A 54,986-nucleotide genomic window follows, 5' to 3' on the forward strand; every position below is an offset into this window, starting at 1 on the left:
TCCAGGCGCTGGTCACCATGGCGGGCCTGTGGCTGTCCGCCCAGGTCGTGCCGGGCGTGGACTTCACCAGCACGGGGTCGCTGATCGCGGCGGCCATCATCCTGGGTCTGGTCAACGCCTTCGTGCGGCCGATCCTGGTGGTGCTGACCTTCCCGATCACCGTCGTGACCCTGGGCCTGTTTCTGCTGGTGGTGAACGCCGCCATGATCGGGCTGACGTCCGTCTTCTTGGACGGCTTCCGGGTCGACGGCCTGTGGGCCGGCATCGGCGCGGCCATCGTCACCGGCGTCGTCAGCTGGATCGCCGGGGCCTTCATCGGCGGTGGCGAAGAGGCGCGGCGCTGAGGGTTACCCTACCTTCACCCGCGTCGCCGCCTCGGGCAGGTCCTCGCCGAAGGCGCGCTGGTAGAACTCGGCGATGCTGGGGCGTTCCAGTTCGTCGCACTTGTTCAGGAAGGTCAGACGGAAGCTGAGCGCCAGGTCGCCGCCGAAGATGATGGCGTTCTGGGCCCAGGTGATGACCGTCCGGGGCGACATGACGGTGGAGATGTCGCCGTTCATGAAGGCGTTGCGGGTCATGTCGGCGACGCGGACCATGGCGGCGATGCGGCGGCGACCCTCGGCGTCCTTCCACTCGGGAACCTTGGCGGCGACGATCTCGGCCTCGACGTCGTGGTCGAGGTAGTTCAGCGTCGTGACGATGTTCCAGCGGTCCAGCTGGGCCTGATTGATCTGTTGCGCGCCGTGATACAGGCCCGTGGTGTCGCCCAGGCCGATGGTGTTGGTCGTGGCGAACAGGCGGAAATGCTTGTTTGGGCGGATGACGCGGTTCTGGTCCAGCAGGGTCAGGCGGCCCTGGGCCTCCAGCACGCGCTGGATGACGAACATGACGTCGGGACGGCCGGCGTCGTATTCGTCGAACACCAGGGCGATGGGGCGTTGCAGCGACCAGGGCAGGATGCCCTCGCGGAACTCGGTGATCTGCTTGCCGTCCTTCAGGACGATGGCGTCCTTGCCGATCAGGTCGATGCGGCTGACGTGGCTGTCCAGGTTCACGCGCACCAGGGGCCAGTTCAGGCGGGCGGCGACCTGTTCGATATGGGTCGACTTGCCGGTGCCGTGATAGCCCTGGACCATGACGCGACGGTCGAAGGCGAAGCCGGCGGCGATGGCGATCGTCGTCTGCGGATCGAAGCGATAGGCCTCGTCGATCTCGGGGACATGGCTGTCGCGCTCGGCGAAGCACGGCACGGTCATGTCGCTGTCCACGCCGAACGCCTCGCGCAGGGTCACGCGGCGGTGCGGTTCGAGCGTCAGCAGGGGATCGGGGGAGGCGTCGAGCGGGGAGGTCATGGACTTCATCTAGAGGCGCCGCGCGCGCGGCTCAACACGCGCGCGGCCCTTCGTGTCGGTTATTTCGCGCTGAGGCGCACATCCACGTTGCCGCGCGTGGCGTTGGAGTAAGGACAGACCTGGTGCGCCTTCTCGATCAGGTCGTCGATGACGGCCTGGTCCAGGCCGTGGCCGGTGACGGTCAGGTCCACGTCGAGGTTGAAGCCCTCGCCCTTGGTGTTCTTGCCGAAGCCGACGCCGGCCGTGACCTTGGTGTCGGGACCGACGGGCGTGCCGGCCTTGCCGCTGACCAAACGCAGCGCGCCGAGGTAGCAGGCGGCGTATCCGGTGGCGAAGAGCTGCTCGGGATTGGTGCCGTCGCCGCCCTTGCCGCCCATTTCCTTGGGCGTTGACAGCTTGACGTCGATCTTGCCGTCGTCGGTGGCCGAGCGGCCGTCTTCGCGGCCTCCGCCGGAGGCAGTGGACTGGGCGCGATACAGAACTTCCATGATGGCTCCTTGGTTGGGAAGGCTTGAGATGGGGACTTAACGAAGGACGGGAAGGGGACGTTGCACACCTGCTCTAGCAATCGACGGGCGACGCGGGCTAAAGCACCTTTTGGGGCGCGTCGTCGGAGTACGCAGTGAAGATTGCCGAACGCTGGTTCGTGTGGGCGGGCATGGTTCTGCTGGGCGGCATCGCCCTGGCGGGGCTTGTGGTCGCCGTCTATGCGGCGTGGCTGTTCCACGACCTGCCCGATGCGTCGGAGCTGGCGGATTATCGCCCGCCGACCGCCACGCGCGTCTATGCCGGTGACGGCACACTGATCGGCGAGTTCTCGGACGAACGCCGAATCTATGTCTCCTATGACCAGATCCCTACGACGGTCGTGCAGGCCTTCCTGGCCGCCGAGGATCGCAACTTCTTCCAGCACGGCGGCATCGACGTGGGCGGCATCGGCCGGGCCTCGATCAAGAACGTCTTCAACCTGGCGCAGGGTCGCCGGCTGGAAGGCGGTTCGACCATCACCCAGCAGGTGGCCAAGAACGTCCTGCTGACCAACGAATCCAGCCTGAACCGCAAGCTGAAGGAAGCCATCCTGGCCAATCGCCTGGAGGCGACCCTGTCCAAGGAGCAGATCCTCGAACTGTATCTGAACGAGATCTTCCTGGGCTATCGGTCGTTCGGCATCGCCTCGGCGGCCTACAACTATTTCGGCAAGTCGCTGGGTCAGCTGACGCCGGACGAGGCGGCCTTCCTGGCGTCCCTGCCCAAGGGGCCGAACAACTATCACCCCAAACGCCACCCCGGCGCGGCCAAGGGCCGGCGCGACTGGGTGCTGGGCGAGATGGAACAGAGCGGCTGGCTGACGCCGGAACAGCTGGTCGAGGCGCGCGCCAAGCCCCTGGTCACGCGCGATGCGCCCCAGCGTTCGGACTACAAGGACGCGGACTTCTTCGTGGAGGAGGCGCGTCGTCAGGCGGCCGCCAATCCCCAGTTCGGCGAGCAGCTTCGCGCCGGCGGCTTCTATATGCGAACGACGCTGGAACCGACGTTGCAGACGGCGGCCCGTCAGGCGCTGATGCAGGGGCTGGAGAACTATGACCGGCGTCACGGCTGGCGCGGCGGCTGGGGCACGACCGACTTCGCCGATGGCTGGCAGGCGGTCGCCCTGAAGGGACAGGTGCCGCCCGAACGGCGCAGCTGGCAATCGGCCGCCATCGAAAGCGTTAGCGGCAACAACGTCCGTATCCGCACGGCCCGCGACGACAAGACCGGTACGCTGCTGGCTGCCGATGCGGCCTGGGCCAACGCCAACCGTCAACTGAAGCGCGGCGAACTGATCTTCGTGGAGCCCAAGGGCGGCCAGTACGCCCTGAAACAGGTGCCGCGCGTCAACGGCGCCCTGGTGGCCATCGAGCCGCAGTCAGGACGCGTGCTGGCCATGGTCGGCGGCTATTCCTATGCGCTGTCCAGTTTCAACCGCGCCACCCAGGCGCGGCGTCAGCCGGGTTCCGCGTTCAAGCCCTTCGTCTATGCGACGGCGCTGGAGGGGGACTTCACCCCGGCCTCCATCGTGCTGGATGCGCCGATCAGCTTCGCCGGCGGGGCCAACGGCCAGCGCTGGACGCCCGAGAACTACAGCCGCCAATACTACGGCCCGCAGACGCTGCGGCGCGGGCTGGAACTGTCGCGGAACGTCATGACGGTGCGGCTGGCCCAGTCGGTCGGCATGAAGAAGATCGTGGATCAGTCGGCCAAGATGGGCATTCCCGGCCTGACGCCCAACCTGTCGGTGTCGCTGGGCGCGGGCGAGGTGACGCCGCTGGAGATCACGGCCGCCTATTCCGCCTTCGCCAACGGCGGGCGGCGGGTCACGCCCTATCTGATCGACTATGTCCAGGACCGCGACGGCGAGACCATCTTCCGGGCCGACAGCCGCAGCTGCCGCGAATGCGGACGCGGCTTCTCGGGCCAGGAATCGCCTCGACTGCAACAGCGCGGAACCCAGGTCATCGACCCGATCACCGCCTATCAGATGAGCTCGATGCTGGAAGGCGTCGTTCAGCGCGGCACCGCCGCCAGCGCACGCGGGCTGGGCCCATGGGTCGCCGGCAAGACGGGCACGACCAACGAGTATCGCTCGGCCTGGTTCGTGGGCTTCACCACCGACATCGTGGTCGGCGTCTTCATCGGCTTCGACGACAACCGTTCGCTGGGTTCCGGCGAAGCGGGGGCCTCGGCCGCCGTGCCGGTCTTTACGGAGTTCATGCAGACGGCGCTGAAGCAACGGCCCGCTCGCCCGTTCGTGCGGCCCAAGAACGCCATCTTCCGCACCGTGAACGGCATCGAGGAAGCCTTCCGTCCCGGCACCGAGCGTCAGGCCCCGCCGCCTGCGCCGACCGGGCCGGTTCAGCCCACTGGACCGCAGAACTACTACGAGGTCATCCGCCGCGAGCAGGAGGCCGCGACCGGCGCTCCGGCTACTGCACCGGCGCCCACCGCACCGCCGCCGCCCAAGAAGGCGCCGGCCGAGGACTTGAGCGGATTGTACTGAGGCTCTAGGTAGACCTTTCGAACGGCGCGTCCTCGTGGCGCGCCGTTTTCCATTAATCCTGCCCTATCGCGCGGCCTGCGGGCCTCGCGACTTGAGGGCGTTGTGTCGCTGGAGAATGCGATGAGACCGGATGTCGAGGCCATGAAGGCCGACATCGAGCAGAGCGTCGCTCTGCTCAGGAGGCGTCTTTGACTGGGATGTCGCTCTAAGAAAGCTCGATGAGCTGAATGCGCGGGTCGAGGACCCGACGCTGTGGGACAAGCCCGAACAGGCCCAGGCCGTCAGCCGCGAACGCTCGCAGCTGGAAGCCAAGATCAACACCGTCAAGGCGATGGAGCAGGACCTCGAAGACGGGGTGATGCTGGCCGAGATGGCGGACGAGGAAGGCGACGAGGGCGCGCTGGAAGACGCACGCGCGTCTCTGCGGGGCATCAAGGACCGGGCCGCGCGCGCCGAGCTGGAAGCCCTGCTGTCCGGCGAGGCCGACGGCAACGACGCCTATCTGGAAGTGAACTCCGGCGCCGGCGGCACCGAGTCGAACGACTGGGCCGGCATGCTGCTGCGGATGTATTCCCGCTGGGCCAAGGCGCACGGCTACGAAGTCACGATCGAGGCGCACGAAGAGGGCGAGCAGGCGGGGGTGAAGTCGGCCACCATCCTGATCTCCGGCCCCAACGCCTATGGCTGGTTGAAGTCGGAATCGGGCGTGCACCGGCTGGTGAGGATCAGCCCCTATGACGCGGCGGCCAAGCGCCACACCAGCTTCGCCTCCATCGGGGTGTCGCCGGTCGTCGACGACGCCATCGAGATCGACATCAATCCGTCGGACGTGCGCACCGACACCTACCGGGCCTCGGGCGCGGGCGGTCAGCACATCAACAAAACCGACTCGGCCGTGCGCCTGACCCACGTCCCGACCAACACCGTCGTCGCCTGCCAGGCCGGCCGGTCGCAGCACCAGAACCGCGAACAGGCGTGGAAGATGCTGCGGGCGCGCCTGTACGAGCTGGAACTGCAGAAGCGCGAGGCCGTGGCCCAGGCCCTGGCCGACGCCAAGACCGACATCGGCTGGGGTCACCAGATCCGGTCCTATGTCCTGCAACCATATCAGATGGTGAAGGACCTGCGGACCGAGGTCGAGACGTCGGACACCCAGAGGGTTCTGGACGGCGATCTGGACGCCTTCATGGGCGCGGCGCTGGCCCAGCGTGTCGGCGAAACGCGCGGGTCGAACGTCGAATAAGCGAAAGGGGCGGCCTGAAGGCCGCCCCCTTTTTTTGTTGGCTATCGGCCCTTGGCCTACTTGAGCCGCTTTGCCCAGACTACCGGCCTTCGGCCTGCTTGAGCCCGTTGTGTGTCTTGGTCAGGCCGGTGTCTTGGCTTCCGGCTTGTCTGTCTTGGCGGGCTTCTCGGGGGCTTCCAGCATGGCGGCGCCGGGGGTGTCGCGCTTGGCCTGGTTGCAGCGGCCCTGGAACCAGGCGCCCTGGTCGATGGACAGCTGCTCCTGGGTGATGTCGCCCTCGACGCGGGCGGTGGCGTACAGCTTGACCTGTTTGGCGACGATGGCGCCCGTGATGCGACCGCGCACGTCCAGCACGTCGGCGTGAACGGTGCCTTCGACCGCGCCGCCTTCCCCGATGACGACGCGGGCCACGCGGACGTCACCCTTCAGATTGCCTTCGACCTGAAGCTCGCCGGCGCCGGAGATATTGCCTTCGTATTTCACCCCGGCCGCCAGGGTGGACAGGTTGCTGGACCGGGTCGCCGGGCGGGCCGGTTCAGGCGCGCGGGCGGCGGGCGTCGCCGCCGGCAGGTTGGGGGTCGGCGACGGCGTCGGTTCAGGCGCAGGCGGGATGCCCAGCCCCTGTGATCCGGTGTCGTAGGATTTGCTCTTGGTGAACATGGTGCGCTCCGCATCTGCCAGCCAAGGCCGGCCAAGCCCCTAGTAGCCCTGAAGGTCACTAGGCCGTGGGCGAGGCCTCAAGGTCAAGCACGGCTTCCGAACCGTGGTCGTCGATCACAAAACCTTCACCGCCTCCAAGACGGCGGCGGCGTGGTCCGCGACCTTCACATTGCGCCAGGCGCGGGCGATGCGGCCCTCGGCGTCGATCAGGAAGGTGGCGCGTTCGATGCCCATATATTCGCGGCCGTACAGCTTTTTCTGAACCCAGACGCCCCAGGCCTCGCAGGCGGCGCCGCCCTCGTCCGAGGCCAGGACGACGGCGAGGTCGTATTTGGCCTTGAACTTGTCGTGCTTCTTCACCGTATCCTTGGATACGCCAATGACTGGCACGCTCAGGGCGGCGAAGTCGGGCGCCAGGGCGGTGAAGTCCTGGGCCTCGCGCGTGCAGCCGGTCGTGTCGTCCTTGGGATAGAAATAGACGACGGCGGGCTTGCTCTTGAGGGCGGCGAGGGTGATGCGGCCGCCGCCGTCCGTGGGCAGGTCGAGGGCGGGGGCGGGCTGGCCTTCGGTCGCGGACATCAGATGGGCCTCACCAGAACGATCTTCTTCTTGCCGGCCGCCAGCTTGATCACGCCGTCCTTGAGGTCGGCCTCGGTCAGCAGTTGGGCGCCATCGGAAACCGAGGCGTCGTTCAGGCGCAGGCCGCCGCCCTGAGCCAGGCGACGGGCCTCACCGTTGGAGGCTGTCAGGCCGGCCTTGGTCACGACGGCGGCGATCATGGCGCCGTAAACCTCGGCCGAGGGCAGTTCGATGGTCGGCAGGTCGGCGGAGATCTGACCCTTTTCGAAGGCGGTCTCGGCGGCGGCGCGGGCCGTGGCGGCGGCCTCGGCGCCGTGCAGCATGGTGGTGGCGGCGTCGGCCAGGGCCTTCTTGGCGTCGTTGATGGCCGCGCCTTCCAGCGCCTCGAAACCGGCGATCTCGGCGTCGGACAGGTCGGTGAACAGGCGCATGAAGCGGCCCACGTCGCCGTCTTCGGTGTTGCGCCAGTACTGCCAGTAGTCATAGGGCGACAGGGCGTCGGCGTTCAGCCAGACGGCGCCGCCCACGGTCTTGCCCATCTTCTGGCCGGAGGCGGTGGACAGCAGCGGCGTGGTCAGTCCGAAGGCGGCCTTCTGGTCCACCTTGCGGGTCAGTTCGACGCCGTTGATGATGTTGCCCCACTGGTCCGATCCGCCCATCTGAAGCGTGCAGCCGTAGCGGCGGTTCAGCTCCAGGAAGTCGGTGGCCTGCATCAGCATGTAGTTGAATTCGAGGAAGGTCAGCGGCTGCTCGCGTTCCAGACGCAGCTTGACGGAATCGAAGCTGAGCATCCGGTTGACGGTGAAGTGGGTGCCGTAATCGCGCAGGAACTCCAGATAGCCCAGCTTGGACAGCCATTCGTCGTTGTCGACCATGATGGCGTCGGACGGGCCGTCGCCGAAGGTCAGGAACTTTTCGAACACGCCCTTGATGCCGGCGATGTTCTCGGCGATCCGCTCTTCGGTCAGCAGGGGGCGCTGGGTATCCTTGAAGGAGGGGTCGCCCACCTTGGTCGTGCCGCCGCCCATCAGGACGATGGGCTTGTGCCCCGCCTGCTGAAGGCGGCGCAGCAGCATGATCTGGATCAGGTGGCCGACATGCAGCGACGGCGCCGTGGCGTCGAAGCCGATATAGCCCGTCACCACGCCGGCGGTCGCCGCCGCATCCAGCTCAGCCGGATGGGTGATCTGATGGATATAGCCGCGCGCCTGCATGGTGCGGAGGAAGTCGGATTTGTAAGCGTGTTCGGTCATGGCGAAGCTCCGTTAGCAAAGATGCCGACGGGCGTCTTCCCTTTGGTGGCGCGACGAGGGGGCAGGGAGGTTCAGACGGTACGAGCGAAAAACACCGTCTAAAGTGTCTAATTCGTCTGAAGTCGGGCGGGGGTGAAATTGCACTGCACCCGGAAAACGCGTGCAAAGTGCAAAGAAGTGCAATTTAGAGAAGGCGCGTTCGGGCATGGCGACGGCCATTATACAGTGGTTTCGAGGGGCGGCAGGTTAGGCGTCGCTGCTTCGCCTCAGGGTGTTGTTCCGTCAGGATATGTCGCACGGAAATGCGACGGTTGGGGCGGTCAGGACCAGCCGGCTTCTTTCAAAATCGCGGCGTAGGTCCGGCTAACGGGCGCCTTCAGGTCGCCGAGCAGGTGCAATTCACCCATGCCGCGCCGCCAGCGAATGCTCTGGACCGCATCGGCCGCCACCCACCATGACCGATGGACGCGCCAGCCGTGGGCCAGCGCCAGTTCCGACAGGGCGTCGCCAAACCGCAGGGTGATCAGTTCGGCGCCCGCATCGGTGTGGACCTTCAGATAATGGTCGTGCGCCTCGACCGCGATGAGACGTGCGCCACGCCGTTTCGCGGACAGCCGACGCCGGAACGCGGCCTCGGCCTCGGGTAGGGGCGGGGCGATGACGGTCCGGGTCTCGATCCGCGCGGGAGGTCGCCGCCAGACCAGAGCCCTAACCGCCATGACGGCCAGCAGTATGGGAAAGACCTGCAAGAACAGCCTTTGAAATTCATACCAGCCCCCGTCGCCGTCGAACATGAGCCGCTCGGTCCATAAGACGTGAAAGGTCACGAACGGGGTCATCAGCACCGAGACGAGCACGGTCCGTATCCACAGGTTCGGAACACCACGGCCGAGGGCTTCATCCGCTGCGATGCCGATCAGCCCGCCGCCGATCATGCAGATCAGCCAGTAGATGTAACGCCCGACGATGGGCACATGTTCGGAGGTGAAGGGGCCAATGAACCCCATCAGCAAACCGATCACGGCCAGGATCACGAGGTCGATCGCCCAGCGTCGCAACATCGTCGATTTCAGCAACGCTGAGGCCCTGCCATCCATGCCGTCCCGTTCACGCAGTCCTGACGCCGTTCGCGAAGCACCGCCTAGCGATCCATCAGCGGCGCGGCAATGACGTTCGGCGAAACAGCCGATGGGGAGTCTGCTCATGTCCGTATCCAACGCAACGCCGCCGGGACGACCGGGAGCATGGCCGGTCCGTGTCGGCTGGCTGGTGCTGACCCTGCTTTGCCTGGGCGTCGCCGCCTATTCAGCGAGATATCTGCTGGACCCGCCCAGAACACCGGCCGAGGCGCTGGGCAATCCGATGGGGATTCCGTGGCTGGTGATCCATGTCGCCGGAGCCATGACGGCGCTGGCGGTGGGGTCGGTGCAGTTCCTGCCCCGCTTTCGTCGCGGCGCTCGCCCGCCGCATCGCTGGACCGGACGGGTGTATGTCGTCGGATGTCTGGTCGGAGGCGCTGCTGCCCTGGTTCTGGCGTCCGGGTCGTTCGCCGGGCCGATCGCCACGGTCGGTTTCAGCAGTCTAGGGCTGCTGTGGATCGGCGTGACTGTTCTAGGGTGGCGCGCGGCGGTGCAGGGGCGTCTGGTCGACCATCGGCGATGGATGATCCGGTCCTGGGCTTTGACCTTGGCCGCCGTGACCTTACGGCTCTACCTGCCGTTGGTCATGATTATGGATCTGCCGTTTGTGCCCTGGTATCGCGCCATTTCTTTCTTGTGCTGGGTTCCCAATCTGATCGCGGCGGAGTTCTGGCTGCGACGCCACAGGACATAGCAATCCCCGGCGACCTCGTTATCGACTGCAGGCTTTGACGCGTCCTTGGCGTGCGATACGAAGATCGGATGCGTCTGCCCCTGATCCCGCACCCGACTTCGCCGCATGGCGGGCTGACGCTGGAGGTCGAGGCGCGGCGGGCGGGGCGGGTGCTGAGCCTGGAATATGTGCTGGCCGGGCCGGTCGAGATGGTGCGTTGGCCGCAGGCGGCAGAGCGAGTGCGGACGGACGGCCTGTGGCAGGCGACCTGTTTCGAGGCGTTCGTGAGGACGACGGGCGGCTATGTGGAGATCAACCTGTCGCCGTCGGGGGCGTGGGCGGCCTATCGGTTCGATGGCTATCGCGAGGGGATGCGGGCGCTGGAGATGCCGGCGCCCTTCATCGTCACGCGGACGGCGCCGGGGCGGTTCGTGCTGACGGCCGACGTGACCCTGCCCGAGGATGCAGGCGAGTCCGTGGGGTTGTCGGCGGTGATCGAGGGGTTCGACGGGACGATCGCCTATTGGGCGCTGGCGCATCCTTCGGATAAGCCGGACTTTCATCATCCCGACTCGTTCGCGCTGGACCTGATATGAACTTCGGCCTCGACCGCCTTTTGTCCGATGACGCCCTGAGGGCGCAGTTGAAGGGGCGGCGCGTGGCGTTGCTGGCGCATCCGGCGTCGGTGACCAAGGACCTGACCCATGCGGTGGATGCGTTGGCCGCCTGTCCCGAGATCACGCTGACCGCCGCCTTTGGCCCGCAGCACGGGATGAAGGGGGATTTGCAGGACAATATGATGGAGAGCCCGGATTATTCCGATCCGGTGCATGGGTTCCCGGTGTTCAGCCTGTACGGCGAGGTGCGGCGGCCGACGGAGGCGTCGATGGAGACGTTCGACGTCATCCTGATCGACCTGCAGGACTTGGGGTGTCGCATCTACACCTATGTGACGACGCTGCTCTATGTGCTGGAGGCGGCGGCGAAACACGGCAAGGCGGTGTGGGTGCTGGATCGGCCCAATCCGGCGGGGCGGCCGGTCGAGGGGCAGACGCTGCTGGCCGGCTGGGAGAGCTTCGTCGGGGCAGGGCCGATGCCGATGCGGCACGGGATGACGCTGGGCGAACTGGGCCACTGGTTCATCGCCCACTATGGCCTGGACGTCGAATACAAGGTCGTGGAGATGCAGGGCTGGGCGCCGGAACAGGCGCCGGGTTACGGCTGGCCGCTGGGCGAACGGGCCTGGATCAACCCCAGCCCGAATGCGCCGAACCTGTCGATGGCGCGGGCATACGCCGGGACGGTGATGCTGGAGGGGGCGACTCTGTCGGAAGGGCGCGGCACGACCCGGCCGCTGGAGCTGTTCGGGGCGCCGGACATCGATGCGCGGGCGGTGATCGCCGAGATGCGTGCGCTGGCGCCGGAGTGGCTGGAGGGCTGCATCCTGCGCGACATGTGGTTCGAACCGACCTTCCATAAGCATGTCGGACAGCTGTGCAGCGGGGTGCAGATCCATGTGGACCAGCCGGGCTATGACCATGCGGCGTTCAAGCCGTGGCGGGTGCAGGCGCTGGGGTTCAAGGCGATCCGGCGGTTGTATCCCGACTACGACCTGTGGCGCGATTTTCCGTATGAGTATGCGTTCGGCAAACTACCCATCGACGTGATCAACGGAGGGCCGGGGTTGCGGCAATGGGTGGACGACGCGGGCGCGACGCCGGCCGATCTGGACGCGGCGACGATGCCGGACGAGGCGGCGTGGGAAGAGACGCGGCGGCCGTTCCTGCTGTATTGAAACTATAACCAAAATCTATTGTGCATCTGCAAATAAGTGATTGGGCTTATTTGTTGCGGTGCGGTAGGGAGAGGGCCTCCCAACCACGCTGCATTGGATTTTCCGCATGGCCCTGATCAACACGACCATCAAACCCTTCACGGCCGAGGCCTACAAGAACGGCAAGTTCCTGACGGTCACGGACGCCGATGTGGCGGGCAAGTGGGCGATTTTCTTCTTCTATCCGGCCGACTTCACCTTCGTGTGCCCGACCGAGCTGGAAGACCTGGCCGATCACTATGACGCGTTCCAGAAGCTGGGCGTCGAGATCTATTCGGTGTCGACCGACACCCACTTCTCGCACAAGGCCTGGCACGACTCGTCGCCGGCCATTGGCAAGATCAACTACACCATGCTGGGCGACCCGTCGGGCCAGGTGACCAACAACTTCGACGCCATGCGTCCGGGCGTGGGCCTGGCTGATCGTTCGACCTTCCTGGTCGACCCGGACGGCGTGATCCAGTTCACCGAAACCACGTCGGAAGGCATCGGCCGCAACGCCGCCGAGCTGCTGCGCAAGGTCAAGGCCGCCCAGTATGTGCGTTCGCATCCGGGCGAAGTCTGCCCGGCCAAGTGGGAAGAAGGCGAAGCCACCCTGGCGCCGTCGCTCGACCTCGTCGGCAAGATCTAAGAACCACGCCTATCGGGTCCGGCCTTCGGGTCGGACCCACCCGGCGCCTCCATATCTCGGGGGGCCGGACGCCATCGCGCAAGCCTCGCCGGGATCGGCTCGCAGGCGGCGCGCCACCCTGACATTCAAGGACTGCCCCATGCTGGACGCCAATCTGAAATCTCAGCTTGAGGGCTACCTCAAGAACATCGTCCATCCGGTCGAACTGGTCGCCTCGCTGGGCGCTGGTCCCAAATCCATCGAACTGAAGACCCTGCTGGAGGAGATCGTCTCGGTCTCGCACGGCAAGGTCGAGATGGGTCGAGACTATGACGACGAACGTCAGCCCAGCTTCCTGATCCGCCGCAAGGGCACCGACATCGGCGTGCGGTTCGCCGGCATTCCGCTGGGCCACGAGTTCACCTCGCTGGTGCTGGCCCTGCTGCATGTCGGCGGCCATCCGTCCAAGGCGGCGCAGGACGTGATCCAGCAGGTCAAGGATCTGGACGGCGACTATGTGTTCGAGACCTATTTCTCGCTGTCGTGCCAGAACTGCCCCGACGTGGTGCAGGCCCTGAACCTGATGAGCGTGCTGAACCCGCGCATCAAACACGTCGCCATCGAAGGCGGCCTGTTCAAGGACGAGGTGGAGGAGCGCAAGATCATGGCCGTGCCGACGGTCTTCCTGAACGGCGAACTGTTCGGTCAGGGCCGGATGGAGCTGGAGCAGATCGTCGCCAAGATCGACAGCGGCGCCGAGGCGCGCGCCGCCGAGAAGATCAAATCCAAGGACCCGTTCGACGTGCTGGTGATCGGCGGCGGCCCGGCGGGCGCGGCGGCGGCCATCTATACGGCGCGCAAGGGCATCCGCACCGGCATCGCAGCCGAGCGATTCGGCGGCCAGGTGCTGGACACCATGTCGATCGAGAACTTCATTTCGGTGCCGCACACTGAGGGGCCGAAACTGGCCGCCCACCTGGAACAGCATGTCCGCGAATACGAGGTGGACCTGATGAACCTGCAGAAGGCCGTCAAGCTGGCGCCGTCCAGGGTTCCGGGCGGGCTGCATGAGGTGGTGCTGGAGAACGGCGCGTCGCTGAAGTCTCGTACGGTCATCCTGTCGACCGGCGCGCGCTGGCGCCAGATGAACGTGCCGGGCGAGGACCAGTACAAGAACAAGGGCGTGGCCTATTGCCCGCACTGCGACGGGCCGCTGTTCAAGGGCAAGCGGGTGGCTGTGATCGGCGGCGGCAACTCGGGCGTCGAGGCGGCCATCGATCTGGCGGGCATCGTGGCCCATGTGACCCTGATCGAATACGACAGCGAACTGCGGGCCGATGCGGTGCTGCAGCGCAAGCTGGCGACCCTGCCGAACGTGCGGATCGTGACCTCGGCCCTGACGACCCAGGTGCATGGCGACGGCGAGAAGGTGACGGGCCTGTCCTACAAGGACCGCAACTCCGACGCCCATCACGACGTCGATCTGGAAGGCATCTTCGTCCAGATCGGCCTGGTGCCGAACACTGAATGGCTGCGCGGCGCGGTCGGCCTGACCCAGCGCGGCGAGATCGAGGTGGATCATCGCGGCGAGACCTCGCAGCCGGGCATTTTCGCCGCCGGCGACGTGACCACCGTGCCCTACAAGCAGATCGTGATCGCCATGGGCGAAGGCTCGAAGGCGGGCCTGTCGGCCTTCGACTACATGATCCGCACTGTGCCGGCGGAAGAGGTTGTCGAGGCGGCGTAAGCTATTTGGGCCGTGCGAACGCGCTTCGCACGGCCCGCACGATCTCGACAAGGATCGCCCAGGCCAGGGTGACGACGAAATAGACCCATCGCGCCGCCAGCACGATCAGCAGCGGAATCGCCCAAAGCACGGCCCAGACGTAATACGGCCAGTCGGAATGGGAGACGGCGCGCAGGATCAGCGCGACCCCGAACATCGGCAGGGTCAGCAGCAGATAGTTCCACAGCGTGATCCTGCGCTTGACCCAGGGCAGGATGCGACCGGTCTTTCCCGTAGTCATTGACGGTCGTCAGCGGACGCGGAGGGCCGCGGCGAACCGGTCGTCGATCGCCTGTTCGCCCTGCGACAGATTGGTGATCACACCGGGATGAGATTCTGCGAACTGGCGGCACAACTGTTTGGCGTCGGACGCTAGCCGCTTGGCATGAAATGGGAGTTCGTCGGCGGGCAAGTCTGAAATCGGCTCCGAGAACGGCAGGTTCGCCTGCTCCAGATCGACGCCGGCCTGAATGACGTGGATGATCGCGTCCTGACCCCAGCCCGCCCTAGCGGCCTGTCGGGCGAACCGGTTTGCGGCGTCCTCGGCGATCAGTTCATCGACGGGATAGCCAAGCCGTTTGCAGACCGCCGTCCGCTCTCCGAGACGGCCCACGGTTTCGCCTCCGGCGATCAGGTCGGATTTGGAAAGGGTCTGAATGAGGAGTGCGGCGAGGATTGCTGAAACCATGGGATCGGGCCGCTCCTTCGAAGGATTATCCGTCGTGACAATGTTCGCCTGAGCGAACGGTTCAGAACCGCCGCGCGACGCCGACGCCGAACTCTACATCCGGGCTGTCATCGTTCAGGCCGAAGTTGAGGCCGAAGTCGAGCTGGGCGTCGGGCAGGGAGGGCGGCGACCAGACGGCGGTCAGGTCGAAGGTGGACTGGGTGGTCGCTTCGACGGGATCGTCGTCGCGGCTGACCCAAAGCTCGGCGCCCAGATCCAATTGGCCGAAACCGCGCCCGACGCCAGCGACCATCGTATAGGCGGCGTGGCGGCCGTCGCCGCCGGCGTTCGAGACCCAACCGACCTCGGGCGACAGGCTGAGGCTCCAGTCGTCGTTCAGGGGGATGGAGACGGGCAGGATGATCCCGCCTTCGAACCCGTCGGCGCGGATGGCGCGCGCGCCGGTCGGGGCGGTGACGAAGCCCGAAATGGCGGCCGACAGGCCGGAACCGTCGGGGTTCTTCAGCGAATGGCGCAGGCCGAGGCTGAGGTCGCCGACGCCTTCAACCGTGTCGCGGACGCCGGACGCGCGGTCGATGGTGCGTTCGCGGTTCCAAGTGGTGAGACCGAGTTGAAGCTCGGTCAGGCCTGTGAGGCCGTAGCGGACGAACAGGTCGCCGGCGTCCCAGGTTTCGGTTTTGGTCGCGCCGTCGGTCTGACGCGCTGCGTCGAACAGGCCCAGTTCGACCTGCCATCGGCCTTGATCAAGGATGCAGGTCGGCGTGCCCTTGCCGGGGCGGTCGGCGCAGAAATCGCGCGGGGTCGGAGACGCATCCTGGGCCAGGACCGGCGCGGTGACGGCGAGGGTCGAGGCGAACAGGGCGGCGGACAGGCGCAGGCGCATGGAGTGTCTCGGAACCGATGTCGCCTGATCATGCCGTGCAGGCTTTAATCGCGGGTGATCAGTGCAGTTTCAGCCGCCCTGAAACACGACGATGCAACAGGCGCGACAGGGCCAGCAGGACGGTGCGGCGCACGCCCAAGATGGCCCGGTGATGATCCAGGTGGAGCGCCATATAGGCCCATTTGGCGATCAGGCCCTCAATCAGGAAGTTGGGACCACCCAGCCCGCCCATCAGTGAGCCGACACCCTTGTCACCACCCAGGGACACCAGCGAGCCCTTGTCCTGATAGAGATAGGGGCCGTGATCGCGCGTCGGGTCCGACAGGGCCTTGGCGCGGCGCGGCCTCGATGATGGAGACGGCGAGGTCGAAACGCTGGTCCGGCGACAGGCCGGCGGACAGTTCGTCGTGGCCTTCGATCAGTTCGGTGGACAGTTCGACGCCGGTCGCGCCCGCGCCGACGATGGCGATGTTCAAGGTGCACTCGTCCGAATAGGCGGCGGCGAGGAAGGCGGAGGTCAGACGCTTGTTGAAGCTTTCCGCATCGGCGACGTCTTCCAGCAGATGGGCGTGCTCGGCCGCGCCCGGCGTGCCGAACAGGTTCGAGCCGCTGCCGATGGCCAGGACCAGAGTGTTGAACGACAGGGTGCGTGGCGCGACGATAACGGCGCCGTCGGCGTCGCGGATTTCGCCCAGGGTCAGGGTCTTGTTCTCCGGGGCCAGACCCGTCAGGTCCCCAAAGGCGAAGCTGAAATGATTGCGCCGCGCCAGCACCGGATAGGACAGACCCTCCTGATGGCTGTCTAGCGACCCGGCCGCGACCTCGTGCAGGCTGGGCTTCCACAGGTGGAAGATCGACCGGTCGATCAGCAGGACGCGACGCCGGCCTTCTTGCGGCCCGAACCGACGCCCCAGGCGGGCGGCGAACTCAAGCCCGCCGGCGCCGCCGCCGATGATGACGATGTCGTGCTGCATTCGGGTCTCCTGAAGACGACCCGAATTCTAGGCTCAGGCCGGCTTTTCTTCCAGACGCTTGTCCAGATAGGCGCCGACGCGGCGGTCGACGGCGCTCATGTGGTCCTGCCAGAAGTGGCTCGCGCCTTCTTCCAGTTCGTAGTCGATGATAATGCCCTTCTGAGTGCGCAGCTTGTTGACCACGCGCTCGACCTCGACCGGCGGCACGACGGTGTCGGCCGTGCCGTGCAGGAACAGGCCGGAGGCCGGGCAGGGGGCCAGGAAGGAGAAGTCGTACATGTTCGACGGCGGCGAGACCGAGATGAAGCCGTCCGTTTCCGGGCGGCGCATCAGGAGCTGCATGCCGATATAGGCGCCAAACTGATAGCCGCCGACCCAGGTCTGGCTGGCGCCGGGGTTGTTCGACTGGAGCCAGTCGAGAGCGGTGGCGGCGTCGGCCAGCTCGCCGATGCCCGAATCGAACTCGCCCTGCGACTTGCCGACGCCGCGCGAGTTGTAGCGCAGGGTGGCGAAGCCGCGCTGCTGGAACAACTGGTGCAGGGTGACCGTGACCGGGTTGTTCATGTGCCCGCCCGCCTTGGGGTGCGGGTGCAGGATCAGGGCGATCGGTGCGTTCGGGCGCTTGCCCGGGGAATAGCGGCCTTCGATGCGACCGGAGGCGCCGGGCAGGATGACTTCAGGCATAGGGGCTCTGGAATCCGTTCAACTGTCATTTCGCAAGTGCGTAATACTTGACCGCAGAGGTAGGACTTTCTAAGTCCCACGCAAGCGGGCCGCCTTCGCGAAGGCGCGGGTTCTAGCACAAGAGCCCCGAAAAGCCCGCAATTTTTGAAGGTGCGATATGCGTCTGTCGACCAAGGGACGATACGCCGTGATGGCGATGGCCGATCTGGCGAAAAACGGACGCGGCGAGAGCGGTGAAATCCGGGCGGTTTCGCTGGCCGAGATCGCTGCGCGCCAGGAGATTTCGCTCAGCTATCTGGAGCAGCTGTTCGCGCGGCTGCGCAAGAGCGAGCTGGTCAAGAGCGTGCGCGGACCCGGCGGTGGTTATCGTCTGGCCAAGGCGGCGCACGAGACGGTGGTGGCCGAGATCGTGCTGGCGGTGGACGAGCCGATTCGCGCGACGCGGTGTGTGGCGCACGGATCGCCCAAGGGCTGCATGCTGGCTGGCGAACGCTGCATCACCCATAACCTGTGGGAAGATCTGGGCGACGAGATCCATCGCTATCTGGCCGGCGTGTCGTTGGAGGATGTGGTGATGAACCGCACGGGTCAGCGTCGCCGCAACGTGGAGCCACAGCAGGCTGTCGGGGTGGCGGCATGAGCGGCATTTATCTGGATTATAATGCGTCGGGCCTGGTGCGGCCTGAAGTGCTGGAAATCATGACGCGGGCGCTGGCCGACAACGGCAATCCGTCGGCGGTCCATGCGGCCGGACGGCGGGCGCGGGCGCGGGTGGAGACGGCGCGGGCCCAGGTCGGGGATCTTGTCGGCGCCGATCCGACGGCGGTGGTGTTCAACAGCGGAGGCACCGAGGCCAACGCCCAGGGCATCGCCAGCGCCCTGGCGGCGGGATGTGAGCGGCTGATCGTCTCGGCGACCGAACATCCGTGCGTGGCCGAGTCGGCCGCGAATGCGGGTGCGCCGGTCGAGGTGCTGCCGGTCGATGCGAACGGCGTGGTCGATCTGGACTGGCTGGCGGGGGCGCTGAGCCGTCCGGGCCGGGCCGTGGTCGCCATCCATCATGCGAACAACGAAAGCGGCGTGATCCAGCCGGTGGTGGAGGCCGCCGCCCTGGTGCGCGCGGCCGGCGGCTGGTTGCACGTCGACGCGATCCAGTCGGCGGGCAAGATTGTGGTCGATATGCGGACGCTGGACGCCGACAGCCTGACCCTGTCGGCGCACAAGCTGGGCGGGCCGCAGGGCGTGGGGGCCTTGATCCTCAAGGAAGGCGCGTCGGGCGTGCGCATTCTGCATGGCGCCGGACAGGAGCGGGGTCTGCGCGCGGGCACCGAGAACGTGCCGGGCATCGCCGGTTTCGGCGTCGCGGCCGACAGCGCCGCGCGGGATCTGAAAACGATGCAATCGCACGTCGGCTGGCGTGACGCCGCGGAGGCCAAGGTGAAGGCCGCCGGGGCGACCGTGATCGGCGGTGACGTCGAACGCCTGCCCAACACCCTGTTCATGGCGGTCGAAGGCTGGGACAGCCCGCAGCAGCTGATCACCCTGGATCTGGCGGGCGTCATGGTGTCGGCGGGCTCGGCCTGTTCGTCGGGCAAGGTCAAGCCGTCCAAGACCATCAGCGCCATGGGGCTGAATAGTCTGGCGACCGGGGGCGTGCGCGTGTCCGGCGGCTGGGGAACGATCGAAAGCGACTGGGTGCGGTTCGCCGACGCCTGGGTCGCCGCCTACAACAAGCATAAGACACGCGCCGCCGAGCGCGTGAGAGAGGTCGCCTGATGGCCGCCGTCAAGGAAACCATCGACGCCGTCGCCGCGCTGGAGAAGTACGAGCACGGCTTCACCTCGGACATCGAGACGGAATACGCGCCGCGCGGCCTGAGCGCCGAGATCGTGCGCTTCATCTCCGAAAAGAAGGGCGAGCCGGAATGGATGCTGGAATGGCGCCTCGCCGCCTATGAGCGCTGGCTGGCGATGGAAGAGCCGACCTGGGCGGCGGTGAAGTACGAGCCGGTCGATTACCAGTCGCTGTTCTACTATGCGGCGCCCAAGCAGAAAGAGGGGCCGAAGTCTCTGGACGAGGTCGATCCCGAGATCCTGGAAATCTACAAGAAGTTGGGCATCCCGCTGAAGGAGCAGGAAGTGCTGGCGGGGGTGCAGGGCGCGCCACGCGTGGCCGTGGACGCCGTGTTCGACAGCGTGTCGGTCGTCACCACCTTCAAGGAGGAACTGGCCAAGGTTGGCGTGATTTTCATGCCGATTTCCGAGGCCTTGCGCGAATATCCTGATCTGGTGCGGCAATATCTGGGGTCCGTGGTGCCGGTCTCGGACAACTATTTCGCGGCCCTGAACAGCGCGGTCTTTTCGGACGGATCGTTCGTCTACATTCCGCCGGGCGTGCGCTGCCCGATGGAGCTGTCGACCTATTTCCGCATCAATGCGTCACAGACGGGCCAGTTCGAACGCACGCTGATCATCGCCGACAAGGGCAGCTATTGCTCCTATCTTGAGGGTTGCACCGCGCCGATGCGCGACGAGAACCAGCTGCACGCCGCCGTGGTCGAGATCGTGGCGCTGGACGACGCCGAGGTGAAATATTCGACGGTCCAGAACTGGTATCCCGGCGACGCCGAGGGCAAGGGCGGCATCTACAACTTCGTCACCAAGCGGGCGGATTGCCGGGGTGATCGGTCCAAGGTCAGCTGGACGCAGGTCGAGACCGGTTCGGCCGTGACCTGGAAATATCCGTCCTGCATCCTGAAGGGCGACGACAGCTCAGGCGAGTTCTATTCCATCGCCATCACCAACGGACATCAGCAAGCCGACACCGGCACCAAGATGATCCACCTGGGCAAGAACACCAAGTCGCGGATCATCGCCAAGGCGGTGTCGGCGGGCAAGTCGGACTCGACCTATCGCGGTCTGGTCTCGGTGCACCCCAAGGCGACGGGGGTGCGCAACTTCACCCAGTGCGACAGCCTGCTGATCGGCAAGGAGTGCGGCTCGCACACCATCCCCTATATCGAGGCCCGCAACGGCTCGGCCCAGCTGGAGCATGAGGCGACGACGACGCGCCTGTCGGACGACCAGCTATTCTACGCCCAGCAGCGCGGCCTGTCGCAGGAGGAGGCGGTGGCCCTGCTGGTCAACGGCTTCGTCCGCGACGTGATGCAGAAGCTGCCTATGGAGTTCGCCGTCGAGGCGCAGAAGCTGGTGGCGATCAGTCTTGAGGGGAGCGTGGGCTAATGCCAACGAAAGACGAACTTAAGGGCGAGATCTCCCGTCTTGTTAGATCGCGAGGTTGGTACCGTGGCCAGTTTGAACGCCTTTCCGAGGAAACGGCCATTCAAGCTGAGCAAATTTCAATTTTGAAAGCGCGGCAGAGAGCCAATGCCAAGCAGATTAAAGACGCAAAACTTGTGGTCTCAAGCGAAGAAATTCGCCGCGAGAAAGTCCGCGCTGAGAGAGAAAATGAGCTCCAAAGCCAAAGGGATGAAGCGCGGAATCGCGTGGAATCCGGTGAACCAGAAGATGAGGACGAGGCCCGCCTCTTCCGCTGCCAGCGAGAAAACGCGACTAAGAAAAATCATTGATAAGCTTGAAGATAAAATAAAATCAGAATGATCTTTTTCATCTCCAGCCTCCATGTCATCGTCGATGAAAAGCTGACACTCAAAGACTTCACGTTCGATGCTGATCCCAGCGAGCAAGAAGCCATCGTTGGACCGGCGACTGGAGTTGGATCATGCTATGCTGGCGTTAGAGGAGCGCAACGATGAAAGCCTTCACCGTTCTGATTGATGACGACGCGGCGGACGAGTATCTGGAAGAGGCGGTTGCCCGCCATACGACTGCCGAGGAGCTGATCGCTTCGGCTGCTGTCGATATGCTGCCCGAACTCCGACAGCCTTTAACGTCGCAACAAATTGCTCTTGTCGAGGCGGGGCTGGCAGCCGAGCGTGAAGGCCGGATTGTATCCAACGATGAGGTCGTGGCGCGCTGGAAGACGCTCCTTGGAGAGTGAGGGTTGCCCAATGGACCCAGCCTGCGCGCGAAAGCTATGACGCCTTTCTCCAGCATCTGCTTGAGCAAAATAAGCGCCGGGCTATCTTGGCGCGCAATGATCTGCAGGACGCTGTGGCTCTGCTCTGCAGACGCCCCCAGGTTGGGCGTCGTTCTGAGTGGCCAGGCCTGAAACGCTGGAGCGTTCCCGAATGGGACAAGATCATCATCTTTCGCGAAATCCCTGACGGGGTCCGTGTCGTCGCTTTCTATGACGCTCGCCAAGACCTTACCGTCGTCGATCCAACCTTGAACGATTTTTAGTCCATGCTCTCCATCTTCAACCTCCACGTCTCCGTCGGCGAAAAGCCGATCCTCAAGGGGCTGACGCTCGACGTTCCCGCCGGCGAGGTGCACGCCATCATGGGGCCGAACGGGGCCGGGAAGTCGACGCTGGGGTATGCCCTGTCGGGACGACCTGGCTATGAGGCGACGCAAGGCGCGGTCGAATGGGCGGGCGAGGACCTGCTGGCGCTGGACCCGGCCGAACGGGCGGCCAAGGGCGTCTTTCTGTCTTTCCAGTATCCGATCGAGATCCCCGGCGTGCCGGCCCTGACCTTCGTGCGGACGGCGCTGAATGCGCAGAAGCGCGCGCGGGGTGAGGAGGAGGTGGCGGCGCCCGCCTTCCTGAAGCTGGTTCGCGAAGCGTCCAAGGCGTTGAAGATGGACTTCGACATGCTGAAGCGGCCGCTGAACGTCGGCTTCTCCGGTGGCGAGAAGAAGCGGATGGAGATCCTGCAGATGGCGCTGCTGGAGCCGTCGCTGCTGATTCTGGACGAGACGGATTCCGGCCTGGACATCGACGCCCTGCGCATCGTGTCGGAGGGGGTGAATGCGTTGCGCCGTCCCGACCGGGCCATGCTGGTCATCACCCACTATCAGCGCCTGCTCGACTACATCAAACCGGACCGGGTCCATGTGCTGGCCGGCGGTCGGATCGTGGCCTCGGGTGGGCCGGAGTTGGCGCATCAGTTGGAGGCGGAAGGGTACGACAAGTATCTTCTGGAATCGGCATGAGCGCGGCTTTCGCCATCGACCTGACCGACGCCGAAACCTTTCCGTCGCGGCGGACGGAAGCGTGGAAATACAGCGACCTGAAGCGCTGGCTTCGCGCGGCGCCGGAGCCGTCAGGCACGGCGGTGGTCGGGCCGCCCGGACCGTTTTATGATCTGGGCGGAGAGGCGATCGTCTTCGCCAATGGGCGCGCCGTGGGCGTGACCGACTTCATCGCCTCGGGCGAGCGAACCCTGCGGCTGCGCTATGTGTCGGATGCCGTCGGCACCGGGCATACTGCCAGCGCACGGGTGTCGGCGCGGGCCGGCGCCAAGCTGCTGCTGCTGGAGACACACGAAGGCGCGGGTTCGGCCTATGTGGCGCACAATACGCTGGAGCTGGACGTGGCGGCCGGGGCCGAGGTGACGCGCGTCGTCCTGGTCGAGGAGCCAGAGGACGCCATCTCCATCGCCGAGGCGCATGTGAAGGTCGAGGCGGGCGGCGTCTATCGTCAGACCATCATTACGACTGGCGCGAAGTTGCAGCGGATCGAGACCCGCATCACGCACTACGCCCAGGGCGCGCACGTCCAGGCCGACGGCCTGTATCTGCTGAACGGATCGCGCCACACTGACCTGACCAGCGTGGTGCGCCACGTGGAGCATGACGGCGCGACCAGCCAGTTGATCAAGGGCGTGGCCCGCGACACGGCGCGCGGCGTCTTCCAGGGCAAGATCGTGGTCGAGCGTGGGGCCGACGGCACCGATGCGCGAATGGGCCATCACGCCCTGATCGCCAGCGAGCGGGCCGAGATCGACGCCAAGCCGGAACTGATCATCTATGCCGACGACGTGCAGTGCGCGCACGGCAATACGGTGGGGACGCTGGACGAGAGCGCCCTGTTCTACATGCAGCAGCGCGGCATTCCGGCCGACGAGGCCCGCGCCCTGCTGACACAGGCCTTCCTGATCGAGGTCATCGACCGGATCGAGCACGAGGGCGCGAGAGAGGTGGCGAGGGAATGGCTGACGGCGCGGTTGTGAACACCTTCGATCCCTATGCCGTGCGGGCGCAGTTCCCGATCCTGTCGCGGCAGGTGAACGGCAAGCCGCTGGTCTATCTGGACAATGCGGCCTCGGCGCAGAAGCCGCGCGCGGTGATCGACGCCCTGGTGGCGACGATGGAGGGCGGATACGCCAACGTCCATCGCGGCCTGCACACCCTGTCGAACGAGGCGACCGAGGCCTTCGAGAAGGCGCGCGAGATCGTGGCCCACTTCCTGAACGCCCAAAGCCCCGAACAGGTCGTCTGGACCAAGGGCGGGACCGAGGCGATCAATCTGGTGGCCAATGGGCTTGGGCTGTCCATCCAGCCGGGCGACGAGATCATCGTCTCGGAGATGGAGCACCATTCCAACATCGTGCCCTGGCATCTGCTGCGTGAACGACGCGGGGCGGTGATCAAGTGGATCCCGGTGCTGGACGACGGTTCGCTGGACATGGCGGCCTATGCCGACCTGCTGGGGCCGAAGACACGCATGGTCGCGGTCACCCACATGTCGAACGTGCTGGGGACCATCAATCCGGTCACGGAGATCACGCGGCTGGCCCATGCGGCGGGCGCCCAGGTCTTGATCGACGGGTGCCAGGGGGCGGTCCATGCGACGCCGGACGTGCAGGCCATTGGTTGCGATTTCTATGTGCTGACAGGCCACAAGCTGTTTGCGCCCACCGGCATCGGCGCCCTGTATGGCACGGCCGAGGCGCTGGAGGCCCTGCCGCCCTATCAGGGCGGGGGCGAGATGATCGAGACGGTCGAGCGGGACCGCGTGACCTACGCCAAGCCGCCGCACCGGTTCGAGGCGGGGACGCCGCCGATCCTGGAGGCGATCGGCCTGGGCGTGGCGCTGGAATGGCTGGCGCAATACGACCGCGCGGCGGTGCAGGCGCACGAACACGCGCTGTATCGGCGGGCCGTGGATCGGTTGGAAGGCGAGGGCTGGCTGCGGATCCTGGGCCAGGCGGATGGCAAGGGCGCGATCCTGACCTTCGCCGTCGAGGGCGCGCATGCCCATGACGTGGCCCAGATCATGGACCGATACGGCGTCGCCGTTCGGGCCGGGCTGCACTGCGCCGAGCCGCTGGCGAAAAGAATGGGGGTGACGTCGAGCACCCGCGCCTCCTTCGCCCTATATAACACCGTGGAGGATGCCGACGCCTTCGTGGATGCGCTGATCAAGGCGCGGAACTTCTTCGTGTAAGCCGATGACAGATCAACCTATTCAAGACAGTGACGCCTTCAAGGACGCCTGGGATGAACCTCAGAAGAGCGCCCTGTCCCAGGCCGAGCTGGACACCCTGACCGATCAGCTGATCGAGGCGTTGAAGTCCGTCTATGACCCGGAAATCCCGGTCGACATCTATGAGCTGGGCCTGATTTATCGCGTGGACGTCAACGACGACCGCGACGTGGTGGTGGACATGACCCTGACGGCGCCGGGCTGTCCGGTCGCGGGCGAGATGCCGGGCTGGGTCGAGATGGCGGTCGAAAAGGTCGAGGGCGTACGCAGCGCCAAGGCCAATCTGGTGTTCGACCCGCCGTGGGACAGCTCCAAGATGAGCGACGAGGCCAAGTTGGCCCTGAATATGTTCTGATGACCGAACTTCAAGCCACATCCCGTCCGCGCCGCCCGCGACCCAAGGCCGTCACCCTGACCGACGCGGCCTCAGAGCGCGTGCGCGAGATCCTGGACAATGCCGAGAACGATCACATCGGTCTGAGGATCGGGGTCAAGAACGGCGGCTGCGCGGGGCAGGAATACACCTTCGCCTATGCCGACAGCGTCGGGCCGTTGGACGAGGTGGTCGAGGATAAGGGCGTCACCATCCTGATCGAGCCCAAGGCCGTGCTGTTCCTGATCGGCACCGAGATCGACTATGAGACGACGCGTCTGGCGTCCAAGTTCGTGTTCAACAATCCGAACCAGACCGACGCCTGCGGTTGCGGAGAGAGCGTGACTATCGTCCCGGTCGCCGCCGTCTGACATGGCTTACGACGCCGACTTTGGCGAATGGGTGCGCGAGCATTTCCACGATCTCGGTCGGCTGGAGATCAAAAGGATGTTCGGCGGGGCAGGGGTCTATGCCGCCGGCGTCATGTTCGCTCTGCTGGATGACGGCGTCGTCTGGCTGAAGGGCGACGAGGCGTTGGGCGAAGCCTTCGTGGAGGCCGGCTCGCGCCAGTTCACCTATCCGACCAAGGACGGGCGGACGATGAGCATGGGCTATTGGACCCTGCCGGAGACGGCGCTGGACGACCCCGACGAGGCGGTCGCCTGGGCGCGGCGGTCGCTGGACGTGGCGGTGAAGAAGGCGTCGGGCAAGAAGCCGAGGACGAGATAGCTCGTCTCCTCCCCACGTGTGGGGAGGGGGACCACGAAGTGGTGGAGGGGTTCGTGAAGTCCCACAGGCGATTGCCCGCATCGAAGAACCTCTCCGTCACGGCGCTGAAGAAGCGCCGCGCCACCTCCCCGCGAAGCGGGGAGGAGACAGGTTCTATCTCGGCGCTTCCACGAGCACGGCCGGCGTGACAGGCTGACCTGTCGCCTGGGCGACCAGTTCGGCGGTGCGGGTCTCGATGACGGCTTCCAGGCGGGCGAGGAACTCGTCTTTCGGCAGGCCGACGGGGATGGGTTCGAGGAACTCCAGCGTCGCCACGCCCGCGTGCTTTTCGTATTTCTCCTCGGGCCAGAAGACGCCGAGGTTGGTGGCCAGCGGCACGACCGGCACGCCGAAGTCGCGATACATGTGCCAGACGCCGGATCTGTATTTGAACTTCTGGCCGACGGGCGCCAGGTGGCCCTCGGGATAGATCAGGATTTTGCGGTTTTCGGCACGGGCCTCGGCGGCGCGCATGGCCAGGGCCTTGCGGGCTTCATGGCCGCCGCAACTGTTGACGACGATGGCGCCCAGCTTTTTCAGCACCCCGCCCAGCAGGGGAAACTTCTCCAGATGGTCGCCGGTGACGAAGGCGATGTCGTCGAACTGGTCGTAGGTGGCGAAGCCGTCGCCCCAGCTCTGATGCTTCGAGGCGATGATGAAGGCGCCCTCGGGCAGCCGGTCCTTGCCGCGCACGTCCAGCCGGATGCCGGCGAAGATCGCCATCGCCTGCACCATACGCTTCACATAGCGGCGGATGACCCAGCTGGCGGGACCACGGCCGGGCGCGAGCGCCGCAAAGGCCGCGGTCAGCCCATAGCCGATCGACAGGATCCAGTAGGCGATATTGAAGGCGAAGCTGCGCATGGGCCGACTATGGCAGAAAGCTTGGCCTTGTCAGGCCGCTTACGCCGCTTTTTCCAGCGCGGTCGCGGCGGTGACGCAGTTTCGACCCGCGCGCTTGGATTCGTAGAGCGCGGCGTCGGCGCGTTCCAGCAGGCTGGCGGCGGTTTCACCCTTCTGCCGCTGGGCGAAGCCGGCGGATATGGTCACCGAGCCCAGGTCGTCATTGGTGGACCGGCGGCGCAGGGCGCGCGAGGCCACATCGGTGCGAATGCTTTCCAGGGCCGCCATGACAACGCCGGCCCCTTCGCCGGGGAAGATGATGGCGAACTCCTCGCCGCCGAACCGGGCGGCGAATCGGGTCTTGCCGCAGATGTTGGACAGGACGGTGGAGACATAGCGCAGCACCTGATCGCCGGTCTGGTGGCCCCAGGTATCGTTGAATCGCTTGAAATGATCGATGTCGAGGATAGCCAGGCTGAGCGGCGATCCGTCGTCCTCGGCGCAGGCGGCCTCAAGCCGTTCGTCGAAGGCCTTGCGGTTGGCCAGGTTGGTCAGGGCGTCCGTCATGGCGTCGCGGCGCACCTGTTCCAGGTTCTCGCGCAGGCGGATGACTTCCTTGTTGGATTTTTCCAGGCGTTTTTCCAGGATCGCGGTCTCGCGGCGCACGCGGTTTGTCGCGGTCGACAGGCCGCCGACCAGATCCTTCAGCGAAGATGGGTCCTCGACGGTTTCCATGGAATGGGAGGCGTCGGCGAGGGTCTCGCCATAGTCGGCCTGGGTCTTGTGGGCCATGGCTATGGCGCTGGCGACGCTGGCCAGTTCGCGGTCGAGCACGGCGCCGACGTCGCGGATCTGATCCGGCAGACGCCCGCGCGGCAGGAATTCGGCGGCCAGCATCTCTGACGTCTTGTCGGTGATGACCGTGGACTGGGAGAGGAGGCGTCGGATTTCCTGGGCCAGGGCGCCGTCAGGATCGCTGAGATAGTGCAGCCAGAGCTCGAAGTTCAGCGGCGTCGGCCAGACGCCCGCCTTTTCCATTTCGGCGATGACGTTGCGCGCCAAGGCATAGGCTTGTGGAGCCCTAAGCGCCGTCTCGACCTTTTTCGACATTCTTCTTCCCCTTGACCCCTGTTCTGGAGCCGTATCGGGGCGGACACTAAGGAGTGTTCCGTAATGCAGGGTAAACGGCGCGGGATTTCACCGCGCCGTTAGGTACGAATTCAGGCGCGGACGACGACCGGACGGCGCAGGAAGGCCGGGATGTCGTCGCCGAAGCCCCGCACGCCCTGACGCTGGGGTTCGTCCTTGGCGGTTTTGCGATCGCCGCGACGGTCGGATTGCAGCAGGTGAGGTTCACGGTCGGCGCGATCGGGGCGCTCTGCGCGGTCGGGGCGATCCGCACGGTCGGGGCGCGGCGCGCGGGGCGTCTCGACCGCTTCGACCGTCTCGACGGCTTCGACCACGACCGGAGCGGGCGCAGCAGCGACTTCGACGGCGGCTTCAGGGCGGGCCTTGCGACGGCTGCGGCTGCGGGGGGCTTCGGTTTCCTGAACCTGAACCTGAGCCTGGGGTACAGGCTCGACTGCGACGGTCTCGGTCGGCTCGGCGGCAGGTGCGCTGCTGCGCGACCGACTGCGGCTGCGGTCGCCCGAGCGTTCGCGTCCGCCGGAGCGTTTGTCGTCGCGGGCGGGGCCGTCCTTGATGGCGGCGAAGTCGATGCCGTCCAGAACCAGCTCCTGCGGGTCCATCTTGATCAGCTTCAGCACCTTATCCAGCGACTTGTCGTCGGCCGGGGTCACGATCATGAAGGCCTGGCCCAGCTTGCCCGCGCGGCCGGTGCGGCCGATGCGGTGGACGTAGTCGTCGGCGTGGTGCGAGACGTCGTAGTTGAAGACGTGGCTGACGTCCGGGATGTCCAGGCCGCGTGCGGCGACGTCGGAGGCCACCAGGATCTTCAGCGCGCCCGAGCGGAAGTCCGCCAGGGTCTTGGTGCGTTGCGACTGGTCCAGGTCGCCGTGGATCGGCGCGGCGTCGAAGCCGTGTTGCTTCAGCGACTTGGCCACGATGTCGACTTCGGACTTGCGATTGCAGAAGACGATGCCGTTCTTCACATCCTCACGGCCGACCAGGGCGCGCAGGGCGGTGCGCTTGGCCTTGGGGTCCGAGGTGGGGATGCGGACGACATACTGGGTGATGGTGTCGGCGGTCATCGCCGGACGCGAGGCCTCGATCCGGGTCGGATCCTTGAGGAAGGCGGTCGTCAGGCGGGTGATCTCCGGCGGCATGGTGGCCGAGAAGAACAGGGTCTGGCGACGCGGCGGCGTCAGTTTGAAGATCTTCTCGATGTCGGGGATGAAGCCCATGTCGAGCATGCGGTCGGCCTCGTCCACGACCATGATCTCAACGCCGTTCAGCATCATCTTGCCGCGTTCGAACAGGTCCAGCAGGCGACCCGGCGTGGCGATCAGGACATCGACGCCCTTGTTCAGGGCCGCGACCTGGTCGCCCATGGAGACGCCGCCGATCAGCAGAACCCAGGTCAGTTTGGTGCCCTTGGCGTATTTGGCGAAGCTTTCGGCGACCTGGTCGGCCAATTCGCGGGTCGGGGCCAGGACGATGGCGCGCGGCATCCGGGCGCGGGCGCGACCGGTGGACAGGCGGTCGACCAGGGGCAGGGTGAAGGCGGCGGTCTTGCCGGTGCCGGTCTGGGCGATGCCCAGCACGTCACGGCCGGCGAGGGCGACCGGGATCGCCTGTTCCTGGATCGGAGTAGCGGTCGTGTAGCCGGTGTCGGCAACGGCCTGAAGGGTCGTAGGCGAAAGGCCCAGTTGGGAAAATTCGGTCATGAATCCTTGGGAGAGAAAGCGTCTGCGTGCGTAACAGCAACGGAACCGCCCCTCTTTGGGCGAGCGGGCGGCGCGGATCGCAGACCTGTCCCGAGGCTGGTGGGCATATAGAAGCCCCTGCGCCAAAGTCAAGTATTCCCGGTATGTCGTCCGAACGGACGGTGCGGAATAAATTCCCATGGTCAAGCTGGGACTCTGCTTGACTCCTTGTCCCATGGAGGAGGCATATAAGAGAACAAAAGGAGAACTGTGGTGCGGCCCGACCGCGATATTGAAGCCCTGCGCGAGCGTCTGAAAGCCATGGAGGCCGATGGTCATCCGGTTGATGATGCACGCTTCGACCTGGGGCATGAAGCGGCGGATCGGCATATCGGGGGGCTGGCCACCCATGCCCTGCACGAAATCTACGCCTCCACCACGCCCGACGCGACGGCGGCGCTGGGGTTCGCCCTGGGTCTGGTTCAGCGCGCGGCGGGCGACCGGCCTGTGGTGTGGGGCATTCAGGCCATGGCGGGGCTGGAGACGGGACAGATCCACGGGCCGGGTCTGCGCGAACTGGGGCTGGACCCCGGCCGGGTGGTGCTGGTTCGGGTCAAGGAGATGAAGAACCTGCTGACGGCGGGCGAGGAGGCTCTGGCCTGCGGCGCCGTGGGCGCGGTGCTGCTGACGACCTGGGGCGAGAGCAAGATGTTGAGCCTGACGGCGACGCGGCGGCTGTCGATGGCGGCGGGGCAGGGGCGGGCGACAGCGATCTTGATCCGGTTGGCGGCCCAGCCCCAGCCAAGCGCGGCCGAGACCCGGTGGAGGGTCAGGGGTGCGTTGTCACGGGCGCTGGAGGCCGAGGCGCCGGGTCATCCGACCTATGGGGTCGAACTGTTGCGGCATCGACTGGGCGCGCAGCCGATGACCTGGACCCTGGAGTGGGATCGTGAGCGCGGAGTCTTCGAGCAAGGCGGGCAGAATGCCGAACATCAACAGTTGCAACGACCGGCGCTACCTGGCGGTCTGGTTTCCCCTGCTGCCGACGGATCGGTTGCGGCGCGAGGAGGGGCGCTCCGACGCTTCGGCTGAGCCTGCCACCGTCCTGGTCGAGAAGGTGAAGGGGGCGCTGCGTCTGACGGCCGCAAATGGGCAGGCGCTGGCGCTCGGCCTGTCGCCCGGCATGACCCTGGCTGATGCGCGGGCGCGGGCGCCGGACATTCGGGTGGTCACCCACCGGCCCGAGGCGGATGCGGCCCTGTTGAAGCGGGTGCTGCTGGATTTCGGTCGGTTCACGCCGATGGCGGCGACCGACGGGCCGGACGGTTTGGCGCTGGACGTGACAGGCTGCGCGCATCTGTTCGGTGGCGAGGCGGGAATGATGGAGGCGGTCGCGGCCAGGGCGCGAGGCGTCGGGCTGGCGGTTCGTCTGGCCCTGGCCTGCACGCCTGAGGCGGCGCGCGCCCTGGCGCGGTTCGGGCGCGGTGGACTTTACGAGGGTGAGGGGCAGAGCCAGGCGCTGCGCCGCCTGCCCGTCGCGGCGCTGGAGCTGTCGGACAAGGAGACGCAGGCCCTGTCGCGCGCGGGGCTGAAGACCCTGGCGCATTTGGCCGACCGCCCGACGGCCCCGATCGCCGCCCGTTTCGGCGCGGCGGCGGCGACGAGGCTGAACCGGGTGCTGGGGCGCGAGGATGCGAGGATCCGGCCCGAACGGCCTGTGTCGATGATCGCCGTGGACCGCATCTTGGTAGAGCCGATCACCGAGACGGCCGACGTCGAGGCGGTGATCAGCGACCTGCTGGCCGAGGCCATGGACCGGCTGGACCTGCGTAGTCAAGGTGGGCGCGCTTTTCAGGCCAGCTTCTTTCGTCTGGACGGAGAGGTGCGCCACATCACCGTCCGCACAGGCCGGCCCAGTCGGGACGCCGTGGGGGTGGCGCGCCTGTTTCGCGAACGGTTGGCGGCGCTGGCGCGACCGCTGGATCCCGGTTTCGGCTTCGATCAGGTGCGGCTGTCCGTGCCGGTGGCGGATCGGCTGGCCTCGCGCCAGTGCGGCTTCGACCGCACCCCTCCGGGCGCCGAGGACCTGGGTCGGCTGGTGGATCGCCTGACCGCGCGACTGGGGCCAGAGGCGGTCAGCCGGTTCGAGCCGGTGGCGTCGCACTGGCCTGAGCGCGCGGTCCACCTGACGCCCGCCGCCCTTGCGCCCGGTGAAGACGGTGAATGGCTCGATCCCGATCCTGCCGACCCGCCATTGCGGCCGCTGCAGATGTTTGATCCGCCCCAACCGGTCCTGGCCACGGCGGAGGTTCCTGATCATCCGCCCAACCGTTTCATCTGGCGGCGGGTGGATCACCGCCTGGTCCGTGTCGAAGGACCGGAACGCATCGCGCCCGAATGGTGGCGCAGCTTGAAACGTCCGCTGGAGCCTACGCGAGACTACTATCGCGTCGAGGATTTGGAGGGACGTCGCTTCTGGCTGTTTCGCTCGGGCTTTTACGGTGAGGAGCCGGCGCCGCGCTGGTTCGTGCACGGGGTCTTCGCGTGAGCGACTATGCCGAGCTGGCGACGCGCAGCAATTTTTCCTTCCTGGAGGGGGCGTCGCATCCGAAGCATCTGGTGCTGAGCGCCATCCTGCGCGGGCATACCGGCATGGGTCTGGCCGACCGCAACACCCTGGCCGGGGTGGTGCGGGCGTGGAGCGCGTTGAAGACCCTGCGTGAGGAGGGATGGTCGCCGCCGGATCGGGTGCGCCAAGGCGGCAGTCCTGGCGAGACGGTGCTGGTGGAGGATTCGTTTCCCGTCGACATCGACCCTGAGGAGATCAAGGCGCGGGCCAAAACCTTCAAGCTGATCCTGGGTGCGCGACTGCGGTTCAACGACGGGACGCCGGACATCCTGGCCTACCCCGAGGATCGGCAGGGCTGGGGCCGCCTGTGCCGCCTGCTGACTCTGGGCAACAGCCGGGCGAAGAAGGGCCAGTGCGAGATCGGCCTACGTGACCTGCTGCGCGCGCCGGAAGGCCTGCTGCTGATCGTCATGCCGCCCCGTCGGCTGGAGGGGCTGGAGGTCTTGCTGCGTCAGGTGAATGACGCAGCACCGGGCGCCGTCTGGCTGGGCGCCGCCATGTGCCGGATGGGGGACGACCGCCGCCGTCTGGCGCGGCTGAAGACGTTGAGCGCGACGACGGGCGCGCCGCTGCTGGCGGTCAACGACGTTCTCTATCACGACGCCGAACAGCGCGACCTGCAGGACGTCGTCACCTGTATCCGCGAGGGGGTGACGTTGGAGGGCGCGGGCCGTCGCCTGGACCAGAACGCAGAACGCTATCTGAAGCCGCCCGCTGAGATGAGCCGTCTGTTCGTGGATGCGCCGCAGGCTGTGGCGGAGACGCAGGACGTGCTGGCGCGGGTGGCGTTCGATCTGGGAGATTTGAAGTACAACTATCCCGAGGAGCCCATTCCGCCGGGGAAAACGCCACAGGGCTGGCTTGAGTATCTAGTAGAGCGCAACCTTGGACAGAAATATCCCGACGGCGCTACCGACCATGTGCGCAAGACGTTGGCGACAGAACTGACTTTCATCGGCGAGCGGGGGCTGGCTCCCTATTTTCTGACGATCCACGACATCGTTCGGGTGGCGAAAGACAAGGGCATCCTGTGCCAGGGGCGGGGGTCTGCCGCGAATTCGGCTGTCTGCTACGTGCTGGGGATCACTTCGGTTGATCCCGGCAAGCACGACATGCTGTTCGAGCGCTTTCTATCTACCGCGCGTGATGAACCGCCCGACATCGACGTCGATTTCGAACATGCACGCCGCGAAGAGATCATTCAGGACATCTATACCCGCTACGGACGAGACCGGGCGGGCCTCGCCGCGACTGTGATCCGTTATCGACCACGCAGCGCCATCCGCGAGGTCGGCAAGGTCATGGGCCTGACCGACGACGTGACGGCGCGTCTGGCCGGCAGCCAATGGGGCAGTTTCGGCTCGGATATTCCAGACCGACACCTGGAACAGGCGGGACTGGATGTCGACAATCCGACCGTGATCCGCGCGGTCGCGATGACGCGGCGGCTGCTGGAGTTTCCCCGGCACCTATCCCAGCACGTCGGCGGCTTCGTCCTGACCCGAGATCGGCTGGATGAGATCGTCCCCATCGGCAATGCAGCGATGCCGGATCGCACTTTTATCGAATGGGACAAAGACGACATCGATGCGCTGGGACTGATGAAGGTCGATGTGTTGGCGCTCGGGATGCTGACCTGTATCGCCAAGGCGTTCAACCTGATGCGTGAATCTGGCCTGGACGACCTGGAACTGGACACCGTTCCGGACGAGCGACCGGAAGTCTATCAGATGCTTCGGGAGGGTCGATCCATCGGGGTCTTTCAGGTCGAAAGCCGGGCGCAGATCAACATGCTGCCTCGGTAAAACCGAGAGAGTTCTACGATCTGGCCATTCAGGTCGCCATCGTCAGGCCCGGCCCGATCCAGGGCAATATGGTGCATCCCTATCTGCGACGACGGAGTGGGGCCGAGGACCCGGATTACCCAAAGCCCGCATGGCCGCATCCTGAAAACGAGTTGCGCAACATCCTGGAGAAGACTCTCGGCGTGCCGTTGTTTCAGGAACAAGCCATGCGGATCGCGATGGAGGCAGCGAAGTTTACGCCTGTCCAGGCCAGCGCGCTTCGCAAGTCGATGGGGACTTTCAGAGGCGACGGCGACCTAGCCAAATATGAAACCCTGATGGTGGGGACCATGATCGAGCGTGGTTACGATCCGACGTTCGCGCGCAATTGTTTCGAACAGATCAAGGGCTTCGGCTCCTATGGCTTTCCCGAGAGCCATGCCGTGTCGTTCGCCAAGCTGGTCTACATCTCGTCCTGGATCAAATGCCATCATCCGGCGGTGTTCGCCTGTGCGTTGCTGAACAGTCAGCCGATGGGATTCTATGCGTCGGCGCAGCTGGTGCGGGATGCGCAGGAGAGCCCGCAGAAGGTCGAGGTGCGGGCGATCGATGTGAACCACAGCGTCTGGGACAATACGCTGGAACCGGGCGAGCGCGGGCTGGCGCTGCGGCTGGGCCTGCGTCAGATCGACGGGTTCAAGGAAGGTTGGGCGACGAGGCTGGCCGAGGCGCGTGATGCGCCCTTCACCGATGTCGAGGAGATGGCGCGGCGGACGGGGCTGGAGGCGGCGGCGATGCGCAAGCTGGCGGATGCGGACGCGTTCCGGTCCATCGGGCTGGATCGGCGCGAGGGGTTGTGGGCGGTCAGGCGGTTGCCGGACGATGAACCCCTGCCGCTGTTCCAGGCCGCGCGGGCAAGGGAAATGGGCGTCGAGGCGGCGGCCAACCTGCCGCTGATGCCGCTGAAGGAGCATATCGCCACCGACTACCAGACCACGCGCCTGTCGCTGAAAGGGCATCCGATGCAGATCCTGCGGCCGGTGTTCCGGGCGGAGGGGGTGCTGAGTGCGGCCGAGGTCATGGGCCAGAAGCACGGGCGGCTGGTGCGCACGGCCGGGGTGGTGCTGGTGCGGCAAAGGCCGGGGACGGGCAACGCCATCTTCGTGACGATGGAGGATGAGACGGGGGTGGTGAACGCCCTGTTATGGGCGCGACTGTTCGAGACCTTCCGGCGCGAGGTGATGGCGGCGCGGCTGATGGAGGTGGAGGGCACGGTCGAAAAGAGCGTCGAGGGCGTGCTGCACATCATGGTGCGCAAGGTGGTGGACCGTTCGGCCGAACTGAGCCGGCTGTCCGAGGACTATGATCTGCAGGTCGAGCTGTCGCGGGCGGATGCGGTGAAATATCCGCAAGGTCCACGCAGCCCGACCGGCCGGCATCCGCGCGACGTCCGCATTCTGCCAAGGTCGCGCGACTTTCACTGAGGCGGGATCAGCCGATGGCGGGGACCGTCACGGGCGACCGCTTGCGGGTCAGGAAGAGGACCAGCAACAGGCCAAGCCCCGAGGCGGCGGCCCCGGCCATGGAGACGGCCGGATAGCCCAGGCCGCCGGCGATGACCGCACCGCCCACAGCCGCGCCAATGGCGTTGCCCAGGTTGAAGGCGCCGATGTTCATGGCCGAGGCCAGGTTGGGCGCGTCGCCGGCGGCGGCCATGACCCGCACTTGCAACGGCGGCACCAGGGCGAAGCTGGCGATCCCCCAAAGGAAGACCAGGATCGAGGTCGGAACCGCGAAGGGCATGGCGAAGGCGAAGGCGACCAGGATGGCCGACAGCGAGGCCAGGGTGACGATCAGGGTGCGGTCCACGGACTTGTCCGCGAACTTGCCGCCCAGCCAGTTGCCAAGGGTCAGACCCAACCCATAGGTGACGAGCATGGCGGTGACGAAGCCGAGCGTGGCGGCGAGGCCGATCAGCAGGGTCCGACGCGGCACCCGTCCGGTGGTCAGGGTCATCAGGGGCGCGCCCAGCATTACGCCCAGGGCATAGGCGCTGATCAACAGGCCGGCAGTGGGAATGGAGACGCCCAGGTCTGTGGCGATGACGGGTAGCAGACCCATCGGCGCGAACTCGGTCACGCCGATGCCGAAGGCGCCGGCCGCGAGGGCCAGAAGGGGAGGATTGAGTTTCATTTTGGGGAGGAAACCTTCGAGGCTCAGACTAGTGAAGTGTTCAGGCGAGCGAACCCTTCCTGCTGGCGATAGGGGGTGTGGGGATAGGGCGGCAGGACATCGCTGGCGGCGTCGAGGGCGGCGATCTGGCCGGGCGTCAGGCTCCAACCGACGGCGCCCAGGTTCTGGCGCAGCTGTTCTTCGTTGCGGGCGCCGATGATGACCGAGGAGACGGTCGGGCGTTGCAGCAGCCAGTTGATGGCGATCTGGGGCACGGTCTTGCCGGTCTCTTCCGCGACGGCGTCCAGGGCGTCGACGACGCGGTACAGGTGTTCGTCCTCGACCGGCGGGGCGAAGGCGGCGGTCTGATGCAGGCGGCTGCCCTCGGGGATCGGCGCGTCGCGGCGGATCTTGCCAGTCAAACGGCCCCAGCCCAGCGGGCTCCACACCAGGGCGCCGACGCCCTGGTCGGCGGCAAGCGGCATCAGGTCGGCCTCATAGGCGCGGCCGATCAGTGAATAATAGACCTGGTGGGCGACGAAACGGGGGCGGGCGTCGCGCTCGGCGATCCCTTGCGCCTCCATCAGCGCCCAGCCGGGATAGTTTGAGACGCCGGTGTAGCGGACCTTGCCCGAGCTCACGAGCGTGTCGAGCGTCGCCAGCAGTTCATCCGCCGGTGTCGAGGCGTCGAAGGCGTGCAGTTGCAGCAGGTCGATATGGTCGGTGTCGAGGCGACGCAGGGCGCCCTCGACCGCGCCGATCAATCGGCCGCGCGACACGCCCCAATCACCGGGACCGTCGCCGGTGGGCAGGCCGGTCTTGGTCGAGATCATCACCTGGTCGCGGCGGCCCTGTATGGCCTGGCCCAGCACCTGCTCCGAGGCGCCGTCGGAATAGACGTCTGCGGTGTCGAACAGATTGACCCCGGCTTCCAGGCAGATGTCGATCAGGCGGCGCGCCTCGTCCACATCGCTGTTGCCCCAGGGCCCGAACAGCGGGCCGGAGCCGCCGAAGGTGCCTGTGCCGAAGCTGAGGACCGGAACGCGGAGGCCCGATGCTCCAAGTTGACGATATTCCATGACTGTCCTTCGTGACCGTGTTCGGATGCACAGATGGACGCCGGCTTGCGGCGACAGTAGATAGGCGTCAGGCCAAACATTTTTGATCTGGACGCAAAGATGCAGATGATTGGAGTGGATCGAGCGCGCGAGATGGAAGTCTTCGTCGCCGTGATCCGGGGCGGCAACTTCTCGGCGGCGGGGCGGGCGCTGGGTCTGACGCCCTCAGCCATCAGTCGAACCATCGACCGGATCGAGGCGCGGCTGGGGGTTCGGCTGATGCTGCGCACGACGCGGGTGCTGACGGTGACGCCCGAGGGGCAGGCCTATCTGGGCGCGGCGCGACGGATTCTGACCGAGCTGGATGACGCGGAGCAGGCGATCGCCGACCAGGGGGCGCCGCGCGGTCGGTTGAGGGTCAGCGCCTCCCTTGCCCACGGTCGCCAGCAGGTCGTGCCGCTGCTGGGCGAGTTCGTGCGCCGCTATCCGCATATCCTGGTCGATATCAATCTGACTGATGTGGTGGTCGATGTTGCGGCGGGGCAGGCGGATGTGGCGATCCGGTTCGGGCCGTTGGCCGACAGTCCGCTAACCGCGAGGCGATTGGGCGATACGGGACGGACCATCGTGGCGTCGCCTGACTATCTGGCGCGACGGGGCGTGCCGCGCGTGCCTGAGGACCTGCACGATCACGACTGCCTGAACTTCAACTTTCGGCGTCAGGAGCCGGTCTGGCCGTTTCGTCAGGACGGGCGCGACTATGCTTTGACGGTGCGCGGATCGGTGGAGGCGAACAATGGCGAGACCCTGACGCAACTGGCGCTGGCCGGCGTGGGGGTGACGCGGGTGGGGCATTTCAGCGTGGGCGACGCCATCGCCGAGGGGCGGCTGGTCCCGCTGCTGGAAGATTTCAATCCGGGGGATCGCGAACCGATCCATGCTGTCTTCGTCGGCGGCGCAAACATGCCGGCGCGGGTGCGGGTGTTCGTCGACTATCTGGCCGAACGGCTGCGCTGAGGCGGCCTCAAACGAAAATCGCCGGACGGGTGAACCGTCCGGCGATCTGCAACGTCAGACGCGAGGTGCGATCAGCGCTTGCCGAAGATCATGTCGCCCAGCTTGGCGAAGAAGCCCTTTTCCTCGGGCTTGGCGGCGGCCGGAGCAACTGCGGGCTTGGGGGCCTCGACCGGCTTGGGCGCCGGAGCCGGAGCAGCGGCGACGGACGTCGGAGCCGGCTTGGGCGCGGCGACCGGTTCTGCGGGCTTGGGTGCAGCGACAGCGGCGGCGGGTTTGGCGACCGGAGCGGCCTTGGGCGTTGCAGCCGGTTTTGCAGCGGCGGCTTTCGGAGCAGCAGCTTTCGGTGCGGCAACCTTGGGAGCAGCAGCCTTTGGTGCGGCGGGCTTCGCGGCGGCGCCCTTGGGCGCAGCTTTCGGAGCGGGGGCCTTGGCGGCGACCGGAGCCTTGGCGGCTGGGGCGGCCTTCGGCTTGGGTGCGGCCTTGGGAGCTACGGCCTTGGCAGCGGCTTTCGGTACGACGGCCTTTGCGGCGGCAGGCTTGGGCGCCGCAGCGGGCTTGGCGACGGCCTTGGGCGCAGCGGTTTTCGCGGCAGCAGGCTTCACGGCGCTCGACTTCGGCGCGGCTTTAGGCTTGGAAGCGGCGGTCGCCGGCTTTGGCGACGCTGGTTTAGACGTAGACGGTGACTTGGCCATGTATTCCCCGACCCCTCGGTTTGATAAAAACGCGGCGGCGACGGGCAGACAGCGCCGGATCGCTACGATTCGCCATATTACCGGTGTTTGAGAAATGTCCGAGTCCGCTCTTCAGATAATCGCACGCGGCCCACGCGCCGCCGCAGAGACTGCCGCCGAGGCCATCGACGCCGATCCCCGCCTGGAAGGCGCGACCTATTCCATCCTGGAAGAGGACGAGGATAACGACGTCTGGCGCATCGACGCCTTCCCGACGACCGCTGACGAAGTCGAGGGACTGAAGGCCGTGCTGGCCGATCATCCGGTGACGGTGGTGGTCGACAAGCTGGCGGACGCCGACTGGCTGGCCATGTCGCTGTCGGGTCTGCCGCCGGTCGAGGCCGGACGGTTCTTCGTCTATGGCGCGCACGATCAGGGCAAGGTGCCCGAGGGTCGGGTGACGCTGAAGATCGATGCGGGCGCCGCCTTCGGCACGGGCCACCACGGCACGACGGTCGGTTGCCTGGAGGCGTTCGATAATCTGTTGAAGACCGAAACCTTCGAGAAGGTGCTGGACGTCGGCTGCGGCACGGGCGTGCTGGCGATCGCGGCGGCCAGGACGGGCACGCCGATCGCCGTCGGCACCGACATCGACGAGCCGTCGGCGCGGATCGCCAACGAAAACGCCGAGATCAACGACGCCAACTGCGACTTCTATTTCGCCGACGGCCTGAGCGATCCGCGCATCGCCCAGCATCTTCCGTACGATCTGGTATTCGCCAATATCTTGGCGGCGCCCCTTGTCGAACTGGCGCCTGAGATTGGAGCCGCGCTGAAGACCGGCGGGGTCGCCATTCTGTCGGGCTTGCTGCGGACGCAGGAGGAGCGGGTGCTGGAGGCCTATCTGCCGCTGGGCTTTACGGTCGAGCAGACCATCCATCACGACGCCTGGAGCGCGCTGCAACTGCGCAAGGGCTGAGGGACAAAGACGATCATGCGCCAGACTTTCGATGAAACGACCGATCCTTCCTTTGGGACCAGGCACCTTCCGCTGTTGCGCGCCGAGATGGCCAAGCAGGGGCTGGACGGCTTTCTGATCCCGCACGAGGACGAGCATCAGAACGAGTATCTGCCGGACGCCAACGAGCGGTTGGCGTGGGCGACGGGCTTCACCGGCTCGGCCGGGGCTGCGGTCGTGTTCCAGGACCGGGCCAGCATGTTCACCGACGGCCGCTATACGGTTCAGGTGAAGGCCCAGACCGATCCGGCCCTGTTGGATCGGCGCGATCTGACCGAGGTCGCCGCCTATCTGGAGACGGCGGCGAAGGGGGCGGTGATCGGTTACGATCCGCGTCTGCATAGCCCCGACGCCCTGGTCGCCTTCAAGGCGGCGGCGCATAAGGCGGGGGCGACGCTGAAGGCCGTGGACGTCAATCCGCTGGACCTGGCCTGGGGTGCGGACCGCCCGGCCCAGCCGACGGCGCCGGTCGTTCCGCACGAAGATGTCTATTCGGGCGAGAGCCATGCGGCGAAGCGGGCGCGGATCGGCAAGGCCGTAGCCGAGGCCGGCGCTGACGCCGTCGTGCTGACGGCGCCGATGTCGATCGCCTGGTTGTTCAATTTGCGCGGCGGGGACGTGATCCGTTCGCCGTTGCCGATCGGCCAGGCCATATTGGCGGCGGACGGCAAGGCGCGGCTGTTTCTGGACCCGGCCAAGGTGACGAACGCGCTGCCCGGCTGGCTGGGCGACGACGTTCGGATCGAGGCGACAGAGCAGTTGGCGGACGCGCTGGACGGGCTGTCGGGTCAGAAGGTCATGATCGATCCGGCCCTGTCCTCGGCCTGGTATTTCGACCGGCTGGAGAGCGCCGGGGCGATGATCGTTCGGGCGATGGACCCCTGCGCCATTCCCCGTGCGGCCAAGAATGCCGTCGAGATCGAGGGCTGCCGTCAGGCGCATATCCGCGACGGCGCGGCGTTGAGCCGTTTCCTGCACTGGGTCGATACGGTGGTTCAGGAGACCTTGCCGAACGAGCGCGAGGTGGTCGAGGCGCTGGAACGGTTCCGCGAGGAGACCGGGGCGCTGAAGGACCTGAGTTTCGACACCATCGCCGGGGCCGGGCCGAACGGGGCGCTGCCGCATTACAAGCCGGTCGGCGCCACGATCCGCAACGTCGAAAAGGGCTCGCTGTTGCTGGTGGATGGCGGCGGTCAGTATCTGGACGGCACGACCGACGTGACGCGGACGATGGCCATCGGCGAGCCGACGGCGGACCAGCGTCACAAGTTCACCCTGGTGCTGAAGGCGCATATCGCCATGGCGACGATCCGCTTCCCGGCGGGAACCAGCGGCATGGCCCTGGACGCCATCGCCCGGGCGCCGATGTGGGCGGCGGGGCTGGATTACGATCACGGCACGGGCCACGGCGTGGGTTCCTATCTGGGCGTCCACGAGGGGCCGCAGCGGATCGCGAAGTGGGGCACGTCCCAGCCGTTGCTGGAAGGGATGATCCTGTCCAACGAGCCGGGCTATTACCGCGAAGGCCACTGGGGCATCCGCATCGAGACCCTTCAGGTGGTGACGCCGGCCGTGGTGCCTGAAGGCGGCGAGCGGCCGATGCACGGGTTCGAGCAACTGACGTTCGCACCGCTGGACCGCAAGCTGATCGCCGTCGGGATGTTGACGCCGGACGAGCGGGCCTATGTCGACGCCTATCACGCCGAGACGCTGGCCAAGGTCGGGCCGCTGATGGATGGCGAGGCCAAGGCCTGGTTGGAAAAGGCGTGCGCGCCCCTGTGATCAGTGGACCGGAACCCTCCGCCGCAGGTGGGTGATGGGAACCTTCAAGTCCGCCAGCGCCGCCTTGGTCGCCTCATAGCCCGTGGCGATGGGGCCGTCGTAGGTCTTCCAGTCGCGGATGTCGGTGCTCTCGATCCGGGGCAGGACCAGGACGTCGGCGTCGGCGCGCGACTGGGTCATCTCCGCATCGGTGGTGATGGTGGCCGAGCGCATCAGGATCGAGACGATGGGCGGGCCGCTCTTCCAAGCGCCGGACAGGACCCATTTCCACCAGGACGGCGGGTTCTCCAGCGACCGCGCGTCGACGCCGCGCGTCTGGGACATGTCCACGCCGATGATAGGGCCGCTGTTCAACTGGCGCATGACGCTGGTGGGGAAGTTCTTCAGCACGGCGCCGTCCACCAGCACCTGACCGTCGATGACAACGGGCGGCAGGACGCCGGGAATGGCGATGGAGGCGCGCATGGCGCGGCGCATCAGGCCGGTGCGATGCACCTCGATCCGGCCCGAGGTCAGGTTTGACGAGACGGCGAAGAAGGGCAGGGCCAGGTCCGCCAGATCGATGTCGCCATAGGCCCGCTCCAGCAGGCCGGCGACCTTGCGGGCGCGTGACATGGCGATGATCGGCACCGCCAGGTCCGACAGTGGGTCCGAATCGACGAAGGCGCGGCGGATCTCGAAATCCAGACGTTCGTAACTCCAGCCCAGAGCGGGACCGGCGGCGACGACCGCGCCCATTGATGATCCGCCGGCGAAGTCGATGGGGACCTTGGCCTCTTCCAACGCCTTGATCGCGCCGATGTGGCAATAGGCCCGCGCCCCGCCGCCCGACAGGACCAGGCCGATCGAGGCGCCGGTGACGACGCGGGCGATGCGTTCGGCGTCGCCGGGCTGGCCCTCGACGCAGTGGAACCAGCGGTCGGGCTGAAGGGCATCCAGCCAGACACGGGTGTTGGCCGGATGATGCATCCGCGGATCGCGCAACAGGATCAGGTCGGTCAGACGACGCCCGTCGCCGAAACCGTTGCGACGCGGCACGGCGGACGGCGGGGCCAGCAGCCCGCTGCCGACGATGAACATCCGGTCCACCTGGCGCGCACACAGATTGGCCCAGGTCGGCTGATCCTGTTCGGCGACATAGAGGACATAGTCGTGGTCGCCCTCGACCCGGCTGAACCAGTCCAGGGCCGAACTGAGGGCCGACTGATCGATGACCTGGCAGGTGAAACCCATGGCCTGGATGGCGGCGGCGATGCGCTCGACGAAGGCGCGGATCGGGCGGGGGCGGGCCGCGACAAAGCCGAAGACGCTGGGTTCCGACGCGCCGGCGGTGCGTTCGCGGGCGCGGTGGATCATCAGGCGAGACAGTTCGACCATCAGGTCCGGCTCGGTGCGGGCGGCCTCGAAGAAGGCCTCGCGCGGCAGGGCCAGGATCTCGCTGTCGCGCAGGGCGACGACGGTGGCGGTGTGGGGTGTGCCGGCCAGCATGGCCATCTCGCCCACCGGCTCGCCCGTCTTGACCACGCCCAGCAGATGGGCGGGCTGGTCCGCCTCCATCCGAAACACGCCAAGACGGCCCGAGCGGACCAGATAAAGGGTGTCGGCCGGGTCGCCCTCGGAGAACAGCGGCTCGCCCCCGGTCAGGGCGAACCAGCTGGCCCGGTCGATCATCCGACCTTCGAAGATGCGCGCGAGCGATGCCGCCAGCGTGTCGGGACGAAGCGTGGCCATGATGGGGTTGTAGGCGAGATTCCAGCGCGGGTGAAACGGGTGTTTGGACGTGCGAGCGCGGCCTCGCGCTTTCGCTGCGAAGTTTGGAGGGCTGGGCGGAGCGCCGGGCCTTCGCCCGGAGTTTGGTTTTGTTGTTACCGTTTCGACGAAGGGTGTGACGCTCCGCGCGGTTGGTTGGCCTGCAAGCTCGGGGCGTCGAGCGGTGGCGGTCTTATCGCCTAACCCCATAAGCCTGCGACGGGTCGGCGGGGTCTGCGAAACCCCGTCCCGAGTGCGATCGAGTATCCCCCTCGACCCTCCGACACCGCTCCATGAGTCGATGTCAGCGCGGGCCGTTTCAGACCCGCTCCCGTTCCATCCGCTCCCGCCGCCGCAAGGTCGCAGGCCAAGCGAGCCCTCCGGGCGACGGGACGGGTGTATTATGGGGGCGTTTGACCCCGTGAGCAGGAAAACGGGGACATAAATCGGCAAGCGATTGAAATCACTCCGAATGAACCAGCGTCATTGCGCGCGTTGAGGCGCGTTTCTCCCTCCCCTTCATGGGGAGGGGCCGCGTAGCGAAGCGCAGCCGGGGTGGGGGCGTGTGAAGCGCCGCGCCCGTTCTTACGGCCCCACCCGGATCGCTGCGCGATCGTCCCTCCCCATGAAGGGGAGGGAGAGGCGTCTGTGGGCTTTGAGAGTCTGCCCAATTGTATGGACGGGAGACGATGCATCCGCCTTCCCGCGTTGCCCGTAACCGCGCGGGCGGGTAGAGCGTTCGGCTTCTCCCGCCCAGCCGAAGTTTCAGACCATGCACGACATCAGAGCCATTCGCGAGAACCCCCAGGTTTACGTGGCGGGCTGGTCGTCGCGCGGGGTGGACGAGGCCGACGGGCTGACAGCCGACATCCTGCGGCTGGACGGCGAGCTGCGTCATGCCCAGACGACGGGGCAGGACGCCCTGGCCAAGCGCAACGCCGCCTCCAAGCTGATCGGCGCCGCCATGGGGCGCAAGGACATGGCCGAGGCCGACCGGCTGAAGGCCGAGGTCGAGGCCCTGAAGGGCGACATCGCGGCGGCGGCCGAGGTCGAGGCGCGCGTCGGCAAGGAACTGCGCGACCTGCTGGCGGCGCAGAAGAACCTGGCGGCCGAGGACGTGCCGGACGGCGAGGACGAGGCGGGCAATGTCGAGGTCTCGACCTGGGGCGAACCGCGTCGCACGGGTCCGGCCAAGGATCACGCCGACCTGGGCGAGGCCCTGGGGATGCTCGACTTCGAGGCGGCGGCGAAGATCTCGGGTGCGCGGTTCGCGGTGCTGAAAGGCCAGCTGGCGCGGCTGGAACGGGCCGTGGGGCAGTTCATGCTGGACCTGCAGACGGATCAGCACGGCTATCTGGAAGTGAACCCGCCGCTGCTGGTGCGGGACGAGGCGATGTTCGGGACGGGGCAGTTGCCGAAGTTCGAGGAGGACCTGTTTAAGACAACCACTCTCGACGGCGACTACGTTCGGCGCTTGCTGAGCATCGAAAATATTGATGAAGATGGCTTGGTCGATACTTTCGAATTCGACGCTCAAGCTGGCAGGCGCTACCTCATCCCCACGGCCGAAGTCTCCCTGACAAATCTCGTGCGCGAGACCATCCTGACTGAGGACGAGCTGGCGACGCCGATGCGGATGACGGCGTTGACGCCGTGCTTCCGGGCTGAGGCGGGGTCGGCGGGGCGCGATACGCGCGGGCTGATCCGTCAGCACCAGTTCTCGAAGGTCGAGATGGTGTCGATCGCGCGGCCGGAAGACAGCGACGCGGAGCACGAGCGGATGACGGCCTGCGCGGAGGCCGTGCTGAAGGCGCTGGAGCTGCCGTTCCGGCGGATGCTGCTGTGCAAGGGCGACATGGGCTTCTCGGCGCAGAAGACCTTCGACCTGGAGGTTTGGCTGCCCAGCCAAGAGACCTATCGCGAGATCAGCAGCTGCTCGAACTGCGGGGACTTCCAGGCGCGGCGCATGGACGCGCGGTTCAAGCGGGCCAATTCTTCAGGAGGGGGCGAGAAGAAGACAGAGTTCGTCCATACGCTGAACGGGTCGGGCCTGGCGGTCGGTCGCACGCTGGTGGCGATCATGGAGAACTATCAGCAGGAGGACGGGCGGATCGCGGTGCCGACGGTTTTGCAGCCGTATATGGGCGGTCTGACCCATGTTGGAGCTGCCAAGTGAGCCGTCCTTCACCTCTCCGCGCGCGGAGGCGCGTGGGGAGGACAGACCGCGTAGCGGTCAGGTGGGGGCGACCAGGTGTCGAACGTCGGGCGCCGGGTCGCCCCCTCCTGGTCGTCGCGATGCTCCGACCTGTCCTCCCCGTTCGCCTTCGCGAACAGGGAGGTGAGGCATGAGAATCCTGCTGACCAACGACGACGGCATCGAGGCGGAAGGCCTTGAGTGTCTTGAGCGGATCGCGCGCACCTTGAGCGACGACGTGTGGGTGTGTGCGCCTGCGGTCGAGCAGTCGGGCAAGGGGCGGGGGATAACCCTGACCGAGCCGCTGCGGGTGATGAACCTGGGCGAGAAGCGATTTGCGGTGACGGGGACGCCGACCGACTGCGTCGTGCTGGCGGTCAACGACCTGATGCCGGACAAGCCGGACCTGGTGCTGTCGGGCGTCAATCGGGGGCACAACATCGGCGAGGACGTCAGCTATTCCGGCACGGTGGCCGGCGCGCTGCAAGGGATGGCGTTCGGCATCCGCTCCATCGCTCTGAGCCAGAGCCTGGAGCGGTTCCACGACGAGGTCGTGGCGCATTGGGAGACGGCCGAGGCGTTCGCGCCGGCGATCATCAGCCGCCTGCTGGACCAGAAATGGGCGCCGGGCGTGGTGATGAACCTGAACTTCCCCAACCGTCCGCCGGAGGCGGTGGACCAGGTCGAGGTGACGACGCAAGGGTTCCGCAACGTCGGCGAGATGCACGCGGTGCGGCGCGTCGATCTGCGCGGGCGCGACTATTACTGGATGAGCTTCCGCGGCGAGAAGCAGGAGCATGCAGAGGGCACGGACCTGAGGGCCATCGAGGAAGGGCGTATCTCGGTCACGCCGCTGCATATCGACCTGACGCATATGACCAGCGTGCATGACCTGAAGAAGGTGCTGGGCGGGGCCCCGCCCAAAACTGTGGTGACGGCCGCATGAATCTGCACGACGACCGGGCCGGGCGCTTGATCCTGTCGCTGAGGCAGCAGGGGGTCACGGACCCGCGCGTGCTGAAGGCGATGGAGAGCATCGACCGCGCGGTCTTCGTGCACGAGAAGTTCCTGGATCAGGCGTGGGAGGATCAGGCCCTGCCGATCGACTGCGCCCAGACGATCAGCCAGCCCTATATCGTCGGCCTGATGACCCAGGCGCTGGAGGTGCAGGCGCGGCACCGTGTGCTGGAGATCGGCACCGGCAGCGGATACCAGTGCGCGGTGCTGAGCCGGCTGGCGCGCTATGTCTATTCGGTGGAGCGGTATCGCAGCCTGCTGGTCGAGGCCGAGGCCAAGCTGCGCACGCTTCAGATCGACAATGTCATCACCCGGCACGGCGACGGCGGCCTGGGCTGGGCCGAACAGGCGCCGTTCGACCGGATCATGGTCACGGCCGCGTCGCCGACCGAGCCGACAGAACTGCTGAAACAGCTGAAGCCGAACGGGGTTCTGGTCGCGCCGGTGGGGCGCACATCGGTGCAGATGCTGCATCGGTATGTGGGGCAGGGCGACGGGTCGTTCCACCGCGAGAGCCTGACGGAAGTTCGGTTCGTGCCGTTGGTCGAGGGGACGGCGAAGGAGGGGTAAGTGGGCGTGAATGGTGATTCGTGAGTCGTGATTCCGAGTGTGCGAAAGCCAATCACGATTCACCAGTCACCCCTCACGACCTTCCCCGCCCCAATTCCGCGATGATTGCGGGGTTGGCTTATGAGGCGCGAGCGGGCACACCGGGCGGGCGAGTTTAACCATGTGAGGAGCAGCCGGTGGCGGTGATTTCGGGCTGGATGAGAGCGGTTCTGGTGGCGGGGGCGTCGCTGAGCACGGCGGCCTGCATCAGCTATCCGTCCGAGCCGCGCTATTCGACGCATGCGAATCCGGCGCCGGTCCAGGGGCAGGGCGCCTATCCGCAGCAGCCGGCCTATCCGAACGGAACACAGAACCAGCCCTATCGTCCCTATGAATCGCCGCCGCCCGCGACGGCGCCGATCGGTCAGGTGGAAGGCGGGGCCTTGCCGCCGACCGTCAGCGTGGGGCCGAGCCAGCCGGCCTATCAGCCGCCGACCACGCAGCCTCCTGTCTATACGCCGGCGCCCTATCCGTCCTCTTCGGCCCCGGTTCGTCCGGGTGCGGCCTATGTGATCCAGCCCGGCGATACGATCTCGGGCGTCGGGCGGCGGTTCCAGACGCCGGTGCAGACGCTGATAGACCTGAACGGCCTGGGGCCGCGCGGGGCCATCACGACGGGACAGCGAATCATCCTGCCGGAAGCGGCGGTGGATACCGGCAATGATCCCTATGCGACCGGCGCGTCGCCTGTCGGCGTGCTGGTGCCGAACAATGGCGTGATCCCGCCGCCGCCGCCGCCGCCCTCGGGTAATGCGGCCCTGCCGGTGCAGACACGGCCCCTGACGCAGCCGTTCACGTCGGGGCCGGCCCAGGCGCCTGCTGCGCAAGGCCCCGTGGCAACGGGACAGCCGAACCTTCTGTGGCCCGTGCGGGGCGACATCGTGCGCCGGTTCGGGCCGGTCGGCATGGGCGAGCGCAATAACGGCGTGAACATCGGCGCGTCGGCGGGCGCGGCGGTCAGCGCCTCGGCCGCCGGGCGCGTGGCCTATGTGGGCGACGATCTGGTGGGGCAGGGGCTGACGGTGCTGATCGTGCATTCCAACGGCTGGCGCACGGTCTATGGCCATCTGGGTTCGGCGACGGTTCGGGACGGCGAGGACGTGCGGGCCGGTCAACAGATCGGCACCGTGGGCCTGACGGCCGGCGACGGACGCCCGTCGATCCACTTCGAGACCCGCCAGATGCGCGGCGACGACCCCGTCGCGATCGATCCCCTGACGGTATTGCCGCGCTGATCGATTTAGCCGCGTTGCAATCCGCGAGGCGCGGCCCTAGGTTCCGCGCCTCGTTTTAATGGGGCGCCGACGAGGGCTGCCCCTTCTGTGTTCGGAGACTACCCATGGGCGGAGCGGCTGACGGCGGCTTGGTGGCGCAACTGATCGGCTTCGCGCCCATCATCGGCATCTTCATCCTGTTCTACTTCCTGCTGATCCGTCCGCAGCAGAAGCGCGCCAAGGAACACGCGACCGCCATCGCCGCCGTCAAGCGTGGCGACACGGTCGTTCTGGGCAGCGGCATGATCGGCAAGGTCACGCGCGTCGAAGAGGCCGAGGTCAATGTCGAGATCGCGCCCAGCGTCAACGTGCGCGTGGTCAAGTCCATGATCGCCGAGGTGCGCAACCGCACCGCCATCGCCGCCAACGATTCCAAGGCCTGATACGCTCGCGTATCCGCCGATACCTGGACCGCCCTCATGATTCAGCTGTCGCGCTGGAAAGTCATTCTCGTCGTCGTCGCGGCCGTCTTCGGCTGTCTGCTGGCGTTTCCGAACCTGTTGTCGGATTCCCAGCGCGCGGCGCTGCCGGGCTTCGTGCCCAAGAACAAGCTGAACCTGGGGCTGGACCTTCAGGGCGGTTCGTATCTGCTGCTGGAAGTCGATGTGCCGGCGATGCGCGAGAAGCGCGTCACCAACCTGATCGAAGACGTTCGGGTCACGCTGAGCGGCGCGGGCATCGCCACCAACGGCTTCCAGCGCGAAGCCGGCGGCGTGATCGCGACCCTGGCCAATCCGGCCCAGAGCGATGCGGCGTTCAAGGCGCTGCAACAACTGGGCGGTCAGGCGGGGCCTGGCGGTCAGGTCGAGCGCACCGCAAGCCGCATCGGCGATAACCGCGTCCGCTTCGCCTATACCGACGCTGCGCTGAACGGCATGGGCGCGACAGCCGTTGATCAGTCGATCGAGGTGGTGCGCCGCCGTATCGACAGCCTGGGCACGCGCGAACCCTCCATCACCCGCCAGGGCACGGACCGGATCGTGGTCCAGGCGCCGGGCGAGAGCGATCCGACCAAGCTGGAAGAAGTCATCGGCCAGACGGCCCAGCTGACCTTCCAGATGGTGGACGTCGAGAACTCGGTCACCGAGGCCCAGGCGGGCCGCGTGCCGCCGGATTCCGAATTGTTGGTCGGCGAGGACGGCACGCCTTATCTGGTCAAGAAGCGTGTGCTGGTGTCGGGCGAGAACCTGACCCGCGCGGGCGTCGGTTCGGACCAGAGCGGCCGTCCCGCCATCGATTTCCGCTTCGACGGCGCCGGCGCGCGCCGCTTCGGCGAAGCGACGGCCGCCAACCTGCAAAAGCCCTTCGCCATCATCCTGGACGGCAAGGTCATCTCGGCCCCGACGATCCAGAGCGCGATCACCAGCGGGTCTGGCCAGATCACGGGTCAGTTCTCCATTCAGGAAGCCGCGACCCTGGTGAACCTGCTGAACGGCGGGGCCCTGCCGGCGCCGCTGAACGTCGAGGAACGCCGCACCGTGACGGCCGAACTGGGCGCCGATGCGGTGCAGGCGGGCGCCCTGTCCACGGCGGTGGGCTTCGGCATCATCGTGCTGTTCATGATCCTGGCCTATGGCTTCCTGTTCGGTGGCGTGTCTGTGGTCGGTCTGGTGCTGAACGGCGTGCTGATCGTGGCGGCCATGTCGCTGACGCAGGCGACGCTGACCCTGCCGGGCATCGCGGGTCTGATCCTGACATTCGCGGTCGCTGTGGACGCCAACGTGCTGATCTACGAGCGGATGCGTGACGAGGCCCGGTCGGGCCGCAGCGTCATCGCGTCGATGGACGCCGGCTTCAACAAGGCCATGGGCACCATCATCGACGCCAACCTGACGACCCTGGTCGCGGCGGGCATCATGTTCGTGTTCGGCGAAGGGCCGGTTCGCGGGTTCGCCTGGACCCTGACCATCGGCGTCTTCACCTCGGTCTTCTCTTCGGTCCTGGTCGCCCAGGTCCTGCTCGGCTACTGGCTCAAGACGGCCAAGCCCAAAAAACTGCCGATCGCGGAGTGATGGCGATGCGTGGATGGCCCCTCATCAAACTGCTGCCGCAGAAGACGAACTTCCATTTCGTCAAATACGCCCGGTTCGCCGGCGTTCTGTCTGTGGTCCTGTGCATCGCGGCGATCGTGTCGTGCTTCTATCCTGGTCTGAACATGGGCATCGACTTCCGGGGCGGCGCCTCGATGGAGGTGTCAAAACCGGCCGGTCAGGTGATCGAACTGGACCGCGTGCGTGAGGCCGTGAACGGCCTGAACCTGGGCGATGTCCAGGTCCAGGGCATCGCGCGTCGCGACACCAATGCGGATGACGGCTCGACCGCCATCCTGCGCTTCCAGGTGCCGGAAGGCCGCGACCAGACCCAGGTGGTCAATCAGGTCGAGGGCGCCATCAGCCAGGCGGTCGGCGAAGTCACTTATTCGGGCGTCAGCGTCGTCGGCTCCAAGGTGTCGGGCGAACTGTTCACCTCCGGCCTGCTGGCGTTGGGCGTCGCGATCGGCCTGATGTTCCTCTATATCTGGTTCCGGTTCGAGCCGCAGTTCGGCTTCGGCGCCGTGGTCGGCCTGCTGCACGACGTGATCCTGACGTTCGGACTGATCGTGCTGTTCAAGCTGGAGTTCAGCTTGAACATGGTCGCCGCCGTCCTGACCGTCATCGGCTATTCGATGAACGACACCGTGGTGGTGTTCGACCGTCTTCGCGAGAACCTGCGCAAATACAAGACCATGCCGCTGCGCGACGTGATCGACCTGTCTTTGAACGAGACCCTGTCGCGGACGATCATTACCGGCGTGACCGCCGTCATGGTGCTGGCGGCCCTGGCCATCTTCGGCGGCGAGGCCCTGTTCGGCTTCTCGATCGCCCTGATGTTCGGCATCATCATCGGCACCTATTCGTCGATCTATGTCGGTGCGCCGATCATCCTGCTATGGGGCGTCAAGCGCGGCGCCCTGGCCGACGACGCCAAGCCGGTGAAGCTGGGCATGGCCAGCCGGCCGTAGGTCGGGCGCCATCGTCGAAAATCAGGCCGCCCTTGCATCGCTTGGGCGGCCTTTTCCTTGAGCGTCGTCCATGCAAGGCTGGGCTCATGAAAGCTCTCGCCTATGTCGCCACCGCCATCGCCCTGTCCGCCTGCACCGATAGCAAGCGTGCGCGCAACGACGCCACCTGGGGCGACAAGCCGGCGGACATCACCTGCTGGACCTATGGCGTCGAAAACTTCAAGGGGCGCTCGACCGGCAAGGTAGAGTATGATGACGGCGGTCGGATCTCGTTCGTGGACGCGGCGAACAACCGCTACACCACGATCGATGGCGACTGTCGCGTCGTCTACACCCAGCCGGCGTAATGAGGGGGAGTTAGCGGCAGGCCGCTTCGGCTTCCTCAGCGATCTGATCAGCGATAGCTTCATCGATCGGACCCAATAGGACCTCGGACCCTAGACTGTGTCCTCGGCCGTCATGCGAGACGAAGCGGACGCGGTCCGGGGCTAAAACACCGGATGCAGCTCGGCGTTGGTGATCTTCTCGAACCTGAGAATCCAGGCTGCCGTAATGCAGCGTCATGGGCGCACCCCACGCAGCGAACATTGGAGCGATGGGCCTTTCGTCCGTGAACCAGGACTTCCACCAGCCATAGCTGAATGCCGGTGTCTGAGCGTTGGGGTAGGGAGCGTCGTCGGCCTGGGCCAGGGCGGCTGTTTTAGCTTGTTCGTACAGTGTCGTCTGAACCGTCCGCACGGAGGCGATTTCCTCGGCGCTCCAGGCGCCGTCGGCCTGAAGGAACGGCTCCAGCCGGCCGAAGACGGCGGAGGGCGTGGTCTGCCAGTTCCTGCGGACCTCATCGTTGGTGACGACGCCGTCGCCGTCTTCATCCATCATTAGCAGCGAATCCGCATCCCGACCCGTCGATTGCCATTTGACGGCGGAGACCTTGCTCTCCAGGGGGGCGCCCATGCCAATGATCAGGTCGGGCGCAGGCTGATGGCCGCGATCCGCGATGCCGGCGACGTGAACCGCACCCTCGGAATGGGCGAAGATAACCACGCATCTGGCGTTTAGGCCGGCCGAAGATCGGACCCACGCCAGGACCGCTTCGGCGTCCAGGCTCAGGTTGTCAGCCGTGATGCCGGGGATTGCCTGGGCGTCTAAAGCCGAGGCAGGCGGAGCGCCGTAAATCACGCCGCGACGATCATAGCGGACGGCGGTCAGGCCGCGCGTGGCGAACCTTTGGCCCAGATCCTTGAAGACGGCGTCCCTCGATGTTCCCGAGCGGCCGAACTTCATGTCACGATCAAAGGCTCCGGTGCCGGCAACCAGTATGACGGCCCCGACCGGATTATCTGTCGGCGTGTCGGTCACGCCGTTCAGCACATAGCCGTCGGCCGAGTGGACCGAGAAGGGCTCGGGGGCGGTGTCTGCAGCTGTGATGGCGGCCAGTGCAGTCCAGAGTGCAAGCATGACGTTCCCCGTTCAGACGGTCATCTGAACGAACGCGCGTTCTTTATGCAAGCCCGGAGTGTGTGGGGCGGAGATCGAAACCTCCGCCCGGGTTCGATCAGCGCAGCGACGCGGCGAAGCGCTGGATGCGGGTGCAGGCTTCTTCCAGCACGGCGTCAGACGTGGCGTAGCTGATGCGGAAATAGGGGCTGAGGCCGAAGGCCTCGCCCTGGACCACGGCGACGCCCTCGGCGTTCAGCAGTTCGGCGGCGAAGGTGGAATCGCCGTCGATGACCACGCCCGTCTCCGTCGTCTTGCCGATCAGGCCGGCGATGGACGGATAGACGTAGAAGGCGCCCTCGGGCGTGGCGCAGGTGACGCCGGTGGCCTGGTTCAGCATCGACACGACCAGATCGCGACGCTGCTCGAAGGCGGCCTTGCGTTCAGGGATGAAGTCCTGGGTTCCGTTCAGAGCCTCGACCGCCGCCCACTGGCTGATGCTGGCAGGGTTGGAGGTCGTCTGGCTGGCGACCTTGCGCATCAGGTCAATCAGTGGCTTGGGGCCACCCGCATAGCCGATGCGCCAGCCGGTCATGGCGTAGGCCTTCGAGACGCCGTTGACCGTCAGTGTACGGTCGATCAGGTCCGGGGCGACCTGGGCGATGGTCGTGTATTCGAAGTCGCCATAGACGAGGTGTTCGTACATGTCGTCGGTCAGCACCCAGACGTGGGTGTGGCGACGCAGGACCTCGGCCAGGGCTTCCAGTTCGGCGCGGGTATAGGCGGCGCCGGTGGGGTTGGACGGGCTGTTCAGGATCAGCCACTTGGTGCGGGGCGTGATGGCGGCCTCCAGCACGGCGGGCAGCAGTTTGAAGCCGTCCTTCTCCTCGCCGACCACGGTGACGGGCTCGCCGCCGGCCAGCAGCACCATGTCGGGGTAGGAGACCCAATAGGGGGCGGGCACGATGACCTCGTCGCCGGGGTTCAGGGTGGCGACCAGGGCGTTGAAGATGACGGGCTTGCCGCCCGGCGCGACGTGGATGTTCGCCGCCGTATAGTCGAGGCCGTTCTCACGCTTGAACTTGGCGACGATGGCGGCCTTCAGCTCGGGCATGCCGTCGGCGTCGGTGTATTTGGTCTCGCCGCGATGGATCGCGTCGATGGCGGCCTGTTTGATATTCTCGGGGGTGTCGAAGTCCGGCTCGCCGGCGCCCAGGCCGATCACGTCGCGACCCTCGGCTTTAAGCTTTCGCGCCTGGGCGGTCACGGCGATGGTGGCCGAAGGCTTGACGCGGGCGAGGGCGGAAGATTGCAGGCTGGACATGACTATCCCGTGAGTTTTGGAAGATTCTTGCCTGGGGAGGGCGGGGTTGTTTACGCGCGGTCGCGGCGCGGGACAATGCGCTGAAGCTCGCCAATGCGCGGGCGGGGTGATAAGCGGCGCCTGTGATGCGCTGGATCATCGATTTTCTGTCGAATATGGAGGCGCGTCGCTGGCGCGCCGTGCTGGCGACGGCCCTGTTGCTGGGCGCGATGATCGCCCTGTTCGCCGTGGGCAAGAGCCAGCTGGGACTGGAGGCCGAGGGGCGGCTGGAGGACTGGTTGGCCGGTTTCCGTCAGGGGCCGTGGGGCTTGGTGGCTGCCATCGTGGTGTTCACGGTCGCGGCCTTTTTCGGCGCGCCGCAGTTCATCCTGATCGCCGCCTGCGTCGTGGCGTTCGGGCCGTGGTTCGGGTTCCTCTACAGCTGGATCGCGACCGTGGTGTCGGCGGGCGTGACCTATTGGCTGGGGCGGGGACCGACGGCGCGGCTGCTGGAGCGGCATGGCGGCAAGACGGTCGGACGGCTGACTCGGTTCGTCGGCAAGAACGCCTTCTACGCCAGCTTCATGATCCGCAACGTGCCGTCCGCCCCATTCATCGTCGTCAATATGGCGTTTGGCGCGGCGCGGGCGTCGTTTCCGGGGTTCCTGGCTGGATGCGCCCTTGGTGTGCTGCCCAAGACCGCGCTGGTGGCCTTCT

56 protein-coding genes and 1 pseudogene (2 of these 57 running past the window's edge) are annotated in these 54,986 nt (G+C 66.3%); 35 read left to right on the forward strand and 22 right to left on the reverse strand.

Annotated elements, in window-relative coordinates:
• On the forward strand, window positions 1-344 hold the 3' portion of the coding sequence (locus WC597_RS03255; protein WP_372691797.1) for a phage holin family protein. 16 nt of this gene lie to the left of the window's left edge; the window shows 344 of its 360 coding nt (coding positions 17-360); its start codon lies beyond the left edge, outside the window; the stop codon is at window positions 342-344.
• 3 nt (window positions 345-347) lie between these two features.
• On the opposite strand, the gene cobS is transcribed toward WC597_RS03255, so the two are convergent.
• Window positions 348-1,352 (reverse strand): cobaltochelatase subunit CobS, encoded by a 1,005-nt coding sequence (cobS, locus tag WC597_RS03260; protein ID WP_372691798.1) that lies wholly within the window; start codon window positions 1,350-1,352, stop codon window positions 348-350.
• 59 nt (window positions 1,353-1,411) lie between these two features.
• Window positions 1,412-1,840 carry an organic hydroperoxide resistance protein gene (locus tag WC597_RS03265; RefSeq protein ID WP_372691799.1) on the reverse strand — a complete coding sequence of 143 codons (429 nt, stop codon included), beginning with the start codon at window positions 1,838-1,840 and terminating at the stop codon, window positions 1,412-1,414.
• Window positions 1,841-1,974: 134 nt separating this feature from the next.
• On the opposite strand from WC597_RS03265, the gene WC597_RS03270 reads away from it, so the two are divergent.
• Entirely contained in the window at window positions 1,975-4,389 is a 2,415-nt protein-coding gene (locus tag WC597_RS03270) for a penicillin-binding protein 1A (RefSeq protein ID WP_372691801.1), read from the forward strand.
• A 120-nt stretch (window positions 4,390-4,509) separates the two neighbouring features.
• Window positions 4,510-5,632 (forward strand): peptide chain release factor 2 gene (prfB, locus tag WC597_RS03275; protein ID WP_372691802.1). Its coding sequence is split into 2 segments (ribosomal slippage): window positions 4,510-4,578 and window positions 4,580-5,632, totalling 1,122 coding nucleotides; the frame shifts between segments, so codons are not numbered across the junction.
• Between the two features lie 120 nt (window positions 5,633-5,752).
• Here the strand turns inward: prfB and WC597_RS03280 are convergent.
• The 4 genes from WC597_RS03280 to WC597_RS03295 all read right to left on the reverse strand — a co-directional run bounded on the left by WC597_RS03280 (window position 5,753) and on the right by WC597_RS03295 (window position 9,329).
• Window positions 5,753-6,292: a polymer-forming cytoskeletal protein gene (locus tag WC597_RS03280; RefSeq protein WP_372691803.1), complete on the reverse strand. Its 540-nt coding sequence runs from the start codon at window positions 6,290-6,292 to the stop codon at window positions 5,753-5,755.
• A gap of 114 nt (window positions 6,293-6,406) precedes the next feature.
• Window positions 6,407-6,871, reverse strand: a complete 465-nt coding sequence (locus WC597_RS03285) for a peroxiredoxin (RefSeq protein WP_372691804.1) — start codon at window positions 6,869-6,871, stop codon at window positions 6,407-6,409.
• The gene (tyrS, locus tag WC597_RS03290) at window positions 6,871-8,124 is read right to left on the reverse strand and encodes a tyrosine--tRNA ligase (protein WP_372691806.1); all 1,254 of its coding nucleotides are present in this window, start codon (window positions 8,122-8,124) and stop codon (window positions 6,871-6,873) included. Before tyrS ends, WC597_RS03285 begins: the two co-directional genes overlap by 1 nt.
• A 320-nt stretch (window positions 8,125-8,444) precedes the next feature.
• A complete protein-coding gene (locus tag WC597_RS03295) occupies window positions 8,445-9,329 on the reverse strand; it encodes a LytTR family DNA-binding domain-containing protein (protein WP_372691808.1) in 885 nt (294 codons plus the stop codon).
• On the opposite strand from WC597_RS03295, the gene WC597_RS03300 reads away from it, so the two are divergent.
• The 5 genes from WC597_RS03300 to ahpF all read left to right on the forward strand — a co-directional run bounded on the left by WC597_RS03300 (window position 9,328) and on the right by ahpF (window position 14,127).
• Window positions 9,328-9,957 carry a DUF2306 domain-containing protein gene (locus tag WC597_RS03300; protein WP_372691809.1) on the forward strand — a complete coding sequence of 210 codons (630 nt, stop codon included), beginning with the start codon at window positions 9,328-9,330 and terminating at the stop codon, window positions 9,955-9,957. The two genes, WC597_RS03295 and WC597_RS03300, sit on opposite strands and share 2 nt — an antisense overlap.
• A gap of 68 nt (window positions 9,958-10,025) precedes the next feature.
• Window positions 10,026-10,532 carry a DOMON-like domain-containing protein gene (locus WC597_RS03305; RefSeq protein ID WP_372691811.1) on the forward strand — a complete coding sequence of 169 codons (507 nt, stop codon included), beginning with the start codon at window positions 10,026-10,028 and terminating at the stop codon, window positions 10,530-10,532.
• Window positions 10,529-11,731 carry an exo-beta-N-acetylmuramidase NamZ domain-containing protein gene (locus WC597_RS03310; RefSeq protein WP_372691812.1) on the forward strand — a complete coding sequence of 401 codons (1,203 nt, stop codon included), beginning with the start codon at window positions 10,529-10,531 and terminating at the stop codon, window positions 11,729-11,731. The genes WC597_RS03305 and WC597_RS03310 overlap by 4 nt, the downstream gene beginning before the upstream one ends.
• A 106-nt stretch (window positions 11,732-11,837) precedes the next feature.
• Window positions 11,838-12,401, forward strand: coding sequence for an alkyl hydroperoxide reductase subunit C (gene ahpC / locus WC597_RS03315; protein ID WP_135195428.1), 564 nt, complete (start codon window positions 11,838-11,840; stop codon window positions 12,399-12,401).
• 139 nt (window positions 12,402-12,540) lie between these two features.
• Window positions 12,541-14,127, forward strand: coding sequence for an alkyl hydroperoxide reductase subunit F (gene ahpF, locus WC597_RS03320; RefSeq protein ID WP_372691813.1), 1,587 nt, complete (start codon window positions 12,541-12,543; stop codon window positions 14,125-14,127).
• Window position 14,128: 1 nt separating this feature from the next.
• Here ahpF and WC597_RS03325 read toward each other — a convergent pair whose 3' ends face one another.
• The 6 genes from WC597_RS03325 to WC597_RS03350 all read right to left on the reverse strand — a co-directional run bounded on the left by WC597_RS03325 (window position 14,129) and on the right by WC597_RS03350 (window position 17,395).
• Window positions 14,129-14,407 carry a hypothetical protein gene (locus tag WC597_RS03325; protein ID WP_372691814.1) on the reverse strand — a complete coding sequence of 93 codons (279 nt, stop codon included), beginning with the start codon at window positions 14,405-14,407 and terminating at the stop codon, window positions 14,129-14,131.
• A gap of 9 nt (window positions 14,408-14,416) precedes the next feature.
• Entirely contained in the window at window positions 14,417-14,854 is a 438-nt protein-coding gene (locus WC597_RS03330) for a hypothetical protein (protein ID WP_372691815.1), read from the reverse strand.
• A gap of 61 nt (window positions 14,855-14,915) precedes the next feature.
• Window positions 14,916-15,737, reverse strand: a complete 822-nt coding sequence (locus tag WC597_RS03335; RefSeq protein WP_372691816.1) for a transporter — start codon at window positions 15,735-15,737, stop codon at window positions 14,916-14,918.
• 58 nt (window positions 15,738-15,795) lie between these two features.
• Window positions 15,796-16,005: a hypothetical protein gene (locus WC597_RS03340; protein ID WP_372691818.1), complete on the reverse strand. Its 210-nt coding sequence runs from the start codon at window positions 16,003-16,005 to the stop codon at window positions 15,796-15,798.
• Complete coding sequence (locus WC597_RS03345; RefSeq protein WP_372691819.1) at window positions 15,989-16,711, reverse strand: NAD(P)/FAD-dependent oxidoreductase; 723 nt, start codon at window positions 16,709-16,711, stop codon at window positions 15,989-15,991. Before WC597_RS03345 ends, WC597_RS03340 begins: the two co-directional genes overlap by 17 nt.
• Window positions 16,712-16,744: 33 nt before the next feature.
• Entirely contained in the window at window positions 16,745-17,395 is a 651-nt protein-coding gene (locus WC597_RS03350) for an alpha/beta hydrolase (protein WP_159850366.1), read from the reverse strand.
• 157 nt (window positions 17,396-17,552) lie between these two features.
• Between WC597_RS03350 and WC597_RS03355 the strand changes: the two genes are divergently transcribed.
• From WC597_RS03355 to sufB, 3 genes are read left to right on the forward strand one after another with little or no spacing between them, the layout of a single operon-like run.
• Window positions 17,553-18,035, forward strand: a complete 483-nt coding sequence (locus tag WC597_RS03355) for an Rrf2 family transcriptional regulator (protein WP_372691820.1) — start codon at window positions 17,553-17,555, stop codon at window positions 18,033-18,035.
• Window positions 18,032-19,171, forward strand: a complete 1,140-nt coding sequence (locus WC597_RS03360; protein ID WP_372691821.1) for a cysteine desulfurase family protein — start codon at window positions 18,032-18,034, stop codon at window positions 19,169-19,171. Before WC597_RS03355 ends, WC597_RS03360 begins: the two co-directional genes overlap by 4 nt.
• A complete protein-coding gene (gene sufB / locus WC597_RS03365) occupies window positions 19,171-20,637 on the forward strand; it encodes a Fe-S cluster assembly protein SufB (RefSeq protein ID WP_372691822.1) in 1,467 nt (488 codons plus the stop codon). Before WC597_RS03360 ends, sufB begins: the two co-directional genes overlap by 1 nt.
• A gap of 179 nt (window positions 20,638-20,816) precedes the next feature.
• Here sufB and WC597_RS03370 read toward each other — a convergent pair whose 3' ends face one another.
• Complete coding sequence (locus WC597_RS03370; RefSeq protein WP_372691823.1) at window positions 20,817-21,101, reverse strand: hypothetical protein; 285 nt, start codon at window positions 21,099-21,101, stop codon at window positions 20,817-20,819.
• A gap of 65 nt (window positions 21,102-21,166) precedes the next feature.
• Between WC597_RS03370 and WC597_RS03375 the strand changes: the two genes are divergently transcribed.
• The 8 genes from WC597_RS03375 to WC597_RS03410 are packed head-to-tail and all read left to right on the forward strand — an operon-like array spanning window position 21,167 to window position 25,847.
• The gene (locus WC597_RS03375; protein ID WP_372691824.1) at window positions 21,167-21,415 is read left to right on the forward strand and encodes a hypothetical protein; all 249 of its coding nucleotides are present in this window, start codon (window positions 21,167-21,169) and stop codon (window positions 21,413-21,415) included.
• Entirely contained in the window at window positions 21,412-21,717 is a 306-nt protein-coding gene (locus WC597_RS03380; RefSeq protein ID WP_372691825.1) for a type II toxin-antitoxin system RelE/ParE family toxin, read from the forward strand. The genes WC597_RS03375 and WC597_RS03380 overlap by 4 nt, the downstream gene beginning before the upstream one ends.
• 3 nt (window positions 21,718-21,720) lie before the next feature.
• Window positions 21,721-22,470, forward strand: a complete 750-nt coding sequence (gene sufC / locus WC597_RS03385) for a Fe-S cluster assembly ATPase SufC (RefSeq protein WP_372691826.1) — start codon at window positions 21,721-21,723, stop codon at window positions 22,468-22,470.
• Window positions 22,467-23,489 carry a Fe-S cluster assembly protein SufD gene (gene sufD, locus WC597_RS03390; protein WP_372691827.1) on the forward strand — a complete coding sequence of 341 codons (1,023 nt, stop codon included), beginning with the start codon at window positions 22,467-22,469 and terminating at the stop codon, window positions 23,487-23,489. Before sufC ends, sufD begins: the two co-directional genes overlap by 4 nt.
• A complete protein-coding gene (locus WC597_RS03395) occupies window positions 23,468-24,706 on the forward strand; it encodes an aminotransferase class V-fold PLP-dependent enzyme (protein ID WP_372691828.1) in 1,239 nt (412 codons plus the stop codon). The genes sufD and WC597_RS03395 overlap by 22 nt, the downstream gene beginning before the upstream one ends.
• A 4-nt stretch (window positions 24,707-24,710) precedes the next feature.
• Window positions 24,711-25,100 carry an SUF system Fe-S cluster assembly protein gene (locus WC597_RS03400; protein ID WP_372691829.1) on the forward strand — a complete coding sequence of 130 codons (390 nt, stop codon included), beginning with the start codon at window positions 24,711-24,713 and terminating at the stop codon, window positions 25,098-25,100.
• Window positions 25,100-25,489, forward strand: a complete 390-nt coding sequence (locus tag WC597_RS03405; RefSeq protein WP_372691830.1) for a HesB/IscA family protein — start codon at window positions 25,100-25,102, stop codon at window positions 25,487-25,489. Before WC597_RS03400 ends, WC597_RS03405 begins: the two co-directional genes overlap by 1 nt.
• A 1-nt stretch (window position 25,490) precedes the next feature.
• Window positions 25,491-25,847, forward strand: a complete 357-nt coding sequence (locus WC597_RS03410) for a TfoX/Sxy family protein (protein ID WP_372691832.1) — start codon at window positions 25,491-25,493, stop codon at window positions 25,845-25,847.
• Between the two features lie 153 nt (window positions 25,848-26,000).
• On the opposite strand, the gene WC597_RS03415 is transcribed toward WC597_RS03410, so the two are convergent.
• The 3 genes from WC597_RS03415 to WC597_RS03425 all read right to left on the reverse strand — a co-directional run bounded on the left by WC597_RS03415 (window position 26,001) and on the right by WC597_RS03425 (window position 29,575).
• Complete coding sequence (locus WC597_RS03415) at window positions 26,001-26,750, reverse strand: lysophospholipid acyltransferase family protein (RefSeq protein ID WP_372691833.1); 750 nt, start codon at window positions 26,748-26,750, stop codon at window positions 26,001-26,003.
• Between the two features lie 39 nt (window positions 26,751-26,789).
• Window positions 26,790-27,839 (reverse strand): GGDEF domain-containing protein, encoded by a 1,050-nt coding sequence (locus tag WC597_RS03420; RefSeq protein ID WP_372691834.1) that lies wholly within the window; start codon window positions 27,837-27,839, stop codon window positions 26,790-26,792.
• Between the two features lie 110 nt (window positions 27,840-27,949).
• Entirely contained in the window at window positions 27,950-29,575 is a 1,626-nt protein-coding gene (locus tag WC597_RS03425; RefSeq protein WP_372691835.1) for a DEAD/DEAH box helicase, read from the reverse strand.
• A 252-nt stretch (window positions 29,576-29,827) separates the two neighbouring features.
• Between WC597_RS03425 and WC597_RS03430 the strand changes: the two genes are divergently transcribed.
• From WC597_RS03430 to WC597_RS03445, 4 genes and pseudogenes are all read left to right on the forward strand, one after another.
• Window positions 29,828-30,646, forward strand: a complete 819-nt coding sequence (locus WC597_RS03430; RefSeq protein WP_372691836.1) for an ImuA family protein — start codon at window positions 29,828-29,830, stop codon at window positions 30,644-30,646.
• Entirely contained in the window at window positions 30,537-32,102 is a 1,566-nt protein-coding gene (locus tag WC597_RS03435; protein WP_372691837.1) for a DNA polymerase Y family protein, read from the forward strand. The genes WC597_RS03430 and WC597_RS03435 overlap by 110 nt, the downstream gene beginning before the upstream one ends.
• Window positions 32,103-32,902: 800 nt before the next feature.
• A pseudogene (locus WC597_RS03440) lies at window positions 32,903-34,269 on the forward strand (error-prone DNA polymerase); the annotation flags it as partial.
• A 231-nt stretch (window positions 34,270-34,500) separates the two neighbouring features.
• Entirely contained in the window at window positions 34,501-35,451 is a 951-nt protein-coding gene (locus tag WC597_RS03445; RefSeq protein WP_372692044.1) for an OB-fold nucleic acid binding domain-containing protein, read from the forward strand.
• Window positions 35,452-35,458: 7 nt separating this feature from the next.
• Here the strand turns inward: WC597_RS03445 and WC597_RS03450 are convergent, their stop codons facing one another.
• Together WC597_RS03450 and WC597_RS03455 are read right to left on the reverse strand one after the other, a co-directional pair.
• Window positions 35,459-36,160: an MFS transporter gene (locus tag WC597_RS03450; RefSeq protein ID WP_372691839.1), complete on the reverse strand. Its 702-nt coding sequence runs from the start codon at window positions 36,158-36,160 to the stop codon at window positions 35,459-35,461.
• Between the two features lie 23 nt (window positions 36,161-36,183).
• Window positions 36,184-37,218, reverse strand: coding sequence for an aldo/keto reductase (locus WC597_RS03455; protein WP_372691841.1), 1,035 nt, complete (start codon window positions 37,216-37,218; stop codon window positions 36,184-36,186).
• Window positions 37,219-37,317: 99 nt separating this feature from the next.
• On the opposite strand from WC597_RS03455, the gene WC597_RS03460 reads away from it, so the two are divergent.
• Entirely contained in the window at window positions 37,318-38,214 is an 897-nt protein-coding gene (locus tag WC597_RS03460; RefSeq protein ID WP_372691843.1) for a LysR family transcriptional regulator, read from the forward strand.
• 71 nt (window positions 38,215-38,285) lie between these two features.
• On the opposite strand, the gene WC597_RS03465 is transcribed toward WC597_RS03460, so the two are convergent.
• Entirely contained in the window at window positions 38,286-38,816 is a 531-nt protein-coding gene (locus tag WC597_RS03465) for a hypothetical protein (protein WP_372691845.1), read from the reverse strand.
• A 184-nt stretch (window positions 38,817-39,000) separates the two neighbouring features.
• On the opposite strand from WC597_RS03465, the gene WC597_RS03470 reads away from it, so the two are divergent.
• Window positions 39,001-39,864 carry a 50S ribosomal protein L11 methyltransferase gene (locus tag WC597_RS03470; RefSeq protein WP_372691846.1) on the forward strand — a complete coding sequence of 288 codons (864 nt, stop codon included), beginning with the start codon at window positions 39,001-39,003 and terminating at the stop codon, window positions 39,862-39,864.
• A gap of 15 nt (window positions 39,865-39,879) precedes the next feature.
• On the forward strand, window positions 39,880-41,685 hold the full coding sequence (locus WC597_RS03475) for an aminopeptidase P family protein (protein ID WP_372691848.1): 1,806 nt from the start codon (window positions 39,880-39,882) through the stop codon (window positions 41,683-41,685).
• Here the strand turns inward: WC597_RS03475 and WC597_RS03480 are convergent, their stop codons facing one another.
• Window positions 41,686-43,416 (reverse strand): patatin-like phospholipase family protein, encoded by a 1,731-nt coding sequence (locus tag WC597_RS03480; protein WP_372691849.1) that lies wholly within the window; start codon window positions 43,414-43,416, stop codon window positions 41,686-41,688.
• Window positions 43,417-44,206: 790 nt separating this feature from the next.
• Here WC597_RS03480 and serS point away from each other — a divergent pair.
• From serS to WC597_RS03520, 8 genes are all read left to right on the forward strand, one after another.
• The gene (gene serS / locus WC597_RS03485; RefSeq protein ID WP_372691850.1) at window positions 44,207-45,610 is read left to right on the forward strand and encodes a serine--tRNA ligase; all 1,404 of its coding nucleotides are present in this window, start codon (window positions 44,207-44,209) and stop codon (window positions 45,608-45,610) included.
• A 169-nt stretch (window positions 45,611-45,779) separates the two neighbouring features.
• On the forward strand, window positions 45,780-46,574 hold the full coding sequence (gene surE / locus WC597_RS03490; RefSeq protein WP_372691851.1) for a 5'/3'-nucleotidase SurE: 795 nt from the start codon (window positions 45,780-45,782) through the stop codon (window positions 46,572-46,574).
• Window positions 46,571-47,215, forward strand: coding sequence for a protein-L-isoaspartate(D-aspartate) O-methyltransferase (locus WC597_RS03495; protein ID WP_135195460.1), 645 nt, complete (start codon window positions 46,571-46,573; stop codon window positions 47,213-47,215). Before surE ends, WC597_RS03495 begins: the two co-directional genes overlap by 4 nt.
• 176 nt (window positions 47,216-47,391) lie before the next feature.
• The gene (locus tag WC597_RS03500; protein WP_372691853.1) at window positions 47,392-48,489 is read left to right on the forward strand and encodes a peptidoglycan DD-metalloendopeptidase family protein; all 1,098 of its coding nucleotides are present in this window, start codon (window positions 47,392-47,394) and stop codon (window positions 48,487-48,489) included.
• A gap of 104 nt (window positions 48,490-48,593) precedes the next feature.
• Window positions 48,594-48,911 carry a preprotein translocase subunit YajC gene (gene yajC, locus WC597_RS03505; RefSeq protein ID WP_372691854.1) on the forward strand — a complete coding sequence of 106 codons (318 nt, stop codon included), beginning with the start codon at window positions 48,594-48,596 and terminating at the stop codon, window positions 48,909-48,911.
• A 36-nt stretch (window positions 48,912-48,947) separates the two neighbouring features.
• Window positions 48,948-50,540, forward strand: coding sequence for a protein translocase subunit SecD (gene secD, locus WC597_RS03510; protein WP_372691856.1), 1,593 nt, complete (start codon window positions 48,948-48,950; stop codon window positions 50,538-50,540).
• The gene (gene secF, locus WC597_RS03515) at window positions 50,540-51,529 is read left to right on the forward strand and encodes a protein translocase subunit SecF (protein ID WP_372691857.1); all 990 of its coding nucleotides are present in this window, start codon (window positions 50,540-50,542) and stop codon (window positions 51,527-51,529) included. The genes secD and secF overlap by 1 nt, the downstream gene beginning before the upstream one ends.
• An 86-nt stretch (window positions 51,530-51,615) precedes the next feature.
• On the forward strand, window positions 51,616-51,876 hold the full coding sequence (locus WC597_RS03520; protein WP_372691858.1) for a hypothetical protein: 261 nt from the start codon (window positions 51,616-51,618) through the stop codon (window positions 51,874-51,876).
• 10 nt (window positions 51,877-51,886) lie between these two features.
• Here the strand turns inward: WC597_RS03520 and WC597_RS03525 are convergent, their stop codons facing one another.
• A complete protein-coding gene (locus WC597_RS03525; protein WP_372691859.1) occupies window positions 51,887-52,987 on the reverse strand; it encodes an alpha/beta hydrolase in 1,101 nt (366 codons plus the stop codon).
• A gap of 97 nt (window positions 52,988-53,084) precedes the next feature.
• A complete protein-coding gene (locus WC597_RS03530) occupies window positions 53,085-54,290 on the reverse strand; it encodes a pyridoxal phosphate-dependent aminotransferase (protein WP_372691860.1) in 1,206 nt (401 codons plus the stop codon).
• A 125-nt stretch (window positions 54,291-54,415) separates the two neighbouring features.
• Here WC597_RS03530 and WC597_RS03535 point away from each other — a divergent pair, with 125 nt between their 5' ends.
• Window positions 54,416-54,986, forward strand: the 5' portion of a protein-coding gene (locus WC597_RS03535; protein WP_372691861.1) for a TVP38/TMEM64 family protein. It continues 143 nt past the right edge of the window; only the first 571 of its 714 coding nucleotides appear in the window; it begins with the start codon at window positions 54,416-54,418; its stop codon lies beyond the right edge, outside the window.

Source organism: Brevundimonas sp. (assembly GCF_041648115.1).
GTDB lineage: Bacteria > Pseudomonadota > Alphaproteobacteria > Caulobacterales > Caulobacteraceae > Brevundimonas.

Bases quoted from the DNA above. Each gene is read 5' to 3' on its own strand.
- WC597_RS03360 (WP_372691821.1), top strand. From the start codon at position 18,032: ATGAGCGGCATTTATCTGGATTATAATGCGTCGGGCCTGGTGCGGCCT.
- WC597_RS03420 (WP_372691834.1), bottom strand. From the start codon at position 27,839: ATGTCGAAAAAGGTCGAGACGGCGCTTAGGGCTCCACAAGCCTATGCC.
- WC597_RS03520 (WP_372691858.1), top strand. From the start codon at position 51,616: ATGAAAGCTCTCGCCTATGTCGCCACCGCCATCGCCCTGTCCGCCTGC.
- sufD (WP_372691827.1), top strand. From the start codon at position 22,467: ATGAGCGCGGCTTTCGCCATCGACCTGACCGACGCCGAAACCTTTCCG.
- sufB (WP_372691822.1), top strand. From the start codon at position 19,171: ATGGCCGCCGTCAAGGAAACCATCGACGCCGTCGCCGCGCTGGAGAAG.
- WC597_RS03400 (WP_372691829.1), top strand. From the start codon at position 24,711: ATGACAGATCAACCTATTCAAGACAGTGACGCCTTCAAGGACGCCTGG.
- WC597_RS03330 (WP_372691815.1), bottom strand. From the start codon at position 14,854: ATGGTTTCAGCAATCCTCGCCGCACTCCTCATTCAGACCCTTTCCAAA.
- WC597_RS03410 (WP_372691832.1), top strand. From the start codon at position 25,491: ATGGCTTACGACGCCGACTTTGGCGAATGGGTGCGCGAGCATTTCCAC.
- WC597_RS03345 (WP_372691819.1), bottom strand. From the start codon at position 16,711: ATGCAGCACGACATCGTCATCATCGGCGGCGGCGCCGGCGGGCTTGAG.
- ahpF (WP_372691813.1), top strand. From the start codon at position 12,541: ATGCTGGACGCCAATCTGAAATCTCAGCTTGAGGGCTACCTCAAGAAC.
- tyrS (WP_372691806.1), bottom strand. From the start codon at position 8,124: ATGACCGAACACGCTTACAAATCCGACTTCCTCCGCACCATGCAGGCG.
- WC597_RS03325 (WP_372691814.1), bottom strand. From the start codon at position 14,407: ATGACTACGGGAAAGACCGGTCGCATCCTGCCCTGGGTCAAGCGCAGG.
- WC597_RS03305 (WP_372691811.1), top strand. From the start codon at position 10,026: ATGCGTCTGCCCCTGATCCCGCACCCGACTTCGCCGCATGGCGGGCTG.
- WC597_RS03455 (WP_372691841.1), bottom strand. From the start codon at position 37,218: ATGGAATATCGTCAACTTGGAGCATCGGGCCTCCGCGTTCCGGTCCTC.
- WC597_RS03445 (WP_372692044.1), top strand. From the start codon at position 34,501: ATGGGATTCTATGCGTCGGCGCAGCTGGTGCGGGATGCGCAGGAGAGC.
- surE (WP_372691851.1), top strand. From the start codon at position 45,780: ATGAGAATCCTGCTGACCAACGACGACGGCATCGAGGCGGAAGGCCTT.
- cobS (WP_372691798.1), bottom strand. From the start codon at position 1,352: ATGACCTCCCCGCTCGACGCCTCCCCCGATCCCCTGCTGACGCTCGAA.
- WC597_RS03285 (WP_372691804.1), bottom strand. From the start codon at position 6,871: ATGTCCGCGACCGAAGGCCAGCCCGCCCCCGCCCTCGACCTGCCCACG.
- WC597_RS03525 (WP_372691859.1), bottom strand. From the start codon at position 52,987: ATGCTTGCACTCTGGACTGCACTGGCCGCCATCACAGCTGCAGACACC.
- WC597_RS03350 (WP_159850366.1), bottom strand. From the start codon at position 17,395: ATGCCTGAAGTCATCCTGCCCGGCGCCTCCGGTCGCATCGAAGGCCGC.
- WC597_RS03375 (WP_372691824.1), top strand. From the start codon at position 21,167: ATGAAAGCCTTCACCGTTCTGATTGATGACGACGCGGCGGACGAGTAT.
- WC597_RS03475 (WP_372691848.1), top strand. From the start codon at position 39,880: ATGCGCCAGACTTTCGATGAAACGACCGATCCTTCCTTTGGGACCAGG.
- WC597_RS03265 (WP_372691799.1), bottom strand. From the start codon at position 1,840: ATGGAAGTTCTGTATCGCGCCCAGTCCACTGCCTCCGGCGGAGGCCGC.
- serS (WP_372691850.1), top strand. From the start codon at position 44,207: ATGCACGACATCAGAGCCATTCGCGAGAACCCCCAGGTTTACGTGGCG.
- WC597_RS03405 (WP_372691830.1), top strand. From the start codon at position 25,100: ATGACCGAACTTCAAGCCACATCCCGTCCGCGCCGCCCGCGACCCAAG.
- WC597_RS03480 (WP_372691849.1), bottom strand. From the start codon at position 43,416: ATGGCCACGCTTCGTCCCGACACGCTGGCGGCATCGCTCGCGCGCATC.
- sufC (WP_372691826.1), top strand. From the start codon at position 21,721: ATGCTCTCCATCTTCAACCTCCACGTCTCCGTCGGCGAAAAGCCGATC.
- WC597_RS03280 (WP_372691803.1), bottom strand. From the start codon at position 6,292: ATGTTCACCAAGAGCAAATCCTACGACACCGGATCACAGGGGCTGGGC.
- WC597_RS03435 (WP_372691837.1), top strand. From the start codon at position 30,537: ATGCCGAACATCAACAGTTGCAACGACCGGCGCTACCTGGCGGTCTGG.
- WC597_RS03310 (WP_372691812.1), top strand. From the start codon at position 10,529: ATGAACTTCGGCCTCGACCGCCTTTTGTCCGATGACGCCCTGAGGGCG.
- secD (WP_372691856.1), top strand. From the start codon at position 48,948: ATGATTCAGCTGTCGCGCTGGAAAGTCATTCTCGTCGTCGTCGCGGCC.
- WC597_RS03470 (WP_372691846.1), top strand. From the start codon at position 39,001: ATGTCCGAGTCCGCTCTTCAGATAATCGCACGCGGCCCACGCGCCGCC.
- secF (WP_372691857.1), top strand. From the start codon at position 50,540: ATGGCGATGCGTGGATGGCCCCTCATCAAACTGCTGCCGCAGAAGACG.
- WC597_RS03395 (WP_372691828.1), top strand. From the start codon at position 23,468: ATGGCTGACGGCGCGGTTGTGAACACCTTCGATCCCTATGCCGTGCGG.
- WC597_RS03300 (WP_372691809.1), top strand. From the start codon at position 9,328: ATGTCCGTATCCAACGCAACGCCGCCGGGACGACCGGGAGCATGGCCG.
- WC597_RS03335 (WP_372691816.1), bottom strand. From the start codon at position 15,737: ATGCGCCTGCGCCTGTCCGCCGCCCTGTTCGCCTCGACCCTCGCCGTC.
- WC597_RS03355 (WP_372691820.1), top strand. From the start codon at position 17,553: ATGCGTCTGTCGACCAAGGGACGATACGCCGTGATGGCGATGGCCGAT.
- WC597_RS03450 (WP_372691839.1), bottom strand. From the start codon at position 36,160: ATGAAACTCAATCCTCCCCTTCTGGCCCTCGCGGCCGGCGCCTTCGGC.
- WC597_RS03415 (WP_372691833.1), bottom strand. From the start codon at position 26,750: ATGCGCAGCTTCGCCTTCAATATCGCCTACTGGATCCTGTCGATCGGC.
- WC597_RS03530 (WP_372691860.1), bottom strand. From the start codon at position 54,290: ATGTCCAGCCTGCAATCTTCCGCCCTCGCCCGCGTCAAGCCTTCGGCC.
- WC597_RS03460 (WP_372691843.1), top strand. From the start codon at position 37,318: ATGCAGATGATTGGAGTGGATCGAGCGCGCGAGATGGAAGTCTTCGTC.
- WC597_RS03295 (WP_372691808.1), bottom strand. From the start codon at position 9,329: ATGAGCAGACTCCCCATCGGCTGTTTCGCCGAACGTCATTGCCGCGCC.
- yajC (WP_372691854.1), top strand. From the start codon at position 48,594: ATGGGCGGAGCGGCTGACGGCGGCTTGGTGGCGCAACTGATCGGCTTC.
- WC597_RS03425 (WP_372691835.1), bottom strand. From the start codon at position 29,575: ATGACCGAATTTTCCCAACTGGGCCTTTCGCCTACGACCCTTCAGGCC.
- WC597_RS03495 (WP_135195460.1), top strand. From the start codon at position 46,571: ATGAATCTGCACGACGACCGGGCCGGGCGCTTGATCCTGTCGCTGAGG.
- ahpC (WP_135195428.1), top strand. From the start codon at position 11,838: ATGGCCCTGATCAACACGACCATCAAACCCTTCACGGCCGAGGCCTAC.